General features: G+C 44.3%; 46 protein-coding genes (2 of these 46 cut by a window edge). 15 read left to right on the plus strand and 31 right to left on the minus strand.

All coding sequences use genetic code 11. From position 1 onward, the window contains the following. The 10 genes from JWH17_RS07205 to JWH17_RS07250 all read right to left on the minus strand — a co-directional run. Positions 1-853, minus strand: partial view of a glycosyltransferase family 4 protein gene (locus JWH17_RS07205; protein ID WP_205221919.1) — the 5' portion only. Its footprint begins 386 nt before the window's first position; 853 of the gene's 1,239 nt are visible here — the first part of the coding sequence; it begins with the start codon at positions 851-853; the stop codon falls past the left edge of the window. 261 nt (positions 854-1,114) lie between these two features. Next, on the minus strand, positions 1,115-2,587 hold the full coding sequence (locus tag JWH17_RS07210) for a flavin monoamine oxidase family protein (RefSeq protein WP_205221920.1): 1,473 nt from the start codon (positions 2,585-2,587) through the stop codon (positions 1,115-1,117). Positions 2,588-2,669: 82 nt separating this feature from the next. Continuing rightward, positions 2,670-4,178: a diguanylate cyclase domain-containing protein gene (locus JWH17_RS07215; protein ID WP_205221921.1), complete on the minus strand. Its 1,509-nt coding sequence runs from the start codon at positions 4,176-4,178 to the stop codon at positions 2,670-2,672. A gap of 639 nt (positions 4,179-4,817) precedes the next feature. Further along, complete coding sequence (locus JWH17_RS07220) at positions 4,818-6,338, minus strand: GGDEF domain-containing protein (RefSeq protein WP_205221922.1); 1,521 nt, start codon at positions 6,336-6,338, stop codon at positions 4,818-4,820. A 29-nt stretch (positions 6,339-6,367) separates the two neighbouring features. Further along, the gene (locus JWH17_RS07225; RefSeq protein ID WP_232370963.1) at positions 6,368-7,378 is read right to left on the minus strand and encodes a uroporphyrinogen decarboxylase family protein; all 1,011 of its coding nucleotides are present in this window, start codon (positions 7,376-7,378) and stop codon (positions 6,368-6,370) included. 17 nt (positions 7,379-7,395) lie between these two features. Further along, the gene (locus tag JWH17_RS07230; protein WP_205221924.1) at positions 7,396-8,037 is read right to left on the minus strand and encodes a cobalamin B12-binding domain-containing protein; all 642 of its coding nucleotides are present in this window, start codon (positions 8,035-8,037) and stop codon (positions 7,396-7,398) included. Positions 8,038-8,251: 214 nt separating this feature from the next. Further along, positions 8,252-9,991 carry a PAS domain-containing sensor histidine kinase gene (locus JWH17_RS07235; protein WP_205221925.1) on the minus strand — a complete coding sequence of 580 codons (1,740 nt, stop codon included), beginning with the start codon at positions 9,989-9,991 and terminating at the stop codon, positions 8,252-8,254. Positions 9,992-10,028: 37 nt separating this feature from the next. Further along, positions 10,029-13,370, minus strand: a complete 3,342-nt coding sequence (locus JWH17_RS07240; RefSeq protein WP_205221926.1) for a chemotaxis protein CheB — start codon at positions 13,368-13,370, stop codon at positions 10,029-10,031. Between the two features lie 58 nt (positions 13,371-13,428). Then, complete coding sequence (locus JWH17_RS07245; protein WP_205221927.1) at positions 13,429-16,089, minus strand: hybrid sensor histidine kinase/response regulator; 2,661 nt, start codon at positions 16,087-16,089, stop codon at positions 13,429-13,431. 140 nt (positions 16,090-16,229) lie between these two features. Continuing rightward, a complete protein-coding gene (locus JWH17_RS07250; RefSeq protein WP_205221928.1) occupies positions 16,230-18,509 on the minus strand; it encodes a PAS domain S-box protein in 2,280 nt (759 codons plus the stop codon). A 224-nt stretch (positions 18,510-18,733) separates the two neighbouring features. Between JWH17_RS07250 and JWH17_RS07255 the strand changes: the two genes are divergently transcribed. The 3 genes from JWH17_RS07255 to JWH17_RS24035 are packed head-to-tail and all read left to right on the plus strand — an operon-like array spanning position 18,734 to position 21,780. Then, the gene (locus JWH17_RS07255) at positions 18,734-19,999 is read left to right on the plus strand and encodes a biliverdin-producing heme oxygenase (protein ID WP_205221929.1); all 1,266 of its coding nucleotides are present in this window, start codon (positions 18,734-18,736) and stop codon (positions 19,997-19,999) included. Positions 20,000-20,029: 30 nt separating this feature from the next. After that, entirely contained in the window at positions 20,030-20,656 is a 627-nt protein-coding gene (locus JWH17_RS07260) for a cobalamin B12-binding domain-containing protein (RefSeq protein WP_205221930.1), read from the plus strand. A gap of 38 nt (positions 20,657-20,694) precedes the next feature. Then, the gene (locus JWH17_RS24035) at positions 20,695-21,780 is read left to right on the plus strand and encodes a sensor histidine kinase (RefSeq protein ID WP_205221931.1); all 1,086 of its coding nucleotides are present in this window, start codon (positions 20,695-20,697) and stop codon (positions 21,778-21,780) included. A gap of 252 nt (positions 21,781-22,032) precedes the next feature. Here the strand turns inward: JWH17_RS24035 and JWH17_RS07270 are convergent, their stop codons facing one another. From JWH17_RS07270 to JWH17_RS07295, 6 genes are all read right to left on the minus strand, one after another. Further along, positions 22,033-23,367 carry a TRAP transporter large permease gene (locus JWH17_RS07270; protein ID WP_205221966.1) on the minus strand — a complete coding sequence of 445 codons (1,335 nt, stop codon included), beginning with the start codon at positions 23,365-23,367 and terminating at the stop codon, positions 22,033-22,035. Then, on the minus strand, positions 23,349-23,840 hold the full coding sequence (locus JWH17_RS07275; RefSeq protein ID WP_205221932.1) for a TRAP transporter small permease subunit: 492 nt from the start codon (positions 23,838-23,840) through the stop codon (positions 23,349-23,351). Before JWH17_RS07275 ends, JWH17_RS07270 begins: the two co-directional genes overlap by 19 nt. Beyond that, complete coding sequence (locus JWH17_RS07280; RefSeq protein WP_205221933.1) at positions 23,840-24,820, minus strand: TRAP transporter substrate-binding protein; 981 nt, start codon at positions 24,818-24,820, stop codon at positions 23,840-23,842. The genes JWH17_RS07275 and JWH17_RS07280 overlap by 1 nt, the downstream gene beginning before the upstream one ends. A gap of 116 nt (positions 24,821-24,936) precedes the next feature. Continuing rightward, positions 24,937-25,977, minus strand: coding sequence for a 5-oxoprolinase subunit C family protein (locus tag JWH17_RS07285; protein WP_205221934.1), 1,041 nt, complete (start codon positions 25,975-25,977; stop codon positions 24,937-24,939). Further along, positions 25,977-26,693, minus strand: a complete 717-nt coding sequence (gene pxpB / locus JWH17_RS07290) for a 5-oxoprolinase subunit PxpB (RefSeq protein WP_205221935.1) — start codon at positions 26,691-26,693, stop codon at positions 25,977-25,979. The genes JWH17_RS07285 and pxpB overlap by 1 nt, the downstream gene beginning before the upstream one ends. After that, positions 26,686-27,471 carry a LamB/YcsF family protein gene (locus tag JWH17_RS07295; protein ID WP_232370965.1) on the minus strand — a complete coding sequence of 262 codons (786 nt, stop codon included), beginning with the start codon at positions 27,469-27,471 and terminating at the stop codon, positions 26,686-26,688. The genes pxpB and JWH17_RS07295 overlap by 8 nt, the downstream gene beginning before the upstream one ends. A gap of 358 nt (positions 27,472-27,829) precedes the next feature. Between JWH17_RS07295 and JWH17_RS07300 the strand changes: the two genes are divergently transcribed. From JWH17_RS07300 to JWH17_RS07335, 8 genes are all read left to right on the plus strand, one after another. Then, positions 27,830-28,501: a GntR family transcriptional regulator gene (locus JWH17_RS07300; protein ID WP_205221936.1), complete on the plus strand. Its 672-nt coding sequence runs from the start codon at positions 27,830-27,832 to the stop codon at positions 28,499-28,501. Between the two features lie 373 nt (positions 28,502-28,874). Next, positions 28,875-29,570, plus strand: coding sequence for a DUF2848 family protein (locus JWH17_RS07305; protein ID WP_205221937.1), 696 nt, complete (start codon positions 28,875-28,877; stop codon positions 29,568-29,570). A 7-nt stretch (positions 29,571-29,577) separates the two neighbouring features. Then, complete coding sequence (locus tag JWH17_RS07310; protein ID WP_205221938.1) at positions 29,578-30,357, plus strand: carbon-nitrogen family hydrolase; 780 nt, start codon at positions 29,578-29,580, stop codon at positions 30,355-30,357. A 46-nt stretch (positions 30,358-30,403) separates the two neighbouring features. Further along, a complete protein-coding gene (locus JWH17_RS07315; protein ID WP_205221939.1) occupies positions 30,404-31,177 on the plus strand; it encodes a putative hydro-lyase in 774 nt (257 codons plus the stop codon). Between the two features lie 52 nt (positions 31,178-31,229). Next, positions 31,230-32,270, plus strand: a complete 1,041-nt coding sequence (locus tag JWH17_RS07320; protein ID WP_205221940.1) for a TRAP transporter substrate-binding protein — start codon at positions 31,230-31,232, stop codon at positions 32,268-32,270. A gap of 166 nt (positions 32,271-32,436) precedes the next feature. Continuing rightward, on the plus strand, positions 32,437-33,024 hold the full coding sequence (locus JWH17_RS07325) for a TRAP transporter small permease subunit (protein ID WP_205221941.1): 588 nt from the start codon (positions 32,437-32,439) through the stop codon (positions 33,022-33,024). Continuing rightward, a complete protein-coding gene (locus JWH17_RS07330) occupies positions 33,024-34,307 on the plus strand; it encodes a TRAP transporter large permease (protein ID WP_369125048.1) in 1,284 nt (427 codons plus the stop codon). The genes JWH17_RS07325 and JWH17_RS07330 overlap by 1 nt, the downstream gene beginning before the upstream one ends. Positions 34,308-34,349: 42 nt before the next feature. Beyond that, positions 34,350-34,886: a winged helix DNA-binding protein gene (locus JWH17_RS07335; protein ID WP_205221943.1), complete on the plus strand. Its 537-nt coding sequence runs from the start codon at positions 34,350-34,352 to the stop codon at positions 34,884-34,886. Positions 34,887-34,971: 85 nt separating this feature from the next. Here the strand turns inward: JWH17_RS07335 and JWH17_RS07340 are convergent, their stop codons facing one another. From JWH17_RS07340 to JWH17_RS07355, 4 genes are all read right to left on the minus strand, one after another. Further along, entirely contained in the window at positions 34,972-35,457 is a 486-nt protein-coding gene (locus tag JWH17_RS07340; RefSeq protein ID WP_205221944.1) for a pyridoxamine 5'-phosphate oxidase family protein, read from the minus strand. Between the two features lie 127 nt (positions 35,458-35,584). Continuing rightward, positions 35,585-38,719 (minus strand): efflux RND transporter permease subunit, encoded by a 3,135-nt coding sequence (locus JWH17_RS07345; RefSeq protein ID WP_205221945.1) that lies wholly within the window; start codon positions 38,717-38,719, stop codon positions 35,585-35,587. Further along, the gene (locus JWH17_RS07350; RefSeq protein ID WP_205221946.1) at positions 38,716-40,032 is read right to left on the minus strand and encodes an efflux RND transporter periplasmic adaptor subunit; all 1,317 of its coding nucleotides are present in this window, start codon (positions 40,030-40,032) and stop codon (positions 38,716-38,718) included. Before JWH17_RS07350 ends, JWH17_RS07345 begins: the two co-directional genes overlap by 4 nt. Before the next feature lie 44 nt (positions 40,033-40,076). Then, entirely contained in the window at positions 40,077-41,456 is a 1,380-nt protein-coding gene (locus JWH17_RS07355; protein ID WP_205221947.1) for a TolC family protein, read from the minus strand. A gap of 207 nt (positions 41,457-41,663) precedes the next feature. Here JWH17_RS07355 and JWH17_RS07360 point away from each other — a divergent pair, with 207 nt between their 5' ends. From JWH17_RS07360 to JWH17_RS07375, 4 genes are all read left to right on the plus strand, one after another. Continuing rightward, entirely contained in the window at positions 41,664-43,109 is a 1,446-nt protein-coding gene (locus JWH17_RS07360) for an ATP-binding protein (RefSeq protein ID WP_205221948.1), read from the plus strand. Beyond that, the gene (locus JWH17_RS07365) at positions 43,106-43,780 is read left to right on the plus strand and encodes a response regulator (protein WP_205221949.1); all 675 of its coding nucleotides are present in this window, start codon (positions 43,106-43,108) and stop codon (positions 43,778-43,780) included. Before JWH17_RS07360 ends, JWH17_RS07365 begins: the two co-directional genes overlap by 4 nt. Positions 43,781-44,142: 362 nt before the next feature. Then, a complete protein-coding gene (locus JWH17_RS07370; protein ID WP_205221950.1) occupies positions 44,143-44,982 on the plus strand; it encodes a substrate-binding periplasmic protein in 840 nt (279 codons plus the stop codon). Positions 44,983-45,073: 91 nt separating this feature from the next. Continuing rightward, positions 45,074-45,238, plus strand: coding sequence for a hypothetical protein (locus JWH17_RS07375; protein ID WP_205221951.1), 165 nt, complete (start codon positions 45,074-45,076; stop codon positions 45,236-45,238). Positions 45,239-45,494: 256 nt separating this feature from the next. On the opposite strand, the gene nrfA is transcribed toward JWH17_RS07375, so the two are convergent. The 11 genes from nrfA to JWH17_RS07425 form a co-directional block, all read right to left on the minus strand. Next, positions 45,495-47,006, minus strand: a complete 1,512-nt coding sequence (gene nrfA, locus JWH17_RS07380) for an ammonia-forming cytochrome c nitrite reductase (protein WP_205221952.1) — start codon at positions 47,004-47,006, stop codon at positions 45,495-45,497. A 12-nt stretch (positions 47,007-47,018) separates the two neighbouring features. After that, positions 47,019-47,546, minus strand: a complete 528-nt coding sequence (gene nrfH, locus JWH17_RS07385; RefSeq protein WP_205221953.1) for a cytochrome c nitrite reductase small subunit — start codon at positions 47,544-47,546, stop codon at positions 47,019-47,021. A gap of 1,453 nt (positions 47,547-48,999) precedes the next feature. Beyond that, on the minus strand, positions 49,000-49,647 hold the full coding sequence (locus tag JWH17_RS07390; RefSeq protein ID WP_205221954.1) for a class I SAM-dependent methyltransferase: 648 nt from the start codon (positions 49,645-49,647) through the stop codon (positions 49,000-49,002). 766 nt (positions 49,648-50,413) lie between these two features. After that, positions 50,414-50,719: a nucleotidyltransferase family protein gene (locus JWH17_RS07395; RefSeq protein WP_205221955.1), complete on the minus strand. Its 306-nt coding sequence runs from the start codon at positions 50,717-50,719 to the stop codon at positions 50,414-50,416. 182 nt (positions 50,720-50,901) lie between these two features. Next, entirely contained in the window at positions 50,902-51,747 is an 846-nt protein-coding gene (locus JWH17_RS07400; RefSeq protein WP_205221956.1) for a metallophosphoesterase family protein, read from the minus strand. Between the two features lie 98 nt (positions 51,748-51,845). Further along, positions 51,846-51,974 (minus strand): hypothetical protein, encoded by a 129-nt coding sequence (locus JWH17_RS24040; RefSeq protein ID WP_269755825.1) that lies wholly within the window; start codon positions 51,972-51,974, stop codon positions 51,846-51,848. A 67-nt stretch (positions 51,975-52,041) separates the two neighbouring features. After that, a complete protein-coding gene (locus JWH17_RS07405) occupies positions 52,042-53,328 on the minus strand; it encodes a hypothetical protein (protein WP_205221957.1) in 1,287 nt (428 codons plus the stop codon). A 21-nt stretch (positions 53,329-53,349) separates the two neighbouring features. Then, the gene (locus JWH17_RS07410) at positions 53,350-53,982 is read right to left on the minus strand and encodes a CDP-alcohol phosphatidyltransferase family protein (RefSeq protein WP_205221958.1); all 633 of its coding nucleotides are present in this window, start codon (positions 53,980-53,982) and stop codon (positions 53,350-53,352) included. A gap of 6 nt (positions 53,983-53,988) precedes the next feature. Continuing rightward, positions 53,989-55,089 carry a pyridoxal phosphate-dependent aminotransferase gene (locus JWH17_RS07415; protein WP_232370966.1) on the minus strand — a complete coding sequence of 367 codons (1,101 nt, stop codon included), beginning with the start codon at positions 55,087-55,089 and terminating at the stop codon, positions 53,989-53,991. 2 nt (positions 55,090-55,091) lie between these two features. Beyond that, entirely contained in the window at positions 55,092-55,961 is an 870-nt protein-coding gene (locus JWH17_RS07420; RefSeq protein WP_205221959.1) for a phosphocholine cytidylyltransferase family protein, read from the minus strand. Positions 55,962-57,017: 1,056 nt separating this feature from the next. Continuing rightward, positions 57,018-57,671, minus strand: partial view of a glutamate synthase-related protein gene (locus tag JWH17_RS07425; RefSeq protein ID WP_205221960.1) — the 3' end only. The gene runs 891 nt beyond the window's last position; the window shows 654 of its 1,545 coding nt (coding positions 892-1,545); its start codon lies beyond the right edge, outside the window; its stop codon occupies positions 57,018-57,020.

A 57,671-nucleotide genomic window follows, 5' to 3' on the forward strand; every position in this document is an offset into this window, starting at 1 on the left:
CCATGAGTTCTGCTAATCTGGATTGGTCGATTGCACCGTGGACCGTTATTTTGTGAGGCAACTTCGCAGCAAGTTCAAGACACCTCTCTTTCTCCTTCCCACTCCCTGACCCAGCAAGATGCAGGTGCAGGTTGGTAGTATCCATGGTCGTGAACACTTCAAGTAGCCGATCCACTCCTTTGGCAAAACTGAGCTTACCAGCGTAGAGCAATTTCACTGGAGGCGCGCTTTCTTTGTCTTTCATCCTAAAGATTTCGGGATCAAAACCTGCTCCAATAACAGCGATTTTTTCATCCGTTAGCTTGATGAGCTGTCTGATATGTTCCTTCTGCGCAATACTGAGCGCTAAAATATGGTCAAGGGATCTACACGGTTCAAGAACCCGTTCGTGCAAATGTGTACATTGGAGAATTTGACGGAGATCTGTGGAATGACATGAGGTGACCAATGGAATTTTTGGAAATTTTCGAAACGCAACCGAAGTGGCAAGCCAGAGATGATGGCTGTGAATCAAGTCCGGAGCAAAAGACGCAACAGCCAGAGACAGGACTTTTGCAAAGGCATCTTCATAGGTATCGAGTTGTTCGTTGGTCAGGTCACAAAAGCGAGAACTGGGGTATGGCATAACATTGCTCATCCCAGGGATGGTGAAATCCGGACCACCGGCTTCAAAACGTACGAAATGGCAATGTTCCGGTACAACGTGTTCAAGCTCTACCTCCATTGTCCCGCTCAAACCCGCAACAAGGCCATTTGTATGGCCATGGGCTGCAGCGCGTGCGATAACATTACGAAGGTAATAGCCGGAGCCGGTGCTTTCAGGATGCTGGCTTATAAGATGCAGGATTCTCATGGGATGCTTTTTTAGCTGTTAAGCACATCAGGTTGTTTTCGGAGCGTTTTTCAGTTTGAAGTCGTTTGTAATATACTATCTCCCCGTATTCATTGCTATGGATCGAGCTTTTTATAAGGCTGGCAGTCTTGCAGTTCATTTTACCTTTTTTCCTTCGAAAAACAGTTCCTCCCTTCCTCTACCCGCCCCTCTCTTATCAAAGCCTGACAACTCAAAACTAAGCGAAGTAAAGACTCTCCCGCGTCTGGTTTGAACTGCAAGCTAATCCGAAAGCCACTCGATGGCTTTTTCGGCTGCCAAATACCCTGATGAGGCTGCCGCCTCAAAGGTCGGATAGATAAGATAATCACCAGCCAGGATCAAACCTTGTCCATCTACCTTATCAAGTTCTACCATCCGCTGGTAACTGCCGGGAGTCATCACAGGAAAGCCATGTCTGAAACGGGTGATCTCATGTCCGACCACGTGTGCGGAGGAACCAGGCAGGACTTTGTCGATCGCGACGAGGACTTCACTCAGCAATTCCTTGTCACTCAACTCCAATAGACTGTGGTCCCTATACGATTTCGGGGCAGCACAGATAACTGAACCCCAGGCGTCACGGTTCTCTCCTTTACGTGGTAGGTAATGGTCTGCAACCCATGAGGCATAATAAATGTCTGTAAGGATATTGCCATCTTCGATGGCCAGATCAAACCCTTTGTCAAAGATCGGGCTGTCGCTGAATAAAGCTATGGTCGCGTAAGGGGCATATTCAACACTGCTAAGTAATTGCCGTTGCCGACCGCTGAGAGCCCCATCACCGATATCAAGCGCAACAGCTGCGGAGGTTGCAATGATCACAGCTTCAGCCCGGTAGGAGAGTTCCTTGTTACCATTCTCTATACAGCTAACCTCAAACAACTCTCCTACCCTTGCGATGGCCGTCACTCGGGTATTTGTCCGGATCGAATCACCCAGATCCTGGCTCAGGGCAACAGGAATTGCACCAATACCTTTATCAAAGGTATACATGCCGGTGGAACCATCGGTCTCAGACAACTCCAGCGCCAACTCATCTTCATCGTCTACGCCTTCAAAACCATCAAAATCAAAGGCAAACTCAGGCAGTACTGCAAGAGCTGAAATTTCATCAAGAGCAGCCCCAAAGAGGCCTCTTGCAGTAACATTATAAACCTCATGGTAAATCTGAGGAAAGTGATTTTCGTCAAACCATTGTTTTGCCGTTATGTTGTCCATCCTGGCCAATTCGCCTTTCAGAGAAATATCCGGAATTTCATCATATGTGTCATACATTTCCTGTAAACGTCGGGCAAAACGGTTAAACTCGCCAATATTACTCTTTTCTACAAGCAGGCGAGCCTTACCAAGTTCACCGACATAAAACTTTCCACCACGAAAAACAATATCGGCCGGAGCCGGTATCTCGCGAAGGGTCAGGCCCAATTCGTCAATCATCTCAGCCAAGGCATCTTCTGGCTTACCCAGATATTCAGCTCCTCTAGCAAAGGAAACTGTCCGATACTGACCCGTTGATGCCCTGCCGCCGACCTCTTTTTTCATTTCCAGAAGGAGGACATCGTAATCGTCCAGGTTATAGGCAGCAGTTAGCCCTGCTATGCCACCGCCAACTATGACGACATCATACACCTTCGGCGTATCATTAACCTCTCCTGCTCCCAAGGCAGCACAGGGTAAGAAGCAAATAAGAAACAAAATTATAAAGTGTATCACAAGGCCACCTCACCCGCCGGAGTTTGAACTTCCCGCATTTCTTCATCTTCAAATAGTTGCATTCGCCGACCTCAAATCCTGACTACCCCACATACTGTTCTAGTACATCTTCAACAAAAACAGCCCTATTTCGCCCCTGTTCCTTCGCCTGATATAATGCTGAATCTGCAACCGCCATGAGTGATTCCGCAATATCTCCATGGGATGGAGCGGTGGCAATTCCAAGACTGACTCCAACTCGGGCAAAAACTCCATGCTCAACTTCTATAGGCTGACAGACATCAGCAATGATCCGTGCTGCCACCGTTTCAAGAGCAGAACGTTCTACAAGATCGAGAAGGATCACAAACTCATCACCTCCAACTCGGCAGACCAGGCCAACACCTTGAACCGCAGCTGTCAGACGTTTGGCTACAACCTTAATCACCGTATCACCAGCCCCATGCCCATGTGTATCATTGACCTGTTTGAATTTATCGAGGTCACACTGCACAAGCGAAAAAGGAACCTCAGGCAGACGCTCCAGTGCGGCTGTTAAGGCCCGCATAAACTGGAGACGATTGGCAAGGCCGGAGAGAGTATCGTGCATGGCCAGAAAACGATTTTGCTCCTCACTTTTTGCAAGGGAAACGGTCAACTTGCCAATCCGCCAGGCAATAATAAAAGCCACCGCACCCAGCATAACAGCCAGTACCGCGATTACCGGGATAACGGTCTCCCAAATATGCCCCCCTGGAAGATTACCCTGCCAGGAAAAAACTCCCAGTGCTTCACCAGCCGGTGATGTAACAGGGTGATGGTTCAAAGATGCGGATGCTGCAGATTGCAGTCCAAACTTCATATGTGAAAATGCAAGCTGGGCATTCAGCTCTTCGATCAGCTCACTATCAAGATAGAGGGCTGAAATCAGTATTACAGGATTTCCATCCGGCAAGACGGAGTTGCCATCATCAGGAACTACGGCCATGGCATGAACAAGGGAAACCTTATCGTCCAATTCAAGGAAACCATGAACAGTATGGCTATGGAGTGTTCCGGAGCTAATCGATTGCTGTCCGTAACCACCTGCCAAGATTATCCTATTTTTAAAATACTGTGCCCGCGCCTCTTCAACAAACCTGCATAGCGAATCAGTTTCAGCAAGAACGCCGGCACCAAACTGCACTTCTTCGCCTCGCGAATTGACAAGGATATTGTTGTTCGGCCCAACGAGCAAGTTTCGGTCCAGACCAAAATCAAACCAGAGGGAATCGATAAATTCATCAACCACAAAATCTTCATCAAAGCGAAGACTTATCTTTCGAACAGCTTTATCCCAGCGGGCAAGACTTAACTGATCCCTGCGAATAATGACAAACCAATTATCAAGAGCATTTGCAAGCAGAAGCTGCTGATCGGCGATGGCTATGCGATCTGCCTCTTTCGAGGCAATTCGGCCGATGAAAACCAGCGATATTGAGGCCAGAATGATAAGAACACTGGCAAGCAGAAAAGCGAGACGAGCGATATGAGCATTTGACGACCGGACAGTTATGTCACCATATCGACGAAGCGGTGTTTGTCTTTCAACCTGCTTTTCAGCTCCAATCATTTTTCACCCTTGTCGTTAAACAACTCAAAATTCGGAGTACCCCTTAAACACTGCACAACATCTCAACCAGAAAAAACAGCATAGGAATCCCATCCACCGACTGTTGCTTCTCATCTTCAGATGAGTATCTCATAAACCATCAAGCTCACGCAAGGCTGTAATTCAAGACGCGTAGCAATTTGATTTTTAATTAAAATTTTCTACCTTAGTGGCCTGTTCTTTACACTCAAATCAATGTTATCAAAGCTTGCACGACAATAAACTTGGCATGGGTTAGAGACATTGAAGGCAAAGGGATCGGCTGTTTTGGTCGTTGGTAAAAACATTCAGGCTCTCTTTAAAATTACTGAGCGCCATTAGATCATAGAAAAAGGGAAAGTGGCGTGGAACGGCACGACTGTGCAGCTGCAATCACAGCCTGGAAGACAGACTCGATGTGTAGGCGTATAAAGGTACCACCCAGATTCGTACGCAAATGCACGGTAAAGGAACACATTAGACTCTAGGGAGTAACAAGTTTTTGTACGGCTGTCCTATCAGGGGTACTTTTTCTTTGCTCACTCTCCGCCATTTCCAATATCGCACCTTCCAAACGGCTGTCAAAGATTCGCAACGCAGCCTGTGCAAAGGACAATTAGATTATTCTCCCCGGTAAGAAAGCCCCTCTTTCTTTATTCGTTTATGCTCGTACATTTTGGAATCGGCCTTATGCACCATCTCTTCAAGACTATCTTCCTCACTTTCCGTGACGAAGTAGCCAATAGACATACTTAATTCGACATCATGCAATGTTGTATCTACCGCTGACATATTCTGCTGCAGACGTCGTAGAAGGGTTTCTGCTTGTTGCTCGTCACAATCCTCTATGATAACCACAAATTCATCGCCCCCGAGTCGTATAACAACGTCCTTGGCCCGAAAAATCTTTCTTAAAGTACTTGCAGCAACTTGTATTAAAGTATCCCCCGCAGAGTGACCATGTGTATCGTTGACATTTTTTAATCCATCAACATCAATTACAAATACTCCTCCAGGATAAGAGAGGGAAAGTGTAGAACATAATTTGTTATAGTAAGCTCGATTGTACAATCCAGTCAGATCGTCGTGATAGCTTATGTACTCATACTGATTCCGAGAGGCAACCAGCTCTTCATAACGCTGGGCATTAGAGATAGCTAACGCCGCGATTTTTATAACTGAATTAAAAAGCTCATTGTATTTACTGATATTCTGTGGGAAAAGAAAGCCGCCCGCCTCAAAAACCCCGTAATTATTTCCACCCAATTTAAGCGGAGCGTATAAGGTTGTGGTTTCATCATCCAGTATAAACGACTGCCCATCTGGTAATTCTAAGTTTTTAATGCGGTCTGGGCAATCAGACTCTGGATCGGCATCCGGCCAATAGCGGCTCCGGGTGGCGCCAAAGATAAGCAGCCAAAATTCATCCAGCATGGAAATTACATCTCTCTTGTATCCAGCCATTGCAATTCGGGAGATAATGTGGAGTGCTGCCGCATTATTGGCATTTTGTTCCTGAATCTCTCGTACTTGACTATCCTTATTGATGCTGGGGAAGCTGTGTTTTAATTTCCAGGCATAAAGCTTCTCTTTGACCAACAACCGCAAAGAATTTATATTTACCGGGATAGTTTGATTAGGTATTTCCAAATATGCAGAGAGTTTATCAAGTCTATCTTTGGCCGCACCATCAATTCCAGAATCAAGAAACAACAACTTACGGCACCAACTCTTATAATATTCCCTGGCAGTTCCCTGGGTAAAACCTTGGCGTTTCAAATGGAAATCCCATTTATTAAGCCAACCTAAGCTAACAACATAATACCCCTCTTCAGCAAAAAAACGGCAAAATCGTTTTCCTATCAAGTTAGAATAACAGTAAGGAGATTCAACTATTTGAAACCACCCTTCTCCATTTGAAGCTTTTTTCGGAGCAGGACAAGTTTGGCCACAAAACAACACTGCATTGGAATAAGAACTTCTGTGAAACGCAGGGTTGTCGAAAATTTCATTCGGAGTAAATCCGCCGTCACAAAAAGTCGGAAAAGATACCAGTTCAATGTCGTCAAGCTGTTCTTTCTTTACCAGGTACTCGAACTCAGGAATATAATTTTCACACACAAAAATGCTAAATCTCTTCAATTTCTTCCCTCTGCAAAGTATCCCACTCTCTACACCGGATAATAGCCGTATTCTTCAACGGCATCAGAAATTGAAATGAGGACTTTTTCAGGCACTTGCCAGGGAATTTCGCCGTGCGAATCAGAAAGGATAAAACCTCCTCCAGGAGCTGCTTGTTGAATCACTTCCCGAACTTTGTCAGATGCTGTTTCTTCACTCCAGTTCGGCATCTCGACTCCATTTAAATTCCCCAACAAAGTGATCTTACCCTTGGTCTTTTTCTCAATCAAATCAACACTTTCATCAATTCCAACTCCTAAAATTTGACTTCCAGTTTCAATAATTTCGTTAACAATAGGCACCACTCTCCCCGAGGCAAGGTGGGTGGCAACAGGCCCTTTTATTGCGGCGATTGTTGCACGGTCCACAGGATACCCTGTAGAAAGATAAAGTGATTTTTCTATAATGTCTGTAGAGCAGAGAGGGTTAAAATAGCAAATAGCAGTCGCCCCGGCCTCTAATTGCGCATTGGCCCAAGTCTGACAGAACTGTTTGTTGATTTTCATCAGTTGAATAAATCGAGGCTGATCAAAATAAAGGAGCTGAAGATACGTCTCAAAGCCTAGTTGCATCACAGGTAGAGAAAAGGGCGACATAACAACTCCGATAATCGGAATTTCTCCTTTGGCTTTCGTCGCAAGCTGCTTTGTAACTTCCAATACCCGCATAAGACTTGGCACCTGCTGTATATCTGGTACATACAGACGATCAATGCCATCTATTGTAAACACGGGCTTTCCAGCATTTGGTGGACCTTCCGCAGGAAACAACACCTCTCCGCCCCAAGCTTCTGTTTCTGCGGCTGCATAAGAGAAGGTATAGAAGCAGTCATTCCTGTATTTTTCTTTCATGAACAACTGGTATTTGACCACATTGTCAGGTTTAGAGAAATATTCTTTTGGCGAAAGCCCTGATTCTCGGGCACCATAGAGAGATAAGAGCAGGAAAAGAGGGACTCTATCCGGCTCATTATGACTTAGGCTACAGAGAACTCTTTCCATGGATGTCATCGGTGTCGTCATATCAACTCCCTCTTAAGCCGGGAAAGGATTTCGAAAATTTCACCGGCATTTTTACCCATCTCATGAGCACCCACTTTTTCCGATAAATTTGTATCCAACCTAAAAGGAGCTCCACCAACAACTATTTTTACATCAGGATACGTCCTTGCTATTTCCTGGATTAACTCTTCCACAGCCAAAGCTGACGGAAGCATTAATACAGAAATGAGTAAGATTTTAATTTCTTCTTTTCCTATAAAATCAATTACATTGTCAACATTGACTCCTACTCCCAAGTCTACTACAGGGTAGCCGGCAGACCGAACGAGAGAGGAAACAATTTTCATCCCCAGATTATGATGATCAAGGAAAACTGCAGTCCCGATTTTTGGCTGTGTCAGCTTGCTCAAATAATTTGCAGGTAAAATACTGTTTAAAATCTCTTCAGATATTACTCCACTCATATAGACCTGAGCAAGAGACATGCTGCCGTTCTCCCACGCCGTTCCAATCTCTTCAAGAGCTTGCTGAAGAGTATCGGCAACATGGTCAATTCCTTTTGTAGTAAACTCAGTGCTTAATATTTCAGAAACTGCTGATTTATCGACAGATACAAGAGCTCTTACCAGCTGTTGTTTCTTTTCTAAATCTTCAGACATTTTATTACCCGATAAATTTTTACAATTATATTTGTACGTTATATGTCGTGATTACCACTGATATTCAGCCTGTCTTATTCGGCCTCGGATAATCTCTTACAGGCGAAGCTTTCCCGAAAAAAAACGACAAAATCTGGATAGGAAAAAAGTTAACCAACCACATAATGATTACCGGTTAACCTTACCTCTTAGAAGCTGCAATACTCAGGCATAATCAAGGAGAGAAAACAGGTATATAGATCTTAAAAACAGTACCTTGGCCGATTGTACTTTTAATAGTAACGCCCCCTTCGTACGAGCGAAGAATTCCAAGGATCACCGATAGGCCCATGCCTCGACCTGTAAATTTGCTTGTGAAAAAAGGATCGAAAATTTTTTCGATATCCTCATTTGATATACCGGATCCATTGTCTTGTACGGTTAGACAAGCGTAATTGTGTTTCTGCGGCTGCCATTCGAGAGGGTATCGAAATTTATCAGTAATCTCTTTAGAACGTGCAACGTAAATGGTCAGGTGAATATTACCAGGTTTACCATCTATAGACTCCCAGGCATTGATAACCAGATTGGAGACAATTTGCTGAACCTGTTTCCTGTCCACCATGACACATGGTCCGGGAGCAGGAAAATCAGTAGTTATTGTTATACCACGTGGCTTGGCGAGGTCGATCAGGTGAAAATCTTGATTACAGGCCAAGGAAAAATCTACAGGTTGTCTAGCTGAGGCCTTTTGCCCCAGATAGGTAAGCATAAGACTACTTAATTCCGAGGCTCTCCAGGCAGCCGACAAAGCATCTTTAACAAGCGGAGTTATAGTCTCTCCTTCTCGTTGAGCATCGTCCTGTGCAAGCTCAAGATTTCCTACGACTGCAGCTAGTATATTGTTAAAATTATGAGCTATTGCTCCGGCCATGACGCCGAGACTCTCCGCCTTTTCTATTTGTTTCAATTGATTATGCAGCTTAATTCTCTCGTGTTCGAGTTGCTTGCGTGCGGAAATATTTTGATGCCGCAAAACGATTTTCCCATAACCATTATCGGCGATCAGTTTTGTCGCCGTTCCTGTAAACCAACGCTGTTCATCCGGTGAATGACATGGGTATTCAAAGGTGAATGTATCTTTCTCATCCTTTAAGATAGCACGTATTTCAGCAGCAAAAAGACGAGCCGTTTCCGTTTCTGTCTCATCTCCCTGGGCATTGTCACAAACATCCAGATAATTTGCCCCTTCCACAAGATTGCTCGTGCTGGATGCATTTTCGGCCGCAAATCGTCTCCATGCTTCATTTACCAGCAGAATAGTTCCATCTTTATCGAGAACACAGACATTTGAATCCAGTGAATCAATAATAGCCACGATAAAATCCTGGAATTTTTGCAAAGACTGCTCGGCTTTTACACGGGTGGTTACGTCAGAGACAGTGACAAGCAGTTCATTGGCTGTTTGTTCCAAAACCTCATAGCTATTTTGCATCGTGGCCGCAAGATCGACATATCTAACTGATTTGTCATTTGATTTTAGACGCAGCTCAATATGTTTATCGATAGGCTGTTTGAAAAATGACCTCAGGCGGGCACGAAAGATTGGCTGATCAACAGGTACAAGGAATTCAGCAAAGGGTTTACCATGTATATGGGGACTCTCTGCACCCACCATATTGGCAAAAGTTGTGTTTGTTTCCCTGATAATTCCTGCTTGGTTTAAAATTACATAGCCCACTGGTGCATTGTGGTAGAGCTTCATATAGCGGGCACGATTTTGTTCAAGCTTGGATTCAGCCTCACGCAATTCTTGATTTTGCAGCTCAAGTTCGACCTGATGAACTTGAAGTTCTTGGATGAGCTGATGAAGATCTTCCTTCTTCTCCAAGTCAGTGTTTATATATTGCCCGCTAAGGAGCTTTTCTGCTCTACAGCGAAGTGTAGTGCTATTCTCATCTTTTTTTTGTGACATAGCTTATTGTTATGCTTGTGATCTACATTGCGGGAACCTACTTGTGCCTTTTAGTTTTGGTACAATCGGCTAAGAGGCAGTAGCGGTCAGTGATGTCCTCAAAGGTTGAGTACACCTGATATGGTTGTTGTTCATTATGATGAAATTGAGGACTTGAATTGACTAAAATCCACCTGGTAGCTGAAAAGGCAGGACTGTATACTCCCATTATGAAACCAAAGACTGGTTGGCAAGTGGAAAGAGCAACCATTGCCGGATGTTTTTCTCCAGGCAGTACCGATCCATCTTCAGCGATGGCCTGCCAACGGGGATCCATGGAGTCAATCCCATGCATTTGGTCTGAGGTCAACCCAAGGATCTTTTCCGCAGCAGGATTAGCCGATATGATTTTCCCATCGCAGTCCTGATAGACCACGCCCTGGGCCATGGTTTCAAAAAGCTTCCGGTATTTGCGCTCACCCTCCTCCAAATCACGGCTCATGCGTTGCTGTTCTGATATATCTTCAAAACTTACAGCCAATCTCTTTTCCGGCAGACGAAAGATGTGGATCCGATAGGCTCCCTCTAACTTGTCATCTTTATATTCATAGTTTTCCAGATAGCAGGTTTCACCGGTTGCCATCACGGTATGCAACTTATCGACAAGCCCATCTCGGTCAGTTGCCGGCCATACCTCTTCAAAACGTTTTCCCCTATACTTTTCAAGGCGTATCCCGGTCATACGCTCCGCCTCGGGATTGCTTTTCTCCAACAACAGTTCACCTTTATCATTTTGCTGATACACAAACAGGCCGGACGGCATGTACTGGCTGATATCCAAGGTGGTCTGTCGGCTATGTGCAAGATGATCCCTTATTGCTTTTGTCTCAGTTATATCTATGAAGGTTAGCACTATGCCTGAATATGCATTGGGGCCAATTGCATAGGGAATGATGCGGGCAAGATAATAACGACCGCTTGATGATTCGAGTTCCTGTTCGATCATCTGATTTGTCTGGAGAACATTTTTAATTTTTTCAGTTAGATCTATATTGCTCAACCGATGGGCGACATGGTGTAGTGGACGACCAATATCCTTTTCCATGACATGGAAGATATTGACGATTTCAGGAGAGAATCTTCGAATTTCCATGTTTTCATCGAGCAGAAGAGTACCGATGCGGGAGCTGGTTAACAGGTTATCAACATCGTTATTCAGTTCTGTAAGTTCTATAATCTTTGTTTGATGTTCTGCATTGACGGTATACAGCTCCTCGTTGGTCGATTGCAGCTCCTCGTTTGTACTTTGCAATTCCTCGTTGCTTGCCAACAGCTCTTCATTAGTGGCCTGCAGTTCTTCATTAGAGGTTTCCAGCTCTTCGATGGTTGCCTGTAAATTTTCTCTGGCAAATTGCAGTTCCTGTTCCAAATCGGCAATACGCTGTTGCGCTTCTTCGCCCACATCGTAGCAGGTGGCCTCTTCTATACCAATTGTAGGTCGGCTATCTATTTCTTCAAAAAAGATTGCTACCAAGGGGTCGAAACCTTTCTTCCCCGGCAAGGGGATTATGCGGATACGAACTGTTCGCGCACCTTGCGCCCGCTGCAATCTGATATTCGTGTAATGTAGAGGCTCACCAGTGCGAAAAACTTTTTGTACACCTGTAGAAAGAGGTATGGCCAGTTCTGGTACTGCCATTTTTGTGATGTTGTATTCGGCCGGCCCTGAGGGTATTTTAAAATACCCTTCAGTGTCACCGACAATATGGACCAGCTCCAGATTTTCGTTGGCGATAACGGAATGTGGAAGATAGTATTGAGTCGCTATCTCCAGGTATTGCTTAACGATGCGATTGCCCTCGTTATCTGCAACTCGCCGATCCCGTCCTCGGTTGGTGAATGGCTGAGTGGAATACGTTTTATCTTCCCGGGTTTGACTGATAAATCCGCTTTGCAAAGGCTGGGGCTTACCTTTTGATCTATAAATCTTGTGCTTATGGTGCACTGACGTAAAGCATTCTTTCATCTCGCCGATACTTTCACTGGTACCCAAAAAAAGCAGGCCACCCGGGTTTAAAGAAAAATTAAACATTTCAAAGGCTTTCTGCTGAAGAACAGGTTGTAAATAGATAAGGAGATTGCGACAGCTTATCAGGTCGATATTGGTGAAGGGTGGGTCCTTGATAACGTTGTGTTGAGCAAACACGACCATCTCACGTAAGTGCCTAGCAATCTGCAGCTTTTCTTCTTTATGGTAGAAATATTTGGCAACAATTTTCGGGTTCAGGTCACCTATAATACTTTCGGGGTATATTCCTGTACTTGCCGAAACAAGAGCATCTTTGTCAATATCGGTGGCAAAAATTTTTATATCCCGACTGATTGCAGATTTCTCCATGGCCTCTTTTACAAGTATGGCAAGCGTATAAGCCTCCTCTCCAGTGGAACAACCCGCTACCCAAAAACGTATCTCCCTGTTGTTGGAGCCTTGCAGCAATTCAGGCAGCCATTTTTCCCCCAACTCATGCATGGCCTTTGGGTCTCGAAAAAAATTGGTGACTCCAATGAGCAGATCGCGGTAGAGAGCGGTTACCTCGCCGGGAAAGTTTTGCAGATATTCAACATACTTTTCAAAATCATTGATCTGGTTGACCGACATTCGGCGCTCGATGCGGCGGGTGACGGTAGTTGGCTTATAATGGGTAAAGTCGACCTTGACTTTGTCTCGTAGCTCAGCAAAAAGCCGGGTCAGGGCATCAGCGTCTTGCAACAAGAGATCAGATTGCTTTTCCCCTGTGACATAAGGGTGAGCAACATAGGCGAGGAGTTGTTCCGGCATTTGTTCCGGCGCCAGTATAAAATCGGCAACCCCTGTTGAGATGGCCGATCTAGGCATACCGTCGAATTTGGCGCTTCCTTCTTCCTGCACCATAACCATTCCGCCGAGCTCTTTAATCGCCCTCACGCCTCTGGTCCCGTCACTGCCTGTACCTGAAAGAATGATAGCTATGGAATTGTTGGCTTGATCTTCGGCAAGCGATTTAAGGAAAATATCAATAGGCAGGTTGATCCCCTGCTTGATGACCTTATCATTCAGCAGCAGCTTACCATGAAAAATGGTAAGATTTTTCTTAGGAGGGATAAGGTAGACGTTGTTAGCGAGGACTTCCATACCTTCTTCAGCACGGTGAACCGGCATCGCGGTTTTTTTTGACAGCAATTCGACCATCAAGCTTTTATAGTCGGGGGAAAGATGCTGGACGACTATGAACGCCAATCCACTCGTTGTTTCCATATTTTTGAAAAACAGTTCGATCGCTTCCAGGCCGCCTGCAGACGCTCCGATACCTACATAGTGCTTAGGTTTTTGTGTGCTACCTGTTTTTCTATTGGTTTTCATATCCTATACTCAACAGCAAACTTATTTAAGGCCATGGGAATACTTTCCATTGTGTACTTCAGCTCAAAATACTTTGTAGTGTGTGGGCTAATTGATCGAGAGAAAATGGTTTTTGGATAAACTGAACACCTTCATCCAAAATTCCATTATGTGCAATCACGTTGGCAGTGTAGCCTGAAGTAAACAGCACACTGACGTTGGGATAAAGTGGTTGAATACGTTCAGCCATTTCTTTTCCGGTCATTTCAGGCATAACGACATCAGTAAAAACCAAATCAATATCTCCGGAATAATCTTCTGCAATTTGTATAGCTTCACTTGGCCTGCTAGCAGGCAAAATACTATATCCTATTTTTTCAAGCATCTTTTGGGTCATTGCCAATACAGTAAGGTCATCTTCTACCAGCAAAATAGTTTCTCCCCAGCTCTTCCTATTGCTAGAGGCAACAACTTTTCCTGTTTTTCGATTTTCCTCATCACAAGATGGAAAATACAATTTGAAAGTGGTTCCCTTGTTTGGCTCACTGTACAAATTTATGAAACCTCCATTTTGTTTGACTATGCCGTAAACCATTGACAACCCAAGCCCTGTGCCATCCCCCAGCCCTTTGGTAGTAAAGAATGGTTCAAAAATATGCTCCTGATTTTCCTTATCAATGCCACACCCGTTATCGCTCACAGACAGCTGGATAAACTCTCCAGGGTAGAACCCGAAGTGGTCTGCGCAATATTCCTGATCAAAGGTAACCCTCGCTGTTTCAATGATTATATTTCCAGAACCGGTAATAGAATCTTTAGCATTTACGCAAAGATTGGCAAGAATCTGATCAATTTGACTTGGATCTATTTTGATTATGAGAGTGTCCGAGTCCGGAACCCAAGTTAGGTCGATGTTCTCACCAATTAGGCGGTGGAGCATCTGCAACATATTTGCGACCGCGCTGTTTAAATCGATAACTTTCGGAGAAATCGTCTGCTTCCTTGAGAAAGCGAGTAATTGGCGAACAATAGTCGCAGAACGCTCAGCAGCATTAAGGATTTTCCCTAGTAATCCATAAAGGTTGTCTTTGGGATCAACGTCCTCAAGTGCCATCTCGGTGTAACCAATTATCACCCCGAGAATATTATTAAAATCGTGAGCGACCCCACCTGTGAGCCGACCGACAGCCTCCATTTTCTGAGCCTGCTGCAATTGAGACTCCAGCGATATCTGCTCAGTTATATCGCGTTTAACGGCGATAAAGTGAACCAATTGTCCCTCAGGATCAAAAACAGGAGATATTGTTGCTTCTTCTGTAAAAAAATCACCATCCTTGCGCTTGTTCACCATGCGGCCTTTAAAGGTTTGGCCGCTGTTAAGCGTTTGCCACAAATCCTGGTAAAAAGATGCATCCTGCTCATCACTTTTCAAGATCCGCGGGTTCTTATCAAACACTTCCTCAGAGGTATAGCCGGAGATGATTTCAAAGGCTGGATTGACATATTTTATTTTTGCATCTTTGTCAGTGATGACAATAGCATCACGGGTTTGTTCAATTGCAGCAATTAAGCGGTCACGTTCAGCCTTTCTTTCCATGCGTTTGGAGACATCACGCATTACCCCCAAGTTGCCTATCCATTTATCATTTTGGTCGTAGAGTTTTACGCCGAAGGTTTCGCCGGGAAATTCTTTTCCCGAACGATGTTTGTATGAAGTCACATACACTTTGTCTTCTTGCTGTGCATCTTTGCCGAAAATCCTTTTGCCTGCTGTTTGATATGCAGCAGAGGCAGCATAGAGAATTTTTGTGGTTTTCCCTCTTAATTCTTCGGGTAAATAACCGAAAGTTTTTTCCATCCCTTTGTTAGCATAGAGAATTTTTCGGTCTGTATCGGTGATTACCACACCATCATCGATGGCGTTAAACATCGTTTCAAAAAGTATATTTTGTTCAAGAATTTGCCGTTCGGCAGCTCTTAACTTACTTATATCTCTGGTTATCGATAGAATATGAGGGGTATTTTCCAGGGAAATGATCTTGGCAGACATTAACGTAGTGGTAACGCTGCCATCCTTTTTGCGGAATTTTACTTCGATATTTTCGCAAACACCTTCCCTTTGCAAACTTTGCACCAACCGTTGTCTGTCTAGAGGATCGTGCCAAATGTTGATATCCAGTGAGGTCTTTTCAAAAATATCGTCTTTGGTAAAACCTGTTAGCTCTGTGAATCCCTTGTTAACGTCTATATAGAGGCCATCTTCAAGGCGGTTTATGTTGATTGCATCAGGGCTGGCATCGAAGGCGAGAAAAAATTTATTTTCACTCTCCCGCAGCCTCTCCTCCGTTGTTTTTTGTTCTGTTATATTAAAGAGGAGACAATGAGTCTGGCGTGATCCATCTTCTGCATGCTCCTCACAGGTACCCTCAAATGAAAACCAAATTATTGTGCCGTTTTTATTAAATATTCGAAATTTAACACCTAAAACAGTACCCCTGTGCTGTAGAGCAGAAAACTTCGCATTAAAGCTTTCGATGTCCTCAGGATAAATAATATCAACAAAAGAAGTCCCGATAATCTCTTCACGGCTATAGCCAAGAGTCTTAAGCCAAAGCTGGTTTACTTCCAGGATATTCCCATCCATATCAAGAGATTGATACGGGACAGGTAAGAGCTCACAATGTATGATTTTTGATTCCTTATTTTTTTCATGTTCTGAAAAAACAATACTTTTGGGCATTTGTCGTGAACCTGCTGTCTTGATAGAAGTGTTTCCCGCCAGTTCGCAACAAGAATGGCAAGTACAAAAATAAATTACTTCTGATATTCATCAATACGGAAGGAAAAGACAACAGGTTTTAACGGGACCAAAACGGGACACTAATTGTCCCACTGCTCCATACTCATAAGATGGGCTCTTAAATTAATTTTTGAATTTTGCAAATTGAGTCGAGCACGAATGCGTTTTCGATACGTTTCGACAGATTTGACGGAAATTCCCTGCAACCTGGCAATTTCTTTATTGGTGAGCCCTTTTCTTATCATATCTGCAACCTGCACTAATGAAGGGGTGAGAGCACTCTTTATAGAAGATAAATTTTTTGCAAAAGGAGAGGTGATTGTTTTCAGGTTGCTTTCCAGCACGTTGAGCTGCGATTTTTGCTGGGTATCAAGGGCTCCTAGCTTTAATCGCTCGATACAGGGTAAAACCAGCTGATGGACATTGATTAATATCCCCCGGTCATGCTCCAGCAGGTCTTCTTCCCGATTCCTGAGCAGTACTTTGAGGGCAGCATTCATTTCCTCTAGCTCTGCCTGCTTTATTTTCAAGTTTTGCTCGGCAAGTTGTTGGGCAATAGCCACGGCAATATGCCCTGCAAGTCGCTCCATCAACGAGACAAATTCAGAGGAGAAACGATTTGCCTCTTTGTGGTTGAGTTGAATCAGGCCCAAGGTGTTTTCACCTACTTGTAGCGGAACCAGTAAAACTGATTCATACCCAGCCGCATTACAATGATTCGGCATGCCATGATACATGTGGGGAGTGTCATGTCGTGTCATAAACAGACTGGTGTTATTTGAACAAAAACTCCCTCTCGCAGTAAAAAAAGAGCGCGAGGCATCATGTCGACCATTAATAACCAAATCACACATGCACTCTAAATGTTGCTCATCTTCCCCGCAGGAAAATCGTGTGCCCTTATCATCCGTAGTGAACACGCTTTTTGCTGTACGAATAAATTCTTCTGGAAAACCAATGGATGCATAATAGGGGAACATCTTTCCTTGCTTAAGACGAATAGCAATGGCATCTACACCAGACCAGGTCTTGAAAAAAAACAAGACACTCTCTAACATTTTGTGCAGGTCATTTTGCTTGCCGATGATGGAAAAGAGTTCAAGCTGAATATCCTTTTCTTCTTCCATCCGTTTACGATCATCAATTTCAATCATCATCGGCAAGAAATACATGGGGTTTCCCTCATTATCCCGGATCAATCGAACTGACAGGCGCACCCATATCTTTTTTCCACTTTTATGGACAAGAGGTTTATCCATCTCATACGAATCGATGAGGCCCTCGACAAGGTCCTCGGCTTGCTTGAGGTAAAAGGATAAATCTTCGGCACAGGTAATAACAGAAAAATGCTGACTGAATAATTCGGATGATTGATATCCGGTCATTGTACACAGTTCGTCATTGACGTTGAGAAACGTATAGTCGAGACTTATAATAGCGGCCCCAATGGGGGACTGATCAAAAGTGCGCCTGAAAAACTCTTCGTTTTTATAAAGAGCAATCTCAGAAGCCTTACGTTCTGTCACGTCTTCCATACAGACAAACACCCTCTTTTCTCCCGAGACAACAACAAGACTGGTTGAAAATCGTACAATTCGATCTTCCTGCATGCATCTCAGGCATGCTTCAAGCTCCGTATGGAACTGGCCGGTGGAGAATGTATCGGTAATGGCACTTCGTACACCACAGGCTGCACAAAACGGACCAAAACCGCAGCCTTCTGTGTGATCTGCGTTGCGTGAACAGTCAAAGGCGACTCCGCAGGACTCACCAATTTTCGAATCAACATCACCACCAAATATTTTAGCCAAGGCTGGATTGGCTTTGAGTACTCTCGCATCACCATCTGTCAAAAACAGGGCAATCGGGGCTTGAAAAAAAATTGTCTGAAGTTCTTCTTCCAAATCAATTCGATGAAGTTTCTCTCTGTCTGATACCTCTCTGGCTTTTTCGCGGTCCAGCTTTAGGGAATCCCTGGTATTTTTTTCTTTGAGCCTGGCGTTTACCCGAGCTAAAAACTCTGCATTGGGCAAAGGGCGAGATATATATTCACTCACTCCCGCATGGTAACCCTTAACGTAGTACTCTGCCGCAGTTTGGGTACTTGAAATAAGAATGGTATCAATTACTCCAGGCTGTAGCGAAGCCTGAATGTGTTGACATACTTCAAGGCCATTCATGTCAGGTAGCACGGCATCAACAACAGCTATATCAGGTTGTTGTTCTACAGCTAAACGAATCCCTTCCGCCCCGGTAGACGCGGTTATAACTTGATGTCCATCCCGGCGAAGAATGCGAGCCATGCCTTCAAGGAGATCAGGGTCATCGTCAATTACCAAAAAAAGTGCGGTCGAATCCATTGCTTCTTCAGTAGTGTTTCTATTTTAGTACTCTTACGTATAGCTCTATGGAAAGAGATAACATAAATGTCGATAATTCTCATTGACGATTCTTGCGGTCCTCTTGTATCCTCTGCAAAGACAAGGCTTTTCTATAAGCGTAAGATTTTTCTTCATCGGTCATTTTAAAATTATCTTTGGCTGATCCCTCTAACTTTATTAAGAATATTAAAAAAGAAAAAGATATGGAAATAATGGCAATATTGAAAGCGGAGACAGCAGACTACCATGTAAAGCTTGAATCGTTGCCATATTTTTGCGAGTTGATTGCACACCGCCTGCCTCTGGAGTGTTATGTGAACCAGCTTAGGGCGCTGAGCGTCGTCCATAGTGTTCTGGAAGACCAGCTTGCCACTTCAACAAATCAACAGATTCTTAGCGTCTGGAATGATGATTTAAGAAAACTTCCCCTCCTTTTAGAGGACCTTCTCTTTTTCGAACCTAGGGTCTGCTCAGACAACATCCCTTCTATCGACTCGGCTCTGTCTATGGTGGAAAAAATCCGCTTAATAAGCATTGAACGCCCTCTCTCTCTTTTAGGATATCTTTACGTAATGGAAGGCTCGACATTGGGCAATTATATGCATCAGCCTGATATCACCGAAAGTTATCACTTAGGAGGACTCAATGGCAGTCAATATTACGCCGGCTATAAAGACAAAGTTAGAAGCCATTGGCAACAATTTGCCGACAAAATGAATAGAGTTATTAGTACTCCTGCATTGTACCCTCCTATTATTGAAGGGGCTCACGAAACATTCATTGGTTTGGAAAAGCTTTACCGCAGCTTGTTTCCTTTGAAGAAATCCAACAACACTTTTCATGTTGCCCGAATCAACCCGGAAGCCGGCAATCATCCTATCCCTACTGACAAAAGAGAAATTCAAGCAGCGCTAAACGCCAGTAACCGCTGCTGGAGCGAGTACCCCTATTATGAAAAGCGCTACGGAAAAAGGGGGAAGCGTTTTAGTGACAGTGACACTTGTTGGCTGGCTACCCTTACAGCTCTTGACCAAATTGCTCTGCAAAAACAGATTGACTGGCTTTGCCGGGTGCTCGCTGCTAGAGGAATGCCGTCTCTACTGTTAGAATCCCTCCTGTATTACCTGTCTCAGGAGCTAACAACAGCTGTCCCGGAAAACAAAGGGCTCTATCAAAAACTGCTCATCTCTGCAGACAGACTCAAACTCAATAGACTTAAAAAAATTGAGGAACAAATTTTCAGGAACTTGGCCGAAGAGTTTGATCAATTTGTAGAATTAGACATGAGAGATGAATATAAAAAAATTGGCTTTCTACTGGTCAGCGCAGTGGTAGATGAAAACAATGGTATCCCCGAAGCACTCAACAGTTTACACAAATGGCTGGTTGATAGCGATCGTTTCCCCGATGGCTGGATTGCTGCTGTTGAAAAAACTATCAACAAGGCAACAAGCAAAGTTTCAGAGTAGTAGCCGACCTAAACAGACTAAGGATAGAAGATGATTAAAGATGAACTCTATCAAGCCTATCTCCATGCAATCCTTAATGGTGACAGGGGAGCATGTCTCAACATTGTCACGAATCTTCTTGAAAACAAAATAAACATACGGGAGCTCTATACCCAACTCTTTCAGAAGAGCATGTACAGGATCGGCGAACTCTGGGAAATGAATAAAATAAGTGTCGCCAGGGAGCACCTGGCAACAGCAATAACCGAAAATATGCTCAGCCTCAGTTACCCGCACCTCGTATCCGGCAGTCAATCAGCCAAAAAGGTTGTTATATCCTGCACTGCAAACGAATACCACCAAATTGGCGGCAAGATGGTAGCGGATATATTGGAATTTCATGGCTGGGATGCACACTTTCTCGGTGCCAACACCCCGGTTGATGAGTTGCTGCAATGTATTGATGAGGTCAAACCTGATTTGATTGGTTTGTCTCTGGCCATCTACTTCAACCTACCGGCCCTGGAAACAACTCTTGACGCAGTGTGTTCTCATTATCCAAATAGCGATATCCTTGTCGGCGGCCATGCTTTTATATGTGGTGGAACAAGTGCGCTGAACAAGTATTCAGGTACGCACTACCTAGAGTCACTTGCTCAGTTGGAAAAAAACATATAATTGTCTCTATGTCCTTTACCCAGCCACAATCGGAGATTGTGCTCAAATATTTTCAAGATGATGCGCCAATCCTTTATTTCTTGCTGAATGAAGGGGGGGTAGTACTATCGATCAATAAATATTGCAGGAAACTTCTGGGTGCGAACATTGTTGGTGACAACTTTGAGGAGTTACTTGTTGACTTCCAGCAATCATTCACACTGGAAAAGTATATCCATAAAAGCGATACGCATCATCTTCTCCATCTCAACATACCGAATTCATTGCCGAGATCATATCTTTTCACCTTTCGCAGGGTAAACGATGCCATCCTGGTATTTGGGAAAAGCGACGCAGAAGAGCTAGAGCTCCTCCGTTCGGAATTACTCCGTGCTAATCAAGAATTGAACAATCTAACACGCTCGCTCCAGAAGAAAAACGCCCAGCTCGCTCATCTCAACAGTGTCAAAAATCAATTTTTAGGAATGGCAACCCACGACCTGCGTAAACCTATATCGGTGATCCTTACGTACACTGAGTTTTTGCTTGATGAAACCAGTGAGCAGCTTAACAGCGAACATACCGGTTTTCTCAACAAAATTGAAAATTCCGCCCTATTCATGAAACGACTGGTCAATGACTTCCTCGATGTCAGCGCCATTGAAGCTGGGCATTTTCATCTCAACATCACCCAGGTGAACCCTGCAGAGATATTGGAAAAGAGTCTTGTTTCGGCAAGGATTCCAGCGAGTAAAAAAAGGGTCGATCTGGACGTGAAGATCCAGACGGGACTTTCACAAATTCCAGTGGACGCAGATAAAATAGAACAGGTTATGAGTAACCTGATCGGCAATGCCATTGAACATGCACCGCTTGGCACAACTGTGTCTGTTGCCTTACAGGAAACGGAAAACAAAATTCTTTTTTCGGTGGAGGATAGAGGGGATGGCATGAGCCGGGAGGCAATTAAAAAGATCTTTAGTCCTTTCTCTAGAAGCAGTTCAACCAAGACGGGAAGCGAAAAAAGCACTGGTTTGGGACTAACAATATCTCGTAAAATAATCGACGCTCATCAAGGTAAAATTGTCGCTGAAAGTGAGGAAGGCAGAGGTACATGCTTTATCGTATATTTGAATAAAAAATAGACTTAGAATAATCTACAAGCGGTATCCGTTAAATTTCTAACACATACATGAATAGTGTTGTACGAATCATTATTTGTTGATGTTACGAGTAGAAGTTCTTTTTTCAAACAAATCTTCTCCACCCTTTTCTCTCAAATGGTTTTGCTTATTTTTCCGCTGAATCAGCTGAGTATGGAGCTTGTGAGGGAAGCATTGCATGTCGCTTTTTTAAAGGACCACTATGCAGGGTACGAAAGATACCCCGCACAGAGCTTATTCAACCATTTTATTAGGCAGGAAGGAAACAATCTCAGGAAAGGCAGTGATCATGATCACCATCAAAATCATAATCAAAAAAAAGGGAAAAGTAGCCTTAAGAATATTGCCTACTTTTTCATTGGAAATGCCTTCTATCACAAAGATACTGAATCCTACCGGCGGCGTTATTTGCGATAACTCCACCATAAAAACAAGAAAAATACCAAACCAAAGCGGATCAAAACCGGCAGCAATAATAATTGGCAGGACAATGGGCAAGGTCATGACCACGATGGAAATGCCGTCAAGGATCATACCCAGGATGAGGTACATGATAGCCACGACAAAAATCAAAAGATATGGCGAAAGGCCAAGCCCTGATATGTACAAACTCAGTGCCCTTGCAATACCAACAAATCCGACCACCTGAGAAAGAAATGCCGCACCGACGATAATAAACGAGATCATCGAGGTTGTTTTCACTGCGGAAAGCACGGCTTGCCTAAAATTGGCTACAGTCAGATTTTTAAACCAAAGGGCAAGCCCAAAGGCACCGACAACACCTATTGCCGCAGCTTCCGTAGGGGTGGTTATCCCCATGTAGATTCCACCAAGAACAATAAAGATAAGCAGCAGGACTGGAAACAATTCCTGTGAGGATTTAATTTTATCCCGCAGCGTATATTTTTCCTGATCCTCCGGCATGACGCCTGGATTGATGATGGCCCGTATTGCAATATACAGTGCATATGCAGAAGCCAACAACAAGCCGGGGACCACACCGGCAATAAACAGCTTACCAATGGAGGTGTCCGAAAGGATACCATAGATAATCATGATCAGGCTGGGCGGAATCAGAAAGCCGAGTGTACCTGCACCAGCTAAAGAGCCGATGGCAATGCTCCTGTCATAGCCTCTTTTCGAGAGCTCATCCAAGGTTATCTTCCCTACCGTTGCAGTGGTAGCAGCGCTGGATCCTGAAACCGCAGCAAAAAGCGAGCAGGCGACAACATTAATATGAAGCAGCCTCCCCGGGATATTTGACAACCATGGTTGTAGACCATTAAGCAGGCGAGTGGAAATCTGGGTCCGGTACAGGATTTCTCCCATCAGGATAAAAAGGGGCAAGGCTGTCAACGACCAGGAATTGGTACTGTTCCAAATAGAATTTGCAAGCAGGCCACCAATTTTGTCCCAAATAGAAATAGTCGGCGGCAGGTTGAGATCAAACAGAAGCATACCTGCCACACCTGAAGCCATCAGTGAAAATCCTATCCACAATCCGGACAGCAGCAGTAAAAACATGATTCCGAACAAGGCAAAGGTCAGGATTAACGGGTCGGAAATGATAACAGCCTCCTTAGGAAACCGCTTGCCAGTTGCAGGATGAAGAGCAACAGGCCCACAGGGATAACCAGCTGGGGAATAAAAATAGGCGTTTCGGAGATCGAATCAGCAGTCATACCCAAATCCCAGACATCATAGGTCATCAGCACCGAGTGATACAGGGCAAAGCAGGATAGGACAAGGGCAATCAGTAAAACCAGCAAATCTAATATACGTTGCCCCTCTTGAGATAATCTGCTTCTGACAATGCTGATTCGGATATGAGCGCCCTCTTTCATGGAAAAGGCGAGACCCGACATGACAACAGCCACAAAAAAATAAGCGCTGTACTCGTCGCTGATCAGGGTTGAAGCGTTAAACACGGTACGTGCTACGATTTCAACCACTATAAGGAGCACAATCAGGATCATAAACAGGCCGGAGACATACCCTCCGGCCCGTGAAATTGACTCAATGATAGCAATGAGCTTTTTCATTACTTTATGTATTTTCCAAGAACAGCGGCTTCAGCTTTTTTAGCCTTTTCCAGAAACTTTTGCTGGATCTGAGCAGCAGCAGCATCCAGTTCTGCGGTAAAGGCAGCATCTTCCATGGACACAGAAATACCCTTTTCTTTAATAGTTTGCAGAGCCTCTTCACTTCTTGCCTGGGAATTTTTCCACTGCGCGGTCTCCGTTTCCTCTGCGGCTTTCACCATTGCTTCCTGCTGCTCAGGAGTCAGTGCATTCCAGTAATCGAGATTAATGGTGACCATGTTCAATGGGTAGGCGTAATTAATAGGTTTAAAATTACTGAGAACTTCCCAGAACTTCCCGTTTTTGGCAGATTCAGAAGAAGTAAGTACGGAATCGATCATACCTGTGCGCAAAGAAGCATACACTTCCCCCCAAGGCATTGACAGCGGCATGCCGCCCATTGCTTTGAGAAATTCCGCCCCGTTTTTATCATAGGTGCGAGTCTTGATACCTTGTATGTCGGCGGCACTGTTGATAACCTTTTTGGTGACAAGTCCACTAGGTGGCCATGGTGCGGCATAGAGTAACTTCTGATTCCATTTGGTAGCAGCCTTTTCGTAGAGCGGCCTGGTATCGTTATACAGGGCACGGGCATCATCGTAGGATCTAACAAGGCGCGGCAAAGAGCTTACGCCGAAGACGTGTGAGCTCCCTGCCACTACGCCCATGAGGATGTCTGACATCGGAACCTGTCCGTCTTTCACGACCTTAAGCAGTTCCGGTCCCTTAAAACCTAGGCTGCCGCCGGGATGAACGGTTATGAGCACGGAACCATTGGTATGGGTTTCCACTCGTTTGGCGAAATCCATAGCACCTTGGGTGTGGAAGCTTGTCGCGCCGTACACTGCATTAAGGTCGAGTTTTGTGGGGGCGGCCGAAACTGCACCGGCAGAAAAAAAGACAAGGGCTGTAACAGCTAACAACGTTTTCAATCTGTTCATGAAGTGCGTACTCCTGTGTTGAGGATTGACTGAATGTATATGAAGGTTAAGGATCAGTACGTGTGAACTCTACTTACGACCTGAAGTGTGGTTGTTCGCTTCCTTTTCCTGACTCGCTATATCTGGCGGAGGAAGTTCATAATCTTCTCGTTGAATATCTCACTTTTATAATACTGTTTGCCCAAGACGGCAAATGATTGCTCACCACTATATTCGTCTTTTAGTAAACTGAGCAATTCTTTGTTTTTCCGCTCAATATCGCGAGCTTCTTCAATGGAAACTTTCCGGAATCGGATAGTGTCCCCCGGCATTGCCTGTGCGATTTTTGCGATATCGTCTCGTATGACGGTTGCAATTTTTGCGTAACCGCCTACAGTTTGCTCAGAAAGCAGGATTATTGGATCACCTCCTTCTGGAATCTGCACTCCACCTGGAAGACTTGGTTCAGAAATAATACTTGCCGGCATTGTTTTTTTACGTTCTATCGTAGGTCCTTTCAGTCTGTACCCCATCCGATTAGCCTGTGGGGTAATGGTGAATTGTTGACTGAAAAAAAGCTCCAATCCCTGATCGAAATAATCATCTTGTGGACCTGGAATAGCACGGAGCTCCCAGTGAGAGCTGTACGTTGGTCTGTAGGCGACAGGAATAACTCTATTTTCGAATGTATCCCTATCTATCTGCTGTTCGCAGGAAGCCAATATATCGCCGGCCACAAGAGGACGTCCTTCATGCCCGCCCAATCGGCCGTCTGTATAGCAGGAGCGACTCCCCATAATTACCGGTACATCTATTCCACCATTAATGCCTAGGTAGGCTCGACAACCAGCCTCAGCATGCCCAATCGTCACAACATCACCTTTGACAACTGGAAAAGATGACCAGTTTTTGACGATGGTAGCGTTGAGTGTGATGGGCATGGCTGCACCGGTGACAGCCAGTGTGCATGGAGCCAGTATTTCAAGAACCGGCCCGCTCATGGTCATTTCCAGCACAGCACAGTTTTCATGATTGCCTAACAATACATTTACTGTTTGCGCCGCAAACCTGTCCAACGCGCCGCTGGGGGGCACTCCGTAACGCTGGTATCCGAATCTACCGAGATCCTGGACAGTGGAGTATGCTCCAGGCCGGCTAATTTTAAACGCTGCAGGCATCAGGTCGTTTCAGTTTGTAATGCAAAAAAATCTTGCCGGGAAACAGGGATGAAACGAAGTTGATCACCTGCTTTGACAAGAAAAGGGTTAGAGCGAAGCGGATCAAAAAGTTTATAAGGGCATCTCCCTATTAATTGCCATCCACCGGGACTGTCAATGGGATAAATACCGGTTTGATTGTTAGCGATGCCTACTGATCCTGCAGGAACAAGCGTTCTTGGCGTTGCAAGCCGTGGCGTATGCAGTTTTTCGGAGAGACCGCCAAGATAAGGAAAACCCGGCGTAAATCCGATCATGTAAACTGGATACAGTGTTCCCGAATGTATGCTGATCACTTGATCGACGGACAATCCATTGTGGGTTGCCACGTACTCCAGATCTTCTCCAAATTCCCCGCCATAGCACACTGGAATTTCAACTATTTCAGCATTCAAGTCTATAGCGCTTTCCACATCACCATACAGGATCACAAGCTTTTCCTGTAACTTGGGCATATCGACTACCAGTGGCTCATACACTAAAACCAAAGATCTGTACGAGGGTATTATTTCGACAATCCCCTCAGGTAAATCATCTTCAAGTAATCTGCAGAAGGCATGTATTTTTTGATTGGTTTCCAGATCAATCTCAGCACTGAATTCGACCAGTAACCCTCTTTCTCCAACATGCCGAAAAACAGGTTGAGAAAATATGGTATGTTGCTTTTCTTTATCCATTTTGCGAAGGATCAAGCGCTGGTTTCACATTTATACCTGCTTTTTCCAAAGTTTTCCGGATAGTTCTCACCAGGGTTCCCGCATGGATTGTATCTCCGTGCAAACACAGTGTTTCAATTTCGATTTCGATGATATTGCCCGATGTATCGACGATCTTCCCTTCTTCTGCCATCATCAAAGCACGTTCTGCGATTTCGGAAGGATCGGTCTTGACAGAACCCTCCTGGCCACGGGGGGCAAGATTACCATCGGGGGTATATGCCCTATCCGGAAAAGCTTCGTATATAACACGGAGTCCGAACTCCTCCCCTACCTTTGCCATGATCTTTCCCTTTTCGCCGGCCAGGGCAATAAAGGCAATATCCGAACTGACGCTGACAATTCCTTCAGCAATCGATTTGGCGATGTCTTCGTTTTCAACGGCTTTGAGGTAGAGGCTGCCATGGGGTTTTACATGACTGACCCTGGTATTATGAACATTGCAGAAACCCTGAAGTGCGCCTACCTGATATATAATGTAATTGCGAATTTCCACAGGGGTGAGATTCATTGGCCTACGACCAAAACCCATGAGATCGGGATAGCCTGGATGCGCACCGGTATTGACGTTGTGTGCAATTGCCATACGAATGGTACGATCCATAACCATAGGATCACCAGCATGCCATCCACAGGCAATGTTTGCCGAAGTGATATGCGGCATGACCTCATCATCGGCTCCCATCTGGTAAGCACCGAAACTTTCTCCCATATCGCAATTGAGGTCAATCTGTTTCATAGTAGCGCTCTCCCTTTGCTAAGTGAATGGTGTGTGTAGCCTGAGAATATGAGATATGGCAAAATTTGGTTAAAACCTGATATTAAACCAACTCATTGGAATGACCCAATAAAAAAAATTGCTTACAAGGATAACTGACTGTTTAGAGGCAATTTCAGGTGGCGAGGTGCCGGCCTGAACACGTCAGGTCGTCATTTATAGATAAAATAATACTAAATATATGCTCAAACGCAATCTAAATATATTTGATTTATATTCATAAGCATTATTTCACCCTATCTCTTTAAATTTACATGCATTGTGGTATGATACTCTTTACCTTAGAGTAACTAAAGAGGAAAAGGGGTGAAGAGGCAAGATGACCAAACGAAAGTTGTCAAAGGTAGAGATCGCCTACGACAAGATTTTTCAACAGATAATGACCACCGAGTTTCAGCCTGGACAGCAACTTGAAGAAAAGTACCTCATGGAAGCCCTTAGTATAGGGCGGACCCCCATTCGCGAGGCATTAATGCGTCTGGAGATAAACATGATGGTTGAGTCCAAATCAGGCAAGGGATTCACAGTCAGGCCGGTTACCCTCCAGTCCACCAGGGCGGTCTTTGAAACATTGGCAATTCTTGAAAAAGGAGTTGCAGACCTGGCAGCAACCAAGGAGATTGAAACTCAACTAGAGAAAATGGCGGTGGCCAACCAAAATTTAGAAAAAGCAGCCGAAGCATATGACACGTTGGCAATGGTCAAGGAAAACTATAGCTTTCACCTGGCCTACGCTGAGTGTTCCCACAATGAGTATCTGATCCATGGTATTACAGCAGTCCAGTGTGAAACCAGGCGGCTGGCCTATCTTTCCTTTGGTAATCGGATTAATGACCGGAAAAGTCTTAGCGAACATTACCGGACAGTGATTGACGAACACCAGCAAATTATTGATTTGCTCAAGACCCGCGACATCGAACGGCTTAAGCACATTATTGATCTCCATGCCGAGGCATTTAAAACCAGAATCGTGGGTTTTCTGGTCGGATAAAGGATGTAAGTCAAGGAAAGCAATGATACCCCTTTAATCTTTTTTGCATAGCCACCCCTTTCCTTTACCATCCGCGATAGAAAGCACTGTAGAAAAAGATAGCTATACTTAGTGGCCGATTTCCAGAATCTGGATAAAGCGGCTCAACTCTTTTAAAGATGGGCGCAAAGTGCCCAGCAAGCTAGTTTCTTGCTCAAGGCCCTGAGAACGTTAATTTTTTATCGACAAACCGCCGACATTATGCAAACATGTCGACGATATTCTACAGAAACTGTTTTTCTGCTTAACCCGAATTTCTCATCCGGGATAATTTAGTGGCCTCCTTTTGGGTCATTTTCTGTCTTATTCACGTCTTAAAACTATGGTGATGCATATGTTCACATATGACGCATATATATACTGCAACAGCAGTGAACCCCAAGGTATTACCCTTTATATGGATAGTTGTGTCGCTGCAGGGTATACAGGTCGCGACCAAGAGAGTGTACAAACGCATATTGATGAGTTAAAAATAATGGGTGTCCCTACCCCCTATGCTACCCCAGCACTGTATTGGATCAGTCCTGTAAGATTAACAAATGCGGATACCGTGTTGGTTGTTGGTGAGCAAACAAGCCCGGAAGTAGAATTTTTCTTGGCCAAAGATAAAGAAGGCACCCTCTACGTAACCGTTGCCAGTGATCATACCGATCGTGAGTTGGAAGCAGTATCTGTCGGGAAAGCAAAACAAATCTGCGACAAAGTACTAGGCGATATTTTTTGGAAAGTAGATGATGTTGCCGAGCATTGGGATCAAATCGAAATCCACTCACAAGTATTCCAAAATGGCGAATGGATCGCCTACCAGGCAGGGACCCTCGGCCAAATACTCCATTACACCGAACTGCTCAAATTAATGGCAGAGGATAGTCCAGCAGGGAAACAGCCATCATTGCTGAGCGGCACTATTCCCATCATAGGTGGTGAGACGATTTTCACCTCTGCCTGTAAAATTTCGATGCGAGATCCTGTACTCAAACGGGAAATAGTTAAAAGCTACCAGGTAACATCGATACCAGACAGGAGTTAAACAGCTTATGCAGATTGCGGTAATTCAGCCAATCATTGTCAGTGGGGATATAAAGGCTAACTACTTAAAGATGAGCCAACTGATCGAGCAGGCTGTTGGCCTTTCCCCAAAACCTGATGTTATAGTGTTACCCGAACTCTGGTCCACCGGGTATGCTTTGCAAGAGCTTGACCATATTGCCAGCGACCAGGGACAGGAAGAGGCCACTTTTCTAGGTGATCTCGCCCAAAAGCACGACGTCTGGTTTGCCGGTGGATCAGTCGCTGCCAAAACCTCCGAAGGCATAACCAACCGTGCTCAAATCATTAATCGTCAAGGGCGGATTGAGGCATTTTATGACAAAATCCATCTGGTTCCAATGCTCGACGAGCACCTCTACTTAACTGCCGGTGATAAAATTTGTGTGCACGATATCGAGGGGGTCAACTTTGGCTTTTCCATCTGCTATGACATTCGTTTTTGCGAATTTATACGAAAACTTGCACTTGAAGGTGCACAGGTTTTAGTTGTTGCTGCCCAGTGGCCCTTGGTAAGGCTTAGTCACTGGCAGGCGCTGCTTAAAGCAAGAGCTATTGAAAACCAATGCTACCTGGTAGCTGCTAATAATACAGCAATGGGCAATGTACCTTTTGCCGGCCACTCCACTGTAGTAGGCCCTGACGGCAGCACACTTGTCCAATTCGAATTTGTTGAGGGGGTGCAGCAGGTTGGTATTGATGTGACCAAGGTCGAACAGATAAGAAATGCTGTACCTGTTTTTCAAGACAGACGACCGGATTTGTATTGAGCAAGGTAGTTGTCTAAAATCTTATACACATTAAGGAGAAAACGTAATGACTCCTGCAGAACTTAGAGCCTTATCTGCTGCCGGCTCATTTGACAAGCCCACCGCAGGCTATTGTCCGGGATTTGTGCAAGCAAATCTGGCAGCTTTTCCAGAAAAAGATGCTGCTGATTTTGAAGCTTTCTGCCGTGCAAACCCAAAACCATGTCCCATACTGGAAGTCATTGGTCCAAACAGTTATACGTCTAAGTTTTTAGCTCCGGGAGCGGATATTAGAGATGCTATCCCCCGTTATCAAATCTGGCATGACGGTGTCTGTACTGAGACCGTCCAATCGCTTCATGCTATAGATACTACTGATTTTGTTTTTTTCCTTTTAGGGTGCAGCTTTTCTTTTGAGGAAGCCCTGGTTGAAGCTGGGATTTCCTTGCGCCATATTGACCAACAAAAAAATGTGGCCATGTACCGCACTAATATTCCTCTGCAACCTGTGGGACTATTTGACGGCAACATGGTAGTTTCCATGCGTCCCATCCCTGCCACTCAGGTCGAGCTAGCCGCCAAAATCACAGGTATGTTTCCTGATGTCCACGGTGCGCCGGTCCACACCGATGATCCGCAAGCAATCGGTATCACACAGATTGACCAACCAGATTACGGAGAATTTGTAGAGATCAAGGATAACGAAATTCCTGTCTTCTGGGCTTGCGGGGTGACACCGCAAAACGTTGTCCGCAAGGCAAAACTGCCATTTGCCATTAGCCATGCCCCCGGATATATGTTTGTCAGTGATATTAAAAATAGTGATTACGCAGTCAGGTAAGTAGCTTCCTTGCTGTCTCTGTTGCAACCATTAACCAGTTATGGAGGAATGTATGAAGTTTGGGAAAAAAATCGCAGCGATGGTCTGTATGGGTTTTATTGTTTCTTGTTCTACAGCTCTGGCCAAGACCGATACGCTGAGAGTTGTCGGTAGCTGGAACAGCTTAACCCTGTATAAAAATTTTGAAAAACCTTTTTGGACGGAAACCGTACCTCAAGAAATGGGAATGAAAACCAGCATGACCTCTCTGGGGCAGGTTAAGCTCAAAGGGCCTGCAGTTGTTCGCCAAATGGGCATGGGTGTTTTTGATGTTGTCCATACTGTAGCTGATTACATTGTTTCCGATTCCCCGGATCTTGCTGCTCTGGACTTGCCAGGTGTAACCACTGACATTGAAACTGCAAAAAAGACCGTGGATGCGTACAGGCCAACGCTGGAAAAGAATCTTGCCCGTGACTTTGATGTCAAACTGCTCAGCGTGGTTCCCTATCCTGCCCAGGTTCTTTTTAGTAGGGTACCCATCAAGGGACTTGACGATCTGAAAGGAAAAAAAATCAGGGCATCCGGCTGGACAACCTCAGAATTTGTCACTGCCTTAGGCGCCACCGGTGTAACTTTATCTTTTAGTGAAGTGCCTCAGTCTTTGCAACGAGGCGTTGTTGATTGTGCCATTACCGGTTCCTTGTCTGGTTATTCTGCTGGATGGGGAGAGGTTTCCAAGTATATCTATCCGCTTCCTGTAGGCGGTTGGGACTATGTCATCGGCGTTATGTCCATGACTACCTGGAACAAGTTGTCCAAAGAGCAGCAACAGAAATTACAGACCCTGATCACCGAAAAACTCGAGAAACCAGGCTGGGCCGTGACAGCCAAAGAAACACAGGAAGGCGTTGATTGCCTTACAGGTAAAACATGCCCACATGGTGAGCCACAGCACCTCATAGAAGTTCCTGTGACAGAAGCATCTGTCAGTAGAGTTCAGGAAGTTCTGGTGAATGCTGTTCTGCCCGCACTGGCGGAAAAAGTCACCCCCGAAACCATGACCACCTGGAACGAGACCATCGGTAAGGTGGTTGGCATTCAGGCGAAGTAAGTTTTTCTCTTTGCAACGGATTCTGCTGTATACATGGCAGAATCCGTTGTCATCAGTCAACGATAAACTCCTTTCTGTATATATACTGTCTGAAAAGGCAGGGCTATGCAGCTTGAAGAATGATTATCGTCGGAGATCGTACAAGAAAGAATCAAGGAAAGGATTTATGAGCGGCTTACTACACAAAACAGAAAAAATTTCTCAGGTGGCAGCGTGGGGATCAGGTTTGCTCCTTTTCCTGGCCGCCATAATGATTGCGGTTGAGGTCATCTTACGCAAAGCTTTTGCCTATTCCATAGGCGGAGCTGATGAATTATCAAGCTACGCTCTGGCCATCAGCTGCACCTGGGGATTTAGCTATGCCTTGTTTCGTAAATCCCATATACGGATCGATGTCTTGTACAGTCGTCTCCCTTCAGCTGGCCGATACATGCTCGATTTGATCGCACATCTCCTCCTCGGAACCTATATTGTTGTTCTTTGCTATTTCGGGTATTTCGTGGTCAAGACCTCGGTTGTAAAGCATTCCGCCGCCAATACCCCTCTTGCAACGCCCTTATGGATCCCGCAGAGTCTCTGGCTCATTGGTCTGCTGTGGTTTGGGTTCTGTGTCGCCATGATCCTGGGCGGAACCATTGTACACCGTATGCAAAATAATCATCACAAGGCAAGCAGACTTTCAGGCATTTCCACCCTGGATGACGAAATTCAGGAAACCGCTGAAATAAGTAAATCTCCAGAGGCGGCCTCATGATTATTACCGTTACGTTGGCAATCCTGCTCGCTTTACTTCTGCTCAGTGTTCCTGTGGCTGCAGCCCTCATCGCCCTAGGACTTTCTATTGGAACAATTTTCTCAGATTTCCCCCTTTACCGCGCAATCGGTGAAATATCATGGTCGGCAAGTACTGATTTTCTCCTGCTTTCCATTCCACTGTTTGTGATGCTCGGAGAAATCCTCCTTCGAGCAGGGATTGCGGCAAAAACCTATAATGCGCTCAATAAATGGTTGTCGTGGTTGCCTGGTGGGCTTTTACAAGCCAATATTGGAACCTCGGCCCTTTTTGCTGCTACTTCCGGTTCTTCTGTAGCCACAGCCGCAACAATAACCACAGTCGCTCTTCCTCAGGGAAGACTCTATAACTATTCTGAAAAACTTTTTGCCGGGTCCATTGCTGCTGGCGGCACCCTGGGAATTCTTATTCCGCCATCAATCAACCTTATTGTATATGGCTTTCTTACCAATACCTCTATTCCGCGCCTTTTTCTGGCAGGGATTGTTCCGGGCATTCTCTTAGCTATACTTTTTATGCTGTGTATTGGAATTGCCTGTTTTTTCAATCCAAAATTGAGCGGCGGTAAGCAGACTGCTACCTGGCAAGAACGGTTTGACAGTTTAAAAGACCTTATCCCGGTTCTTATTATCTTTGTGGTCGTTATTGGCTCTATCTATGCCGGTCTTGCCACGCCTACAGAATCAGCCGCTCTGGGAGTACTTGCCTCGCTGTTGCTTGCTTTTAGATACCGAGCAGTGAGTATCGATTTTTTCAAACAGGTCTTTGAGGGGACCATGCGCACGAGTTCCATGATAATGTTGATTCTTATTTCAGCAAACTTTCTCAACTTTATCCTGGATTCCATTGGCCTTGCCGAAATGCTCAATGAATTTGTCACGAACCTGGGCGCATCACCGCTCAATACGCTTTTGGTTGTTATAGCGCTCTACATAGTTCTTGGTTTTTTTGTTGAAACCTTATCCTTAATGGTCATCACTATTCCCATTGTTGCTCCAATCCTGGTTAATATGGGCTACGACCCCATCTGGTTTGGCATTCTCCTGATACTCTTGATTGAAATGGCTTTGATCACACCGCCGGTCGGGTTGAACCTCTATGTGGTTCAAGGGGTTCGACGCACTGGTTCCATCACCGATGTCATGATTGGCGCGGCACCGTTTGTCGTCATGATTGCGGTCATGATTGTGCTGCTCATCATTTTTCCCGAAATAGCCCTATACTGCACCCAGTTTGTGAATTAAAGGACCTCACGCTAAGACCGAGTCATATATTTGGATAAAATAATGAAAGAAGATACCCCACCTGCTGATACCATCCCCTTTGCGCCGATTGTGTCCTCAGAACACCTTGTATCTCCTGATACTTGGCCGCTAAGTGAATTTGAATATGGTCTGATTACTGCCCATCACGTTTTTTCCCGGTGGATGATCCGCTGTATGCATGCCGCAGGATATGCCGACTTCAGCCCCTTGGATGTATTAGTTCTCCATAATCTCAACCATAGAGGCAGACAGAAGCGTTTGGTTGATATCTGCTTTGTTCTCCATATCGAAGACCAGCATACAGTCAACTATTCCTTGAAAAAACTGATGAAAAACGACTTAGTGCAGCGGGAGAAACGCGGTAAAGAAATGCTTTACTGCACCACTGACAAAGGGAAAGAAGCGTGCAATAAATATCGTGATATTCGGGAGCAGTGCCTCTGTTCAGGATACAGGAGGCTCGGTAGAGAAGAGGCAGAGGTTAGCGAAGCGGCATCCCTGCTTCGTCTCATGTCCGGTCTTTACGACCAGGCATCCAGGGCAGCATCATTATTATAAAAAATACATTTTTTTATGCTCCACAAAAAGGATACAACCAAAAACGTCTCCTCCAATACCATGTATTACAGGAGACGTTTACTCGTTACTCGCTCCCCTTCGAGGTATTTGCTGGAGCCATTTTGCCACTCATGTGTTGGATTTCAATTTTTATAATTTTTGTGGCCTTATCGAGTTTTTCGATATATTTTTTTCCTTCCTCCATAAAATTTGGCGAATACTTTTCCAGTAACCATTTAAGCGCATTATAACGCTCAGTTTCCTTCACCTCAGACGCGACCCCAGAAACTACGACACTTTCAAAATTAGTTGAAAATTCGGTAGGTAACACCGCCACATCCCCAACAACACAAAAAGATACTTGAGGGTTGTTAGCAATGTTATCAAGCTTGTGTCCTACCAAGGCACAATGAAAGTAGATCGCATTCTCCTTAAAAACATAGTTTAGGGGCACGCCGTAGGGTTGCCCATCTTCTCCGACAGTTGACACAATGCCGTATTCTGCCTGGGTGAGTAAATCGGCAACACCAACAGAACTCATTTGTTTATCTTGCCTTCTCATATTTTTCATAAAAATCTATTCATCTCCCTTATCTTTGCAGAAAAAATAGCCTACACAGCATACGCTTTTAACATTTTGCAATACTGATGGCGTCGTAACTTTTAAACTTAGCCATCCTTAGTGTGCGATGGACTTTTTACGAGTCCATCAATACTGTGCAATTCTCTTTTTCCGTTACACTATTGCGGCTCAACAATGCCGCTACATCGACCGTGATCATAAACAGACAAGGGATAAGTACCAGAACGATGGTTGTTGCAAAAACGATCCCGTATCCCAATGACAAGGCCATTGGGATCATGAACCGTGCCTGCCTTGAGGTCTCAAATATCATCGGTGCCAACCCCCCAAAGGTTGTCAACGTGGTTAACACAATGGGACGAAACCTTCGTATTCCAGCTGCATGAATAGCTTGGTACGGTTGTATTCCTTTTGCCATTTGTTTATTGGCAAAATCAATAAGCACCAGTGAATCGTTTACCAATACGCCAGAAAGTGCCACCATGCCCATCATACTCATAACACTGAGATTATACCCCATCATCATATGTCCCAAGACAGCCCCTACAAGCCCAAAGGGTATCGCCATCATGACGACAAACGGCTGTATATAGCTTTTAAAGGGAATCGCCAATAAAAAATATATAAGAACCATTGCTCCGCAAAATCCAAACAGCAGACTTTGCATACTCTCTGCTCGGTCTGCCTGCCTGCCTTCATATCCATACGAAAGACCAGGATATTTCCGTAAAAGTGCCGGCAGGATAGTTTTGTCAAGAGCGGCACTGATCGTATTGCCTTCCCCGATAGGATCGACATCGGCCCCGACAGTTACAGTACGACGTCCTTCCCGTCGACTGATACTGGTATACGCCCTGCCCCTTTCCATTTCAGCAACATAACTAAGTGGCACAAACTCACCATCCGGCGATTTGATCAACATCGACTCAATAGCATGTTCACTGAGTCGCTGGGATTCAGGCAATCGTACTCGAACAGACACCTCATTTCGCTCCCGTTGCTGTTTCAATGCAATAACACCCTGAAAACTGTTGCGTACCTGGCTTGCGATCGATTGGGCAGTCAAGCCGAGGCTTTCCCCTTCCGGCGTAATTTTGAAATCCAACTGTTCTTTACCCGGATTAAAACCATCATCAATATCCTTTACCTGGGGAAAGTCGGCAAGCTGTTGGGCAAGATCGCTGCCGGCCTTATCCAGTACACTTATATCACGATGGGAAAGTTCCACGGAAAGTGATTTCCCCCTGCCTGGCCCTCCTTTATCAAATTCAAATCGAAGAGACTGAAGGCCGATGATCGGCCCTGTCTCTTTGCGCCATATTTTTGTCATTTCCCGAGTTGACAAGGTGCGTAGTTCCTGATCTGCTAGGTAGGCGGTTATACTCACCTCATTGTTATCAATGTGGGTAAAAATATCCGTAACCAGGCTCCTGCCACCGTTGCGCTCAACAACGTTCTCCAACGATGCAACAAGTTTGTCGCGTACAGCGATTGCCTTTTTGTCCGGGCTACCGTAAGGCAAGGTCGCAGTAACAGTGGCATAGTCTGATTCAACCCTTGGCATGAGAATGATACCAACTCTCCCGCTAAAGACATACCCCAATACAATAAGTAAAATTGCTACCCCCGCGGCAACCGAAAGATATCTCCTGCGTAGGAAAAGATGAAGAGCAGGGCCGTATCCTTTGTCAATAAATTTCAGTAGCCCTGTACTGAATCTTTGCTGCCAGGCGTAGAGCGTTTTTGTGACAATATTGCCGCCCCCGGCTTTACTATGGCCAAGATGCGAGGGAAGGATAAAAATCGCCTCTACCCAGGAGACAATAAATACCGTTACAACAACTATAGGTATAACCTTCCAGATCTTTCCCATAACTCCGGGAACAAACAGCATCGGAAGAAAAGCTGCGATATTGGTAAGGATACTAAAAGTAATGGGTACGGCAACATCTTTTGCTCCCTGTATAGCCGCCTCCACAAACCCCATATTCTGCTGCCTGTATTCATAGATGTTTTCGCCGGCGATAATTGCATCATCAACCACGATTCCTAAAGCCACAATAAAGGCAAACATGGAGATCATATTGATCGATACATCAAACAGGGGAAGAAAAAGCATTCCACCGAGAAAAGAGACCGGGATGCCCATGGTCACCCAGAAGGCAAGCTTAAAGTCCAGGAAAAGACCGAGCAACACCAACACCAGCAATAAACCGATAAAAGCATTTTTCAGTAACAACTCAAGCCGTTGCTGGTACACTATTGACTGGTCTCTGTTTATTGTCCACTGAATACCAGGCGGGAGCTCGGTCTCTATGTCGGCCATGGCTGTACGCACCGCCGCAGCGACTCCCATTGGGGTCTGATCTCCAACTCTGTACACGTCGAGAGCAATAGTTGGGTTGCCGTTAAAAGTGACCACATGATCTGATTCTTCAAATCCTTCCTTGACCGTTGCAATATCTTCAAGATACAGCACGGTGCCGTTTGTACCTGTCACAATAGGAATCCGGCTGAATTCCATGGCCCAATCATGGCGGTCTTTTACCCTGAGCAGAATATCACCGCTGGTGGTTTCAATTTCTCCTCCAGGCAACTCGACAGAGGCTGTCTTGATGGTTGCAGCAACCGTTGCCAGCGTTAAGTTATGGGCGCGCAGTTGGTCTTGGCTGATTTCTACCTGAATTTCATAATCCCTTGCCCCAACAATACTTATCTGTGAAATTTGCTGCTGCAACAGGAGTCGATCGCGCACCTGTTCACCCAGTTCTCTTAATATTGCTTCCGAGACCTTTCCATGCAGGCTTAATTGCAACACTTCCCGCTTTCTGGAACTTAAGGACACAACAGGTTCTTCGGATTCATCGGGAAAAGTGGTGATACGATCTATTTCCTGTTTGATTTCCTGGAGCACCTTTTGCCGATCAGCACCATCAAGCAGCTCGGCGGTCACGGTACCAGAACCTTCAGATGCTTTGGCTGATATTTCTTTTACGCCCTCCACCGACTGGACCGCTTCCTCAACGACCAGCAAAATCCCCTGCTCCACTTCCTCCGGGCTTGCCCCTGAATAAGCAACGCTAATGGCTACATTATCCAATTCAAAATCAGGAAAGACCTCTTTTTTAATATTAAAAGAGACAAGGAGACCACCAATAATAAGTAATATCATCAATAGGTTGGAAGTCACTCCGTTGTTGACCATCCATGCAATTGGCCCTTGAGATGATGTGCTTTTTACTTTCATCATTTTTTCTCATTATCGTGTTGTACATATTGATTACCTGTCTCATTTTCACTTAACATCCCTGATGCAACAGGAGTGGAACGACGCAGAAGCATGCCAGGCACCGGTGTAGAAAGATTCGATACAATCAACTCTTCTTTCGCATCTATGCCTCCAGTAATCAAAACGCTTTCCTGATTTTTGAAGGCAATGGTCACTGCACGGACATCCAGGGTTCCATCATTTTTCAACACCCACAGTTCTTTCCCGTTACGGAGAAATTCTCTGGAAATTTCCAATGCATCTGGAACTGGAAGTCCTTCTATCTCCACCCGTACGAATGAATCAATAAGTACCTGGGGTTTATCACGATTAGCCGGCTCGATGGCCATGGGGTCATCAACGGCAATCAGTAATCTTGCCATGCGTCCTTCGCTCTCTAAGGCAGGCAAAAGCTGGATTACCTGACCTTGCCGAAAATTCCCTGCACCCCAGGCCGCTGGATTATAAATTTTTACTGCAGAGCCTTGTTGCCCAACTTTAGCGGGTACAGATATCCATTGGAGTTGATTTTCCGGGACAGATACTTCTACCCAATAGCTGTCTGTACCGACAAGCGTGGCCAGCGAAGAAGATGAAGACACCCAGGTTCCGATATCCGCCTCACGGCTTTGGATCATGCCATTAAAAGGTGCCATAATTTTCGTTCGTTCCAAGTCGAGCTGGGCTTGCTCATATTTCGCTTGGGCAACATCCAAATCATTTTTCAGATTATTCAACTGCGGCTGGCGAAGCATCAGGCTTTTTTCAAGCTCAGACACTTGTTCTCCCAGGAGGTCTAGTTCTCTTTGAGCCACCAGTTGATTACCTTTTTCAAGTTCAATGTTGTTTTTGGCCTGCGCGACTTGACTTGCCTGCTGCCGCACGATCAGTTGATAGTCTTTAGGGTTGATTTGGAGCAGGGTATCTCCCTTGGTGAAATTACCACCTGGGACAAGCTGCCCACTTATTGCAGTCACCTCTCCGCTTATCTGCGGTTTGAGGTCAATGGTTTGAGCAGGCTTAACCACACCCATAGCATTAATGAGCGTTGGATATGTGCCAAACAGAGCCGGAATTGTGTCCACTAAAACGGTATGCCTGCTTTGCGGCATTGGTTTCGCCTGAGGGCCGGTTTCAAACAGATGCAATGTAATCAAGCCACCAGCTATAAGGACGGTCATCGGCAAGAAAACAGTCCACACAAAAAAAGCAAATTTGGACTGCTTAATGTGTGGTATTGTTGAACAGGAATCTAATCGTTTTTTTTCCACAGTACGAGATTGGTTGGTGTTCATAGTGCTCCTATGTAGCAGGGCTTATATAATTTGTTTTGTTTAGTTTATATACGGCGTAGATTACCGCTATAATCCCAACCACTTCCAAGGGAGCGGCATAGCTGGATTCGATTGACTAGAATATTGGCCTGGGCATTGAGTTCGCTTTGCTGCAACGACTGTAGAGACGTTAAAGCTGAAAGTACCCGCTCGTAATTTTCAACGCCTTTCAGATACCGTTCCTTCACCTGATCCATACTTTGTGTTGCCAGATCAAGCTGCATCTTCAGGCTGTTAATATATTGAAGTTGTTGCTTTTCCTGGATCAGTGCATCTTCCACCTCACCTGCAGCAACAAGTATGGCTTGGGCATAATCATGGAGTTGTTCGGCTGCCACTGCTTTTGTCCTCTCCACTTCAGCCTTGCGCCGCCCTCCATCAATAATCGGTCCGACCAGGTTTGAGGCAAAGGATGCTATGTAGTCACTGAAAATATCACCGCCATAATTGCCTGATGTCTCCACCAAAATGGTAAACCGTAGCGCCGGAAACCTGTCTGCAATTGCAGCCGCCACCCTTTTGTCGGCTGCTTGTACTGCCAAAAATGCGCTGCGTATATCCGGACGCTGACGGATCAATTCTGCAGGTATTCCAGTCAGTGGCAGCTCAGGCAATAACGTAAGCGTTGAAGGTACTTGATAAGATTTGGTCCCTGGTGCCAAACCAAGCAATATGGTTAACTGGTGTTCACTTTGTTTACGTTCAGCCTCTTTTTGTATTTTCTCGCCGTTTTTTGATTCTACTAGCTGGCGTTGTTGGAGAACATCCGCTATCGAGACCTGTCCGGTCTTGAACTGAGCAGAAACGATTTCCAGTCCCTTTCTGTTGGTTTCTATCTGTTTTTCCAATAAACGGATGGCGCAGGTCTGTTCAACCAGTTCGTACCACGTGGTGGCCACCTCTGCCGTTAACGTCATTGCCGCTGCATTCAAATCTGCTTCGGTTGCCTGCATATCCAGCATGGATGCATCCGTAGCTGAACCAATCCTCCCCCATAAGTCGAGTTCATACTGGGCTGAAAGACCGAGGGCGAGCGCATCGGTCTTAGTAGTGGTGCCATCACTTTCAGCCGCACTGTGCGATCCTTCTGCTTCCCCATCAAGTGTTGGAAACAGCTCCGCACTAGTTTTTCGATAAACAGCCTTTGCCTGCCGAAGCCGGTCCCAACTGCTCTTTAACGAAAAATTATTTCCCAGAGCCTGCTCAATTAAATCGTTCAGTGTAGGGTCATTGAATGATAGCCACCACGATGGTGCCTGCTCCACTGTACCTGACAGCGAAAATGAAGATGTCAGTTCAACCGGCACATTTAACGCTACCGGCTTGGTGCTACATGCCGTTATCAGCAATACAGTGAGCATGCCTGCTGCAAGATTGATTTTCATTGATCCAGTTGTGTTCATATTTTTGATAGTCATTCAAATAGTGAGACTTTGTTTGGTAGATGATGCTGCAAAAATACTCTGACAATTGGTAAGAAATGAGGAAACAATGTGTAAATGGAATTTTTCTGTGCATATTTGCCATCATTTGCTTAAAAAAAGGAAAATCCTTAAATCAGTCCAGTTCACATCAGGGAGAATTATTCAAGTATGAAAATTACCATTCAATACAAGCTTTTTATGTCCATGCTTGCTGCGACAGTATTGGTAATCGGATACATGGGGGTGGTCACTCAGTGGAGTTTTGATAAAGGATTCCTTGAATATATCGACACCCAGGAACAGGTAGAGCTGGAGTTGGTTGCCACCGAGCTAGAGGCGTATTATGCAAAGCATCAAAGTTGGGAGAGCTTAAAACAAGACAAGTACGAACTTTTTAGCATTTTCGCTAAAACCCTCCCCGAGGGGAGAAAGAAACGATATCTGCAGAAAAAAATTCGTAACAAGGAATTACCAGCCTGGATGAACGATAAAGAACCGCCAAACGATAAAAAACACCCCACCCATCCGTTGGAACGTACAATAATCCTGGATGAATTCGGCCTTCTTTTTTTCGGTAGTCAACGTGGGGATGCTTTACCCAACCTGCGAATGCTTACTTTTGAAAAACAGGAAATCGGTGCCATCGGCCTTTACCCTCCTGAGTTTTTCCAGGACAGCCACCAGCTGCTTTTTGTTAAAAAACAAAAATTAATCATCGTGCTGGTAGCTCTGGCCGCCATCCTTATTTCCATTGGCTTGTCTCTACCTCTGGCCTTTCAGCTGACCAAGCCTGTACGCCGGCTTTCAGCAGCAGCTAGACGGCTCATTGGCGGCGACTATTCCACCCGTGTACAAGTTACCTCGAAAGATGAACTCGGCGCGCTTTCACGAGATTTCAATACCCTTGCAGAGACGTTGGGCAAAACTGAAACCCAGCGAAAACAATGGATCAGTGATATTGCCCATGAGCTCCGGACCCCCTTGACAAGTCTCCAGGGCGAAATAGAGGCAGTACAGGATGGAATTCGTCAACCTGACCAGCAGACATTTTCCAATCTGCACCAGGGCGTATCGAGACTAAACAGGCTTGTGGAAGATTTGTATGACTTGTCTCTTTCTGAATTAGGAGTACTCTCGTTTTACCAGGAAAAGATTGACTTTCGCGCCTTACTTGCTGACGAGGTAACAGCCAGACAAAACGATGCTGAAAAAGCTAAGCTCCGCCTCCTTCTTGACACGGAACAGAAACCGCTCATTATCTCCGGCGACAAGCAACGCCTGCAGCAGCTCTTCAATAATTTGCTGAGCAATAGTATTACGTATACAGAGCAGGGGGGAGCCATAGAAATTAGTTTGCATAGAGATAACTCGAATATGAAATTGGACATTATGGACACAGCACCAGGAGTTCCAGACGAAGCGTTACCGCAACTTTTCAACCGTCTATTTCGGGTTGAGCAAAGCCGTAACAGATCCCTTGGCGGTGCCGGACTTGGTCTTGCAATCTGTCAACAGATAGTGACTGCCCATAATGGAACAATCACTGCCACCCATTCTCCCACAGGAGGATTATGGGTGCAGGTTACTTTGCCCCTTTTGGGAGAATCATCATGAATAGGAAAATTTTAATAGTCGAAGATGAACCTTCAGTAGCTGAGCTGCTGTATGATTACCTGAAAGCATCACACTATTCTCCTCACGTTATTGACAATGGTATGGAGGTAAAGCCCTGGGTGCGACGGCATAATCCTGCACTTATTCTGCTGGATATAATGTTGCCTGAATTGGACGGGGTTGCTGTATGCAGAGAGTTACGCACTTTCTCCACAGTACCTATCATCATGACCACGGCCAGAGTCGACGAGGTGGACCGTCTGCTTGGCCTTGAGCTGGGGGCAGATGATTATATCTGCAAACCTTATAGTCCACGGGAGGTGGTTGCTCGGGTGAAAGCAGTGCTCAGGCGAACGGAAAATGGAGAGCAAGACAGGACAGCTAACCCGATCACCATTGACGAGGCCGGATACAGGGTGTTGCTGAAGGATAAAAACCTTAATCTGACGGCTGTCGAATTTCAATTGTTTGTCACTCTCTATGCACAGCCAGGAAGGATTTTCTCCAGGGATCAGCTGATTGATACCATCTATCCTGATCGTCGAATTGTAAATGACAGAACAATTGACAGCCATATCAAAAAACTTCGCATAAAAATCAGCAACATACAGCCAGGGTTCGAACTTATTCACTCAGTGTATGGGGTCGGGTACAAATATGAAGAGTCATGAATTGAAATAAAAAGAGAGGACAAACGTTAGTTTGAGAACAGGTTACCTGCAAGATACACTTCACGGTTCTCCTAACGTGTTATATTGTTTAAAAAAAATGGCTAAATTAAAAATTATGTGCTGGCATTCTGTATTTAATATCATTATATCATTTAATGATATTTATGACTTTTTCGAATCTGCTCCATTTATACCCAGCCGCTCCTGGTAGTGGGAAGAAAAGCAAATTTGAACAGTTTCAGACAAACAAACGGCAACACGGACCTGCTCAACCGACCCGCGTATTGCAAAGTAAGAAATATTCTCCAAAATAAAAAAACAGGCGGCCAATGATCTAATTCTACAATTGGATTATGAAAAGAATGCCCATACCACATATACGATTGCAATCGACCGGATTTAGACAATACTGGACGATCAGTTTGTTTATGCACCTGCTTCTTTTTTTCATTCTACCTATCTCCTCACCTGCCAAGGAAGTAATCAGTATAACGAATGGTAGCTGGCCACCCTATCTCTCTAACAAATTACCTCATTATGGATTTGCTTCTCATGTGGTTTCAGAAGCATTTGCATTGGTGGGAATTTCCGTGGAATATGGGTTTTTCCCCTGGAAAAGATCGTATGCTTATGCCAAAGCGGGAGAAGATGTTCATGGTAAAACGTGGAATGGTACAGTCATATGGGTGTATACAGAGGAGCGGGCCAAAGATTTTTTATATAGTGACCCTGTTATCATAGACACCGAAATTTTATTTCATTTAAAAAGCAAACCGCTTGACTGGAAGGTTGTTGAGGACTTACAGGGCAAAACCATCGGTGGGACACTGCATACAGCATACCCCCTTTTTGAAGAAGCCGAAAAACGTGGCATTTTAAAAATTTCGCGGGGTGGAAATTACAACATCCTGTTTAAAAAATTATATTGGCGGGATGTAGACGCTGTGCCTCAAGTGAAACATGTAGGGCGCTACTTTTTGAACACTACTTTAACCGAAAAAGAGCGCAATCAGATTGCCTACTCGCCAACTGTTGTTCAAGAACGAAAATATCATCTACTCTTATCCAAACAAATCCCAGAAAACATACGATTGTTAAAACTATTTAATGAAGGACTGCAAAAACTTCGTACTCATGGACGATATGATGCCCTTCACAAGGAACTCGAACAGGGAAAATATGACATGCAGTTATCTGAATAGGATTTAAAAATATACAGGATAACGTCCTATCAACACTGCAAATGAGTACAAGAGCGACAACAAAGCTTACCCAAAAAACCAGGAAAGAAAAATGAACAACATTCACGAAAAAGATTGGGCAGACGATAGCTGGTGCGGACATACCGGCATGGATAATTTTTCTGATTACTGTGTTGTCGAAAAAAAAGAAAACAACGTGGTAATAGATAAGCCTGACGGCGCTACAGAGGAGAAGAGCAGTAGCGAAAAAGAATAAACATTTTGGGAAAAGCTTTCTCTTTGGGTGAAATTTACTCTTGTCATATGCGGCGTTGTCGCAGGAGCAGAAAATACAAAAGATTGAATGGTTGAGAGCTGGGCCTCGTCTCGAATCGCGCCAAGCGGCAAAGAAGAATTATAACGTTTTTCATGGGCCATCGCGTCAATCTTTTTTGCTAAGATTGTACAAAAGGAAAAAAGGGCTGTTGGCCAACATGACCAACAGCCCTATCTACGATATACGTGGTGAAGGTTTATTTGGAGTATGAGGAGTTATCACTCATACCCTTCCGTGTATCCATGTTGAGTCGACCTTCTGCAGCTGCCTTCTTATTCCATTCTTGCAGCAGTGAGGCTTTGAAAGCCAACTTTTCGTCCACAAGCTTTTGTAAGGGCACACCAGCTATTTCTTGGGCCTTTTCTTTGGTTGAAAAATCGGGCGCGACGTAATCAAATACATCATGCTTGGCCAATACCATGGTCAGTTTTAATCTTGCCTGTTGGGCCTTCTCATTTGCGACACTCAGCAGTCTCAAGGTTTCTTCCGGTGCATGGTAAAAAGAACCGTGACTTGCAATCGAATAATCCCACAGCCATTGTCCGGATCGGATAAGTTCGAGGCTTTCAGTCATCTCCTCTTCAGTGGCCCCTGATTCCCACGCCTTGCCTGCTTCAAGGTGTGCTTTTCCAAGGTTATCCATGGCAATGTCCATAAGCTGATCTTTTCTATCAAGCTTTCGTTTTACCAGCGATTTAAATTCCTCTTCCGATTCTTTATGACAGTTAAGGCATGTGTTTGCGATGTTATCCAGAGGATTGCCGATATGATGATCGGAGTATTTCACTGAACCTTCCTGCTTGTATGGCATATGGCAATCAGCACATGCAACGTCTCGTCGGGCATGTATGCCGGTTTTATATAACTCATAACCAGGATGCTGTGCCTTCAACATTGGAGCTTTGCTAATTTTATGCGTCCAGTCTGAAAATCCATAATTGTTGTAGTAGATCTCCATTGACTCGCCACTTAAACCTTCTGCCCAGGGAAGGGTGACAACTTTAGCAACTTGTTCCTTGCCGTCTTTGTCAGTATATTCTGTCGTTTTAAAATAATATTCGACATGGCACTGAGCACATACCAGCGAACGCATATCCTGGTGGGTGATATCTGCAAGATTGGTTCCACTGGCTTCTAACGCGCGTTTAAGGTATGGACGCGAAATTGCCAGATTTGCAGTTTGGCTGTCATGACAATCGGCACAACCAATAGGATTAACGATCTGGTCACCAAGCCGAGCCCATTTTCCAGTAAAAAATTCATTTTCTCCTTGTTCTTCCATAACTCGGGGAACATCAGGTGATTTACATGTCCAACAGGCTGTGGGCATCGGTCCTGTAGCAGGTCCAACCGGAGCCCCTGTGCGCAGTGTATTAATATTACTTTGCAGCGCATAAAAATGTCCCCTGGGAGCATTGTAATCTTTTGCAAATCCATAGCCAGCCCACAGCACAGCCAGCTGGGGTTTTTTGGCCAGCATATCATCGATTTTATCGTTTTTTCGGGTCTGTTTCCAGGAGTCATACTGTCGTGGAAAATATTTAGCCCAAACCTCGTTTTTACTCTCGATGCCTTCCGCCTTCACAACAGGACTGGTAGTGAGTTCTTTTCTTTCGGCTTGCTTGCCGTTTATAGAGTTTGCCATAAACCCCATGGCAATTATTGCTGTAACAGATCCGCCTAATAGTAGTTTAAACTTGTTCACCATCTCCTCCACGAATTAAAGTTCTCGAACCCCAAGATTGTTGGGAGTTGTTGATAAGCTTCTTACCTTGCCATGGGGTACCTCTCGATGGCACTCCCAGCATTTTCTCACCGTTCCGGTAGTACCATTAAAATCATGAAATCGATCGCTGTTGGAAACAATCGTTTCTGCAAGTTTTGCATGGCAGGACAAACAATTCGCCTGAACGCGATTTGCACCATCTTCACTTATCTGAATATTGTTTTGATAGGTGTTGAGGGTAAAGGCAACAGAGTGATTCCAGCCGTCCCTGGCCTTAGCCATATACTTACCGACAAACGAATGAGTAGGAAGATGGCATTCGACACAGCTGGCAACTCTGCGATGAGAATTGTGCTGCCATGTGGCGTACTGGGTATTCATCACGTGACAGTTGATACAGGCAAGGGGGTCTTTCGACAGGTAAGAGAGGGCTTTGGATGCGTGTACCATATATCCCAGCATTACAACAGCTATGATAAAGGTAACGACTGAACTGAATGCAAGTAATCTACCTGTTTTCATATATGAGATCCCAATGAGTTCAGTGATTTAACCAATCACAAAAAGAAAGAAAAACACGATATATGAACCTCCTCACGTTTCAGGTTCTTGCACCATGATATCACCTCCTTAAAGTGTTGATTGATAATTGCATTCATCGCAAAATCGTAACTACGTACAGGTATTAGGTATAATAAATCAGAGAGTTACCAACCCGGTGAGTAGTTACGTAAAATTTTACAATGAAATCCAAGCACTCAAGACGATTTCTTATATGAACAAATACGGTATGAATTTCTACAAGCTTTTTAAATTAAGGCTGACAGTTAGGAGCGCAAGAGATACCAGAATCCCCTACTTCTAATCCTATATTAAGATACATTATTAACATGATCAGGAACAAATGCCAAATGTGTTAACGAAAAATCACATTTTATGGGAATCTTGAATCACCAGCAATGTAGTGCCTGGTCAGGCAAGCCATGGACTCGAGGCATGCGATACATTTTACTACAGCCCTATATCTCATGGTGGAGTCTGCACTTAAGTGTGAGTATTATTTCCTCGACAATCACACAAAGTCAGGCAAAAAGGTTCAAGCCGACATACTCCTATCAACCCCAGCGTTGCATAACACCGCAATAAAGGAAAATTAGAAAACCTCTGCATCACTTTGAGGAGAAGAAACGCAGAGGTAGACGTTATCGTGCCTGTGTTGGCAACCTTTTCATTTGAAAATATATATGCTTGTTTTCAATCGATTATTAAGGATACTATACTCATGCTACTAATAGAGGTAAAATCTACGTTGTTACTGTTTGGAAAATAGAAACTTTGAACTACATAATCAGGAAAAAAGTACTGACACTAATTCCTAACACATAGTCTATTTCCCCTATTGTCCCTTTTTTGATCAACAAATTTCGCTCCAGAAATAATCAAGTCCTGAACCAATAGGAAAGTACTATGTTGCAAGGGAAAAAACAAATATGGAACAAGCTTGTCGGTGACATTATCGAATAGATACAGGAATTAGTGTTAACCAGGGGGAAAGGTAGGAAGTTGGTATCTTGGACTTGGCAATGTTAAGTCCAAGGATCAGTTGCTGAACTCACCTGTTCAGGAAAAAGGTTAACTCGTAGATATTGTGTTCAATCTATGCCTTGCCAGCGCAAATATATAGTTACGTCGTAACCTGCGATGGCTCGCTGATTTGCAGAAGTGGACCAGGTTTATTGGATAAAATTGCGGCAGAATGTATTTTCTTTTTTATTTATTAGCTCAGCTGACAATCACGTGAAGGACATTTTTATACGCAGACTGGTACTTCTAAGCGTCTGACCTTGTAAACAAGAGTAAATTTTAATTTTACACTGTTAGTGATTTCAGGAAATACCACAATAAACGAGACAAGCTTCACCTGTGGGCTTTTTCCATTTCTCCATGAAACAGCCAAGATTGAATGAATAAAGACCTACCGGTGATAATGCATAATTTTCCCACTTGCCTCTTTCTTCAAAATGTCACGACAGATCTGCGTTTTACTGATGGAATAACCGAAATTAGTCATTTTTTTACTAAAACCGGCAGATTGTCCCCTTCCCGGATCAACAATTATCACATCGCAGTTTATTTTAGAGTGCTGATCAATAAAATGTGACAACTCTGCGGAATGGCCTTTTTCATACAAGAGGTCACTTCCTATAATAAGATCAAATGTCCCAAGGCTGGTATTTGTATCCCCCCAAGCAGTACGTATGAATGGAATATCCGGGCCGTTGTTGAGTCTTGTGTTTTCGTGAAGAAATGCTTCTGCTTCCGGGTGATAGTCAGTAGATGTAATATCAGCCAAACGATGATTAAGAACAAGACTGGCAAGACCAATACCGCAACCTACTTCCAATATCCGAAGCCCCTCAATTTTATAATCAAACATTAGATGTGCAAGCACTTCTGAAGACGCCCAAACTATCCCAAACAGTGGCCAGGTTGCAGAAGATATCCCCAGCCTTGATGCAATCCCATCCGGGTCCGAATATTGTTGATTATCCCATAACGTTCTGACATGAATATCAACATCCTCAATCTCAATAGTTTGATAACGAATTCGCAACGGGGGCATACAATACCTTTTAGTTGATGATGGGGTGTGAAAACAATGAACCCTGATCAACTGGACGGATTTTTTTCTTGAGCCAATTCTCAAAAATGTTCCTTTGGTTGTCATATAAAATATGTGCAAATGACGACTTGTCACAGAAATACTTGATATGCCCGATAATTGTATAGAGGGTCAGAGTATGTTTCCCATCAAGGAGCTTTTGGTATCCCTTTATTGTTTCAATATTATCTCGGACCATTTTTTTAAAAGAGCCGTTGGTGATCTACTTCATTTTCACGATTTCATCGACCAGCGTATCAATCTTGTGTGAGGCCAAACGGGTTCCAGGGCAATAGGTCTCAGAAATTTTAGCGAAATGGAATGCATTCAGCACTTCACTTTTGGCATCCGTACTCTTTGATTTTTCCTTTATTATCTGTTCGAGCTTCTCTGTTTCTTCCTGAATACTGTAAAATTCACGATCCGCTGTTTCAAAAAGCGCTGCCAGGCTCTTAATTCGCCTTTGCAGCCCGTGAGGAATCGATTTTTTTATATTTTATTTTATGATCAAGAACGGACCACGCATTCTGTATAAGGTTTGAACCTGAACCTCGAAAACGATGTCTTTATATCTGCTGTATTCAGGCATTGCTTCCCGTGCCTCATCAAGCTTCATATCAAGATGCAGCCCTTTGTAATCAAAAATGTTTTCTGTCTGCTCAATGAGCTGAGATTTATCGGTAGAATCAATTAAATAGAGATTGTCCCGAAGAATATCTCCGACTTCTTAAATGTTTTTTTCATACAGGCAGATGATCCGAACACCTATCAGGTCGGTGATATAATCTTTTATCTCATATGCTTTTTTCCCTTTCTCAAGTTCCGACTGGTATTTTCCAGAAAACTTTTTAATGTCTTCTTTTCGGTCTTTTAGGCGTGACGTGACCGTGGCCCCCGACAATTCCGGGGAGGTTGCCAGGAGTGATTGTATAAGTGTTGATAAGGATGATTCGGCGTTGCGTAGTAACTCGAAATTGTCATTGACGTAATCGAGTAAGGTCTGTTTTTCTTTTTCGAAATTTGATGATGCCATTATGGTGTGGTTTTACTTTTGTCTGCTTGAGAAAGGTCCACATTTGGTGCGAAGGTCGTTTCAAATGAATATTTTCTTCTCTGAACCAGAGTTTTTTCGCAGCTGTCTCAGAGTATGCTTTGTGTGATTGTTTTGGATAGACATTGTGAAGATCAGCCTATTCCCTTTTATTGGTGATGAAATTAAAAAACTGTTTCCTCTGTGAAATGCATGTGACCATGCTTGAGATGAATCCTGATTAAAACGAGTTTCATATCGTCCATTCCAAGATTTTTATAGTAGAGGAACATATTATCATTGTTTTCAATATTGCTTGATGAAAGAGTACCGCACATGAAATGGTTAAAAGAGTGGCCCTGATACAAATCAGTGGTGTGCATTAATTCAAGATCATGTGTATGCCCGCAGAAGACGAACTCGATTTTATGGTGGTGAACAAAATCAATCAAAACGGCTGAATTTTTCAAAGGGCATTCATCCGTACCCAATATCGAATAGTGTGTCAGCAGAAGTGCCAAGTCATGGCTGGTTTGGTTAATCCTTTCTGATACTGCGTTCAGCACCTCTTGTTCTACAAATCCGTCATCACAATATAGTTCATTGGAATCTATACTGATCAACAGTACCGCCATTCCTTTTATCTTAATTAGCTGAACGAAATTTACATCAGTGAAGTGATCATCCACTCTGGTGATGTTCTGCTTGAGAAAGAGGTGCTTTTTACGGGTTGTACCAGATTCAAATATTCGAATAATTTTTCTATCAGAGATATATTTACGAAAAAGTTCATGTAAACGCATATTTCTTTTGTCATGATTGCCAAGGGTAGAAATGACGTGTTCACATTTGATGGCATCAAGAAACTTGCCCGCTTTTGCATATTCATCTTCAAGCCCGTCTGTCGTGTTGTCACCGGTGTTTATTACGATATCGGCATCGTAGGAGTTGATTTTTTTCAACAGGACATCATCGTCACCAAGCCAATGACGAGGCCCGAAATGAAGATCCGAAATATGGAGAATGTTCATGTTTGTCACGTTGCCTTTTGTATTGAATTGTCAACCGGCACTAAGAGAACTGCTACAGGCGACGAGCCATTAAAAAGAGTTATAGATTGGATGGTTTTTTAAGTATTCGCGTTTTTAAGAATACTCACATTTGCTTCTTTTTTAGCCTTCTTGGCTGCCTTTTTTTCTTTTGGGCTCAGGGCTGCTTTTTTCTTTTCCTCTCTGTTGCTTTTACGTTCTTTTGCCATTGTTTTGCTCCGGATAAGTGTGGATGTTTCTGGTGCTGTGGGTACAACGCTACGCTTGGATTCCTCGTCAGGCTCTTTTGATACCAATTTTACGAAGGGAATCTTCAAGGTGCACAAGGTGATTGTAATCTTCGCTTAGTAGAATGATAGCAAAGCAACCATTTGATTCTATCGTATCGCAGTTGTATGGAAAAACCGAGTTCCGCTTATTGCCATCAAAGAGTAGTGGACCAAGCATTTCGGTGAGTTCAGTAAAGGAACAGGGGTTGATTGTAATCTTGATAAATTTCCAGCATGCAATGGAGAAGTGGATTTTTTCAAGTTGGTCAATGATGAGGCGAACAAATGTTGAACCGTTGAAACGGGCGTTATTTTCAACAGGAAAGATGCCCTCATCCGTCACAATATAATCGATGCCAAGTACGCCTGTATAACCAGATGCAGACATCTGTTCGACAACTGTAAGGGATGCATCCATTATATAATCAGAAACCCATTTTGCTGGTGGTTGACAGCTCTGGGTACCGATATGGACCATACCGTTTTCACATATCTGATCGGCCAGCCCCAGATGATGAATGGTTCTGTTGGTACCGATAGCCCATTGATCATTAGGAGTTGATACAACATCCAAAAATGGTTCGATGATTACTTTCATTTCACCGCTGGCAGCTATCTTGTTATACAGATTCAGGATATCATCTCCGGCCGTTCTGTATAACGACATGCCCGATTCTCCCAGCGTACCTCGTACTATAACCTCTTCATGTTCTGATAGTAGTTTGAGGATGACACGGCTCAAGTCGCAACCATTGTCGCTATTTTCTGGATCGATCTCAAAAGTGGTTCCCGCGACAACTGGTATTCCCAGCTCTTTACAGATTTTTTTGAATTCGGCTTTTTCGTTGTATTTTAAAGTGGCTGCCTCGGTTGCGCCAAAAAGATCAGCACCTATAATTTGCGCGGCTTCCGCTTCCATCTTTCCCGAAAACCAGGGAACATATATCGGGTTCCTGCCTGTCTTTTCTATGCACTGGATTATCGGTTCAGGATTCTTGATAATGCATTGTGCTAGAGAGAATTCAGAAGACAGTTGATTGTAGGTAACAACGTTGTCAGGCCCTAGTCCTAAAGAACGAAGCCAGCTATAATATTCACGGTGCCGATCTCCACGGAGAACAACCAGGTCTGACTTGGAGGCCGAAGGAAGGGCTCGATCACAGCTTGATCGGATGGAACCATCACGACGCGGAAACTGTGAGAAATTATCCGTCCCAAATACGACCAGTTCATTGTCACTGTCCGATATGCATTCCCTCAGTCGAGGCTTAGGTATTCTCATCTCTGCATTCATAAAATTTCTTTGGTCACACCGTTAAAGGGTACACCACTGCCAGGAAAAGAGTATCGACATCAGTACTGTATAGCCGCTGAGGGCGAAGTACCACTTGCCTGTAAATTTGGGCGTTCTGATCGGTGCAACATTCAACACCGCCAAAAAAATGAGCACGATATAGAGTACAATCGAAAATGCTCCCTGACTCATCACCGGACTAAATAGAAAGACGACGGCCAGCAGGAGAACGTTATTGTCCAAGGCAAGGCCTAAGTAGGTCGATTTATCAACCAACCCAAAGACATTAAAATAACTCAGACGAATGACCCCGGTTGCAAGTATGAGAAAAGCACCGGGCAGGTACCAGGCACTGAAATGACCATAACTGAGCAGGAAAACTGCCGGGCAGACACCAAAACTGACAATATCAATAAGTGAGTCAAGTTGTGCCCCAAATAACCCCTGTTCTTCAGTCCGGCCTTTCATTTTCCTGGCGATAATACCATCACTCCAGTCAAAAAAAACAGCCCAGATCATACCGATCATTGCTGCATGGAATAGACCAAGTATAGAAAAATATATAGCAAGCAGGGTACAACAGAGGCCAATCAGTGAGCAGATATTTGGAAGATCTCCAGCGTAGGAGAGTATAGTTTTTTGCGATGTTTTCATACTCACCTAAACACGTTCAAGAACAGTCTGTAAGGCCAGTGTAAGTTCAAGGTTTTCCTTCTTGGTCCGACTGGCTATTCGGACATAACGATCTGATTCAGGCAATGTTTTACCCTGACAGTGTTTTATGTATATATTGTGCTCGACAAATAACCTTTCAGTTGCCTCTGGAGCTGATGGTCCACTATCCGGCAGCCGGCAAAAAATATAATTTGCAGTCGGCTTATAGACCACCATTCCCGGAATGAGCGAAAGGAGTGTATAAAATTCGTCTCGATCTTCCTGTACCTTCTCGCAACTCTTTTTGAATTGTTGTTTGTACTTCGGCGCCAGTCGCAGGAACTCTTCAGCAAACCCATTTATATTCCAAATATGGAGCCCTTGTTGGACCAGTGCCCGAAAATGTTTATTGGCGGTGAGAAGATAGCCTATTCGTATTCCGCAGATGCCATAGGCCTTGCTCATACTTTTTATAATCGCTAGGTTCTGGAAGTCCCCAACATCGTTTTCAAGGCTTTTACTCTCACCATTTTCCGCAAAATCGATGAAAGATTCATCGACTATGAGTATGCAATTATGCTCATCCAGGATTTTCAGTAGCCGAATCAGCTCTGCCTTAGGCACCAACAGTGATGTCGGATTATTCGGCGAAACAACTACAGCTATACGTGCACCCCTTCGAATAGCCTCCTCTGCAAACGAATCAACATCAAGCTGAAAGGACGGCGCTTGTAATGGGAATTCGATGACCTTTCCTTCTGGGGCAGCATTAACATATTCGTTAAACGACGGGACCGGAACAATCATTTGTCGATTCATCCCGGCAATAATCTTAATCAGTTCTGCTGCTCCATTCCCTACCACGATTTGCTCAGGTGGCTGTTGAATCAACTGACCTGTCAGGTGCGCAAGCTCATTTTGGGCGACGGGGTAATTGAGGACCAGCTCATGGAGCTTTTCTGTACAATGGTTGAAAAAATCTTCAGGCGGAAAATAAAGGTTATAGAGATAGTTGTGATCAATAAAGTCATCACGCCAATATCCACCATGTTGACAGGAAACATCTTTGTAGCGTTCTTGAGCGGTAGGTGTTTTGTTGGGCATCATTCTTAATGAACTACCTTTAACGAAGAGGTCGATGGCACAGTACTCATAAGGCCAGCGGATTGGATTGCCAGACTGGAAATACTGATGAAATTATTAGTGGGTAGTTGCGGATCGAAAAGTTCACAAACGGTTTCAGCCGCTCTCAGATCGTCCAGAGTATCAATTTCATACCAGAGGCTGGAGTCAAAGAATACCGGTGAGAGGGAAAGGTACCCTTCGCTCACCATATCGGCAAAGACTGTTTCATAATAACCATCCACTAAATCGTTAGAGATGTAGCAGTCCAGTTTTTCACAAACTGCTACCCAGGTGGCCCTGGAGAGACTGTATATGTTTACGGTCTTGAAATGAGTTGCTTCTGTTTTGTTGATGCCGCAATGGAATGCGTCAACCTTATTGGCTCTGTTTACGGTCACTGTTGTACCGTTCATCCAAGGGCGTATTTTTGCTACTGCTACGCGATCAGGTGTCAGCATACCTTCCAGCATTTGGCTGTCGAATACCAGATCGCTTTCAATAAGCATGAATGGCTCATCTATGATTTGCCTGGCTAACCATAACGAGTAGATATTATTTGTAGTTTTGTAGAGAGGGCTGGTTATATACGATATTTCCATCCCACCAGCCCGTGTTCCAAGATATTCACGAACCGAATCTTCCTGATGACCTACAACAACGACCAATCGCTTGAAATCATACCCCTGCAGGGAACGCACTAGTCTTTCAAGGATCGTAAATTCATTAACATGGACGAGGCATTTAGGGGTCAGGTCTGTTAGCGGAGAGAGACGACTACCGGTTCCTGCTGCAAGCAGCAAAGCCGTACGTACCCGTCCCCCTCCAACACCAGCATGAAGAGTTCTTTCTTGCATAGTAATCCTCGATAATTATTGCCGAACTGTACCTTACAAGGATTCAACACGGAGTTGTGCGAATCAGGTTGGCAAAAAATGATATATATCTTTTCTTTTGTGCCGATTGGCTCAGTGGGAATAGCTGAAGGGCATAAATCTGATAGTAGAATTACTACAGGAAGTGAGTTGGAAAAAAGACGTTGAATTATCAGAAGACTGAACGTCTATTTCACTAGATAGAATGTCCAATCTACTCCAACGACTTTCGCATGTCAATGTTTTTCCGTTTTTTTGTAGATTTGAGAAGATAGAGTAGGAGGGTAACCTGGCAATGACAAACAATTATCTACAAGTAGATAGTTCGTATTCCATTTCCATCTAGTACTGGTCTAATTGAGGAAGACGGGAAGAAAAGGTAAAGGCCACCAGTTTTAGATTACCTGATAATACAATGAAAAATTGGTGTTTGCTTTATCCTTAACCTTTTTACTGAGGGCTGTTCGTGATTCTGTGAGTATGACCCGAAGATTGCCGAATGCAAGGTCTTGCCTTTCATTTTTATCTTAATTTGATGTACCTACTGTGGAGCTACGATGACGAACGTTATCGTAGGGGCAGAGGCTCGTAGTGGCAATGTTAACCTCATTAGAAATCCTTATAGTTAGGACATTCTTACTGTATCTTTCTACCGAGAATCCTCGACAAACTGGATGTGAAATGGTCAGGCACTATGTCAGATACCACAACACAATCAGTTAACCAAGTCAGTGCCGATTTTACTTAATATGGATCTGTATCTTTGATTCTAGCAATCTTTTTTGAGATCCGTTAAACTATCGCGTGAAAAGTAAAAATGTGTCCTATGCTACTGGTATGATTCGTACATTAACCTTTTTTGAGCGCTGCTAGGGTTTCGTGTCCCATGTTTGCGAGGATTTTTTTCAGAGGAAAGCCGCCGAAACTCCTTTCACTCAGTTATTAGTAACAAAACAACATACTATTAGTACGACTATTAAAAGTATGCTGCCGATATCACACGTTATATACTGAATTAGTATGTTTTCAGTATCCCTTCTAATCTGCGGTTGATCCTATGGCCGGCACGAACCATTCATTTTTCATAAGTGCTCTAGCCTCTGCGGTGAGAGGAATGAGATCGCTTGTGTTAACGAGACCCAAATCAAACTTACGATTCAACGCTGCAAAATGCTTTAAGCCAAACGCGATTTTATTAAGATAAGAAAAAACGCCTATTGCTCCTGTCGAAAATCCATTTGCCTTCGTTCCATAGAGAGCTCGCAAATCAGGAAGGTCGCTAAATATTTCTTCAATGGTTGTCCCGTATGGCTTAAAGCCGGCAGGTACATTACCGCTTTTGATCTGCTCTCCGATTTTTTTGCTGGTCATGGCAGCAGCCATTGATGCACGGCATAATCCAATTCCTTGTACGAATCCATTCCCATAGGCAAGTCCCTTGAAGACCTGATCTTCACTTGCAAATCCACCGGTCATGACAATAGCAGGTAAAATTGCCCCCTCTGCTTTAAGCTGGGTGCAAAGACGAACCACCACATCTTCGAGGCATACCGTTGGCAAAGACCATTCATTCATCATCTTTGAAGGGCTGTATCCTGAACCACCTCCAGCTCCGTCAAAAGTTATCATATCTACCTCTGCCAGGCAGCCGAGACGTAGCACTCGCTCTATATCAGCCCTGTCATACCCTGC

The sequence above is a fragment of the Desulfogranum marinum genome, assembly GCF_016918565.1.
Lineage (GTDB): Bacteria > Desulfobacterota > Desulfobulbia > Desulfobulbales > Desulfobulbaceae > Desulfogranum > Desulfogranum marinum.

What these genes read in the sequence shown, in the direction of transcription:
- JWH17_RS07255 (WP_205221929.1), top strand. Translation starts at nt 18,734, where the DNA reads ATGGAAATAATGGCAATATTGAAAGCGGAGACAGCAGACTACCATGTA.
- JWH17_RS07355 (WP_205221947.1), bottom strand. Translation starts at nt 41,456, where the DNA reads ATGAAAATCAATCTTGCAGCAGGCATGCTCACTGTATTGCTGATAACG.
- JWH17_RS07240 (WP_205221926.1), bottom strand. Translation starts at nt 13,370, where the DNA reads ATGAAAACCAATAGAAAAACAGGTAGCACACAAAAACCTAAGCACTAT.
- JWH17_RS07345 (WP_205221945.1), bottom strand. Translation starts at nt 38,719, where the DNA reads ATGATGAAAGTAAAAAGCACATCATCTCAAGGGCCAATTGCATGGATG.
- JWH17_RS07420 (WP_205221959.1), bottom strand. Translation starts at nt 55,961, where the DNA reads ATGCAAGAAAGAACTCTTCATGCTGGTGTTGGAGGGGGACGGGTACGT.
- JWH17_RS07335 (WP_205221943.1), top strand. Translation starts at nt 34,350, where the DNA reads ATGAAAGAAGATACCCCACCTGCTGATACCATCCCCTTTGCGCCGATT.
- JWH17_RS07320 (WP_205221940.1), top strand. Translation starts at nt 31,230, where the DNA reads ATGAAGTTTGGGAAAAAAATCGCAGCGATGGTCTGTATGGGTTTTATT.
- JWH17_RS07360 (WP_205221948.1), top strand. Translation starts at nt 41,664, where the DNA reads ATGAAAATTACCATTCAATACAAGCTTTTTATGTCCATGCTTGCTGCG.
- JWH17_RS07250 (WP_205221928.1), bottom strand. Translation starts at nt 18,509, where the DNA reads ATGGATTCGACCGCACTTTTTTTGGTAATTGACGATGACCCTGATCTC.
- JWH17_RS07315 (WP_205221939.1), top strand. Translation starts at nt 30,404, where the DNA reads ATGACTCCTGCAGAACTTAGAGCCTTATCTGCTGCCGGCTCATTTGAC.
- JWH17_RS07405 (WP_205221957.1), bottom strand. Translation starts at nt 53,328, where the DNA reads ATGAATGCAGAGATGAGAATACCTAAGCCTCGACTGAGGGAATGCATA.
- JWH17_RS07300 (WP_205221936.1), top strand. Translation starts at nt 27,830, where the DNA reads ATGACCAAACGAAAGTTGTCAAAGGTAGAGATCGCCTACGACAAGATT.
- JWH17_RS07230 (WP_205221924.1), bottom strand. Translation starts at nt 8,037, where the DNA reads ATGTCTGAAGATTTAGAAAAGAAACAACAGCTGGTAAGAGCTCTTGTA.
- JWH17_RS07365 (WP_205221949.1), top strand. Translation starts at nt 43,106, where the DNA reads ATGAATAGGAAAATTTTAATAGTCGAAGATGAACCTTCAGTAGCTGAG.
- JWH17_RS07400 (WP_205221956.1), bottom strand. Translation starts at nt 51,747, where the DNA reads ATGAACATTCTCCATATTTCGGATCTTCATTTCGGGCCTCGTCATTGG.
- JWH17_RS07225 (WP_232370963.1), bottom strand. Translation starts at nt 7,378, where the DNA reads ATGGAAAGAGTTCTCTGTAGCCTAAGTCATAATGAGCCGGATAGAGTC.
- nrfH (WP_205221953.1), bottom strand. Translation starts at nt 47,546, where the DNA reads ATGAAAACAGGTAGATTACTTGCATTCAGTTCAGTCGTTACCTTTATC.
- JWH17_RS07260 (WP_205221930.1), top strand. Translation starts at nt 20,030, where the DNA reads ATGATTAAAGATGAACTCTATCAAGCCTATCTCCATGCAATCCTTAAT.
- JWH17_RS07295 (WP_232370965.1), bottom strand. Translation starts at nt 27,471, where the DNA reads ATGAAACAGATTGACCTCAATTGCGATATGGGAGAAAGTTTCGGTGCT.
- JWH17_RS07415 (WP_232370966.1), bottom strand. Translation starts at nt 55,089, where the DNA reads ATGATGCCCAACAAAACACCTACCGCTCAAGAACGCTACAAAGATGTT.
- JWH17_RS07340 (WP_205221944.1), bottom strand. Translation starts at nt 35,457, where the DNA reads ATGAAAAATATGAGAAGGCAAGATAAACAAATGAGTTCTGTTGGTGTT.
- JWH17_RS07325 (WP_205221941.1), top strand. Translation starts at nt 32,437, where the DNA reads ATGAGCGGCTTACTACACAAAACAGAAAAAATTTCTCAGGTGGCAGCG.
- pxpB (WP_205221935.1), bottom strand. Translation starts at nt 26,693, where the DNA reads ATGGATAAAGAAAAGCAACATACCATATTTTCTCAACCTGTTTTTCGG.
- JWH17_RS07375 (WP_205221951.1), top strand. Translation starts at nt 45,074, where the DNA reads ATGAACAACATTCACGAAAAAGATTGGGCAGACGATAGCTGGTGCGGA.
- nrfA (WP_205221952.1), bottom strand. Translation starts at nt 47,006, where the DNA reads ATGGTGAACAAGTTTAAACTACTATTAGGCGGATCTGTTACAGCAATA.
- JWH17_RS07310 (WP_205221938.1), top strand. Translation starts at nt 29,578, where the DNA reads ATGCAGATTGCGGTAATTCAGCCAATCATTGTCAGTGGGGATATAAAG.
- JWH17_RS24040 (WP_269755825.1), bottom strand. Translation starts at nt 51,974, where the DNA reads ATGGCAAAAGAACGTAAAAGCAACAGAGAGGAAAAGAAAAAAGCAGCC.
- JWH17_RS07245 (WP_205221927.1), bottom strand. Translation starts at nt 16,089, where the DNA reads ATGCCCAAAAGTATTGTTTTTTCAGAACATGAAAAAAATAAGGAATCA.
- JWH17_RS07395 (WP_205221955.1), bottom strand. Translation starts at nt 50,719, where the DNA reads ATGGCATCATCAAATTTCGAAAAAGAAAAACAGACCTTACTCGATTAC.
- JWH17_RS07410 (WP_205221958.1), bottom strand. Translation starts at nt 53,982, where the DNA reads ATGAAAACATCGCAAAAAACTATACTCTCCTACGCTGGAGATCTTCCA.
- JWH17_RS07350 (WP_205221946.1), bottom strand. Translation starts at nt 40,032, where the DNA reads ATGAACACCAACCAATCTCGTACTGTGGAAAAAAAACGATTAGATTCC.
- JWH17_RS07370 (WP_205221950.1), top strand. Translation starts at nt 44,143, where the DNA reads ATGCCCATACCACATATACGATTGCAATCGACCGGATTTAGACAATAC.
- JWH17_RS07305 (WP_205221937.1), top strand. Translation starts at nt 28,875, where the DNA reads ATGTTCACATATGACGCATATATATACTGCAACAGCAGTGAACCCCAA.
- JWH17_RS07235 (WP_205221925.1), bottom strand. Translation starts at nt 9,991, where the DNA reads ATGTCACAAAAAAAAGATGAGAATAGCACTACACTTCGCTGTAGAGCA.
- JWH17_RS07275 (WP_205221932.1), bottom strand. Translation starts at nt 23,840, where the DNA reads ATGAAAAAGCTCATTGCTATCATTGAGTCAATTTCACGGGCCGGAGGG.
- JWH17_RS07285 (WP_205221934.1), bottom strand. Translation starts at nt 25,977, where the DNA reads ATGCCTGCAGCGTTTAAAATTAGCCGGCCTGGAGCATACTCCACTGTC.
- JWH17_RS07280 (WP_205221933.1), bottom strand. Translation starts at nt 24,820, where the DNA reads ATGAACAGATTGAAAACGTTGTTAGCTGTTACAGCCCTTGTCTTTTTT.
- JWH17_RS07215 (WP_205221921.1), bottom strand. Translation starts at nt 4,178, where the DNA reads ATGATTGGAGCTGAAAAGCAGGTTGAAAGACAAACACCGCTTCGTCGA.
- JWH17_RS07390 (WP_205221954.1), bottom strand. Translation starts at nt 49,647, where the DNA reads ATGCCCCCGTTGCGAATTCGTTATCAAACTATTGAGATTGAGGATGTT.